Origin of the sequence: Roseibacillus ishigakijimensis (assembly GCF_016595415.1) — a bacterium.
Lineage (GTDB): Bacteria > Verrucomicrobiota > Verrucomicrobiia > Verrucomicrobiales > Akkermansiaceae > Roseibacillus > Roseibacillus ishigakijimensis.
Window position 1 is genome coordinate 1 of record NZ_JAENIO010000032.1, and the last position, 47,963, is coordinate 47,963.

The window sequence follows — 47,963 nt, forward strand, 5'->3', positions numbered from 1 at the left end:
CTGTGTCGAAACCTCAACCACCTAGTCACAGAGACACTGAGACCCAGAGTTCCACAGAGCCTTTTCCCTAAAAAACAACTCCGCGAACCTTTGCGACTCCGCGCCTCTGCGTCGAAAAAAAGCAAAGCCTTCAGCTAGAACCTACCCCCGACCCTTGAAGGTCAGTTCGGCGATTCCGCTTTTATCAAGATCGCCCAAGCCCTTGGCCACCATGGCATCATATTGCGCCCGGGTGGCATTGTTGACCGGCAAATTGAGCCCGGCCGCCACCGCCAGATCCGCCGCGATACCGGAATCCTTGGCCGCGTGTTCAGCCGAGAACCAGCAATCGTGGTCGCGAGCCACCATGTCTTCGGAGTCGGTTTCCAAGACCCGGGAATTCGCTCCCGTCTGGGAAAAGACCTCCCGCACCATGTCCAAATCCAAGCCAAGAGCATCGGCGAGGCCGAGTCCCTCCGCGAGACCCGCGGTGTTGATGTTCATCACCATATTGACGAGGGCCTTGACTTGGGCGGCGCGACCGATCTCGCCACAATAGCGAAGATTGACCGAAAGGTCTTCGAGCAGCTTCTTGTTAGCCTCGAAGGCGGACTCCTCGCCTCCGATCATGAGATAGAGTTTGCCCTCGCGCGCTTGGGAAATGCTGGAGGCCATGGCCGCTTCGAGCACCTCGGCACCCGCCGCTTTGCCCGCTTCGTAAACTTCCTGATGCACGCCAGGCGAGAGGGTCGCGCAGTTGATGAAGGTCTTCCCCTCCGCACCGGTGAGCAGGTTGTCCTCGCCTTTAAAAATGCCGCGCATGGCCTCGTCATTGGTGACCACGGTGAAGATGATGTCCGCCGCCGCCGTGACTTCCGCCAGCGAGCCCGCGACTTGGGCATTCAACTCTTCGGCCAGGGACTGCGCGGCCTCTTGATTGACATCGGAAACCGCCGTGACCTCGTAGCCACAATCCAACTGGAGGTGCCGTGCCATGTTCGCGCCCATGCGCCCCACTCCTACAAATGCTATTTTTTTCATATCTTTTTCTGTAAATGTTTCTCAACCCCGCAAATCCGGGTCCCACTTTTCGGGTTTGGGTTTGCTTGCCCTAGTGACTGTCCAATACCGCCAGTAGGCAAAAAACAAGATGAACGCTAAAGAACAGACCCAAATAAACTTAGACTCCCAAAAACCCAGATCCCGAGGCTCCAATTCCACCTTAAAAGTCGTCGGAAGGCTAGCCGCCACCTCTTCGTCCACTAACAAACCCTCCTCCAATCGGGGACTCTCCACGCTCACCTCAATCTCAAGGTCCTTAGGAGCATATTCATACACTTGCACTCTTTCTTCCTCGTGAAAATACTGAAAAAAGAACACATCTGGATGCTCTGGAGCCCCTAATTCACTCTCGAAGACGCTCGTCACAGACAGCGCCATTATCACGGCAAAAGCGAGTCCAGAGAATTTCTCCCTTCCACTCAGCTTGCGCAACTTCGGGGGCTGGTCGTCAGCGCTCACTTGAATTCCGGATAGAAGGGATTGTGTGCCTTTTCCTCGCCCACCGTGCTCATGGGACCGTGACCGGGGCAGACGATGGTGTTGTCGGACAGGGTGAAAATTTCCTTCCGATTCGTCTCCAGGGCCGCTTGATAGGAGACCACGCCACCGCCCATCGATTGAGCGAAAAGGGCATCGCCCACGATAGCCACGGGACGCTCCAGCCCCTCGACCACATAGGTGATTCCCGCCGGAGAATGTCCCCAAGTCAGCCGGGTGGAGACCTTGAGCCCGCCGATGCGGAACTCCTCCCCGACCTGAAAGCGCTCCGTCTCCGCGAGAGGCTCGCGATTATGCGAGCGCGCCGTGATGCCGCCCCAGCGCTTGACCTTGGAGGCGGCCAGGATGTGATCGTGGTGGGTGTGGGTGATAAAGAGCTGCTTCACCTCCAGCCCGAGGGCCTGCACCAGCGAGTAAGCATCTTCCACCGTGGTGCCGGTATCAAAGAGCGCGGCCTCCATGGTGTGGGGGTCCCAGATGAGGTAGCAATTGACCGAAAAGTCGCGATAAGGGGTCTCGAACTGACGCAGCCCCTCCATTTCCACCGCAGCCGGCTGCCAGGCATTTTTTGCCCGTTCCACCAGCGTCTCGCCATCGAGAGCGAGCGGGCAAGCAACCTTGCGCAGAGCGTCCTCGTCGAGCTCGCCATCCTCCAGCTTCTCGATCACATCCTCCTCCACTCCGCTGAGAAAAGAGAGCACGCCGCGCGACATTCCCGTGCCCCGCATGGCCTTGCCGAGCACGTCCTCAAAGTTGTCTTCCAGTGGTATCGTTGCCATATGCGGCCAAAGGCTAGCGCCCGAGACCGCTTTGTCTAGAGACGGCTTCTCTTTCGCCCGATTTGGCGGGCCTCATTCCGCCTTGGACCGCATGCCGCGCTCAATGGTGATCAGAAAAAGAAGGCCAGCGACAAAAAACACGAGCCCAATACCCGGCACGATCCACGAGCCCCCCCGGACGCCCCTCTCCAACACTGCCTGTGAGGGCTCCGCCGGGTCGAAGAAGACCTCCACCTGCGCTCCCACCGGATGCCGCCGCACAATGGTATTGGCCCGCTCCCGACTACTGGAGGAATAGTCGCCAAAGGTCACCCGATCGCCTTCCAGCTCCAGGTCCTTGACCTGATAGCGGTAGCGAATGTCCGCTCCATAGCTGGTGCCCTCACTGTCGCTATCGACCTCGATTTCAGAATGAATGATTTCCCCATTCGTGCTCAGCCAATCTACACTTTCGGTCGCGCGAATCACCCCCTTGACCCCGAAGAAAAGCATTCCCGCCCCAATGACGAGAAACAGACTGAAAAAGGCCCGGATTCCCCAGCGCGCGCCCTTGTGGTCGGCCAAGTCCAACTGATGGGGATAAATCGGCAGGACATCACGGCGCACCGGACGGGTCTCCTCCTCCCGAGTCAGCTCCCGGGCCGGCATCTCGTAGCCCACCTCGGCGGGAGAGGCACTAGCGGGCGCTTTCTCCTCCCCCAGCCACCAGTCGAGCCAGCCCGCCAGCTCGTAGGCGACTTTTCCCTCCACCCAGCGAAAGAGTTTCAGCTCTTTTTCCCCGCGCAAAGTCACCGAATAGCGGGGCTCATTGTTGCTATGCCCATTGGCAAGGACCTTGCTTTCGCGAAAATCCTCACGGGAGAAACTCTCGCGCGCGGTCTCTCGTCCCCGCCGCATCTTCCGCACCGTGACCTTATCGAAGCCAAATTCGTAACGCTCGCTGGTGCCCCAGCGCCAGAGGACCGTCGCCAGCGAGCCCAATCCCGCGAGCACGATCACCACTCCCACCACATTGAAGGGAAAGCCCGCCTCGGTGAAGCCGACACCCGCGAAAACGCTTCCAAAGACCACCGCAAAAAACCCCATCCCCACCAGCAGGCCCGCCGAGCGCGAACCGGAAACCTCCAGCCGGAAGCCGCGCCCCACCCGATGAAGCGTGATCCCCTTGAAGGCCTTTTTCTCCGGCGGCGTTTCTTCCCATTCCGGTCCGGCATCGAGGGCGCGACCGGCGAGCCCGTGATTCGCCACCACCACCTCATCGGGAAGGATCTCCAGAATGCGCCCGCCCAACCAACGCAAGTCCTCCTCCTTCAGCGCGAAACCAATCTTGAGATGCTGCCCCACATGCGAACGCAGCATCAGTCCGTAGACCGGCTTGTCATTGGAAGTATGCGACTCATAAAGCCCCACCCCGGCCAGGTCCCCGGCGGCGATCCGTTGCGACTGCTTGCGGCCAAAGAACTTTTTCACCAAAAGCGCCTCTCCCCCGATGATGCTGAGAAAGTGCTCGGTATAGGCGGACCTCAATCCCGCCCAGAAAACCCCGCCTCCAATCACCACGAACAGGGAAAGAAACGCTACCGCTCCCAGCCGCCCGAAATCGCCCTCAACGGTCCCGCCAAGAAGAATGAAGACCATCATGAGGAGAGGAAAGCCCCCGAAACCAAGGCCAAATATCAGGAAAAAGTTGATGCCCTTGCGCGCGGGCATGAGCCACTGGCGGCCACCCGGCACCTCCTTCTCCCCAATGCGGCAGCGCCGGGGCTTCTCGCAGACGACCGCCTCCTGCGGATGAGGGGTTTGAAAAAACTGCCACGGACCCTCCCAGCCACAGTGTTCGCAAGAAATCCGCTTCGGCATGCGAACGGGCAAGGTCAGCTTTCGACCACAATCGGGACAAGAAAGCCCCGTCTGACGCGCGAGCTGATAGGCGCTCTCCTTGGCCCACTGGGAAACCTTCGCAAACATGCCGCAAGCTATCCCGGACGAGGGAACGAGCGCCAGCTTTTCATGGCTGCCGACCAGTCTCCGCCGCGCGAGCACGCAACTTCGCCCCCAGCACCTCGCCGTCCTCGTCCTTGAGACCAATGTGCGCGGCATACTCCCGCCAACGTGTGAAGCGAAACGGGTCGGTATGATCATCCTCGGGGTCGAGCAGGAGAAGATAGTGCAGGCGTTGCTCCTCGGTCGGCAGGGCATCCAACATCTCCTTCCAACGCCAACTCGCCTCCAGCACGCCCTTCTGATGCTCTTGCGGAATCTGCTCCAGCACTTGGAGGGCGAGATTCATCGTTTCACTTTGCCCCACCTCCTTCTCGAATTCGTTCAGAACCAAACCCCACCGCATCATCTCTCCCTGAGCCAAGCGGGCCACGACGTGGTCAAGGGCAGCTTGCGGATCCTGCCGAGCCCAATCCTGCAAAAGATACACATGAAGGTGATGCTCCGCAGAATCGACCCGATCCGCCTCGGGGGCCAAGCGAAAGAGTTCCTCGAAATCAAAGCCCTCGGGCAAGCGCAAGGTCGCCAAAAGTCCTGCATCCCATCCGTCTTCTTCAAACGAAGGCCTCAGCGGGAGATTATTGAGGATCTCCGCCAAATCGGCGGGGCTATCCTCCGCCACTTTTGCCATCGCCTCCTGCCAGTACTCGGCATCGAAACCAGCTAAAGCCGCTAGGGTGACTCGGTCGATTTCACAATAAAGGTGAATCGCTCGCAAAGGATCCGATTGTCCCAATTGGTCGATCACGGCGAGCAAGGCGGCTTCCCGCCACTTTTCATCCTCTTGTCCCCGCGCCCATGCGATGCAGCCCTCCTTATCGCGCTGAATCCATTCCCCCACCACGGTTTGGAATCGCTTCGCTTGCTCGTAGCCCGTCCCGCCCCACATATCGACCAGCAAGGCCTCCAAGGCGTGGACCAGTTCGTCGTCAGAGAGCTCCTGCGCCACCTCCGCCACCTCTCTGCCATCGAAGCGTGACAGCCAGCGCTCGGGGTCCGACTGGGCAGTGCTTCGTGCTGCACTTTGGCTCCGCATGTGCTCGCTCTTGCGGGGGGTGACTTCCACCACTTGCTCGCCGTTTGGCTTCAGAATCCAGCCCAGTCCAAAAGACAAGAGAATCCCAAAAACACTCAGAACATTCCTTTTCATCTCATTCAGTGATTTCATTTTGTCGTGCTTTCATCTCGGCGGCGAAGGCCTGCACATCCCACCCAGCATGTCGGGCGTATTCAGCCCAAGTGTCGGCAAAAGGATCATTCAACCCAGGAAAATTCGAGCGCGACAGTTGGCTCAGATAATTCAGCCGCGTTTCCCGATCGGGGACGGCATCAAGGATTTCCTTCCACCGGTAGCTTGCGCTCAGAGCGGCTGAAAGCTTCTCGGCGGGAAGAGTTGTCAAAAGTTCCGCCGCCTGAGAACTCGTCTGCTCTTTGCCTTGGATTTCCTCCCTTTCCCGCAGCACCGCCCCCCACCTGACCACTTTTCCTTCGCTAAAGCTCTCTTCCACAAATTCCCAACTGGCAACGGCATCCCGCTTCGCCCATTCGCGTAATATATCAATTTCCATATGGGTTTGCGGCCGATCGGCTCGAACAAAATCCACCGCTCGACTCAAAAAAACCTCAAAGTCAAATTCCTCATGAACATCAAAAAACATAACTCCGACACCCTCGAACCCCGAACGAGCATAAGTCGGGGCCTCCGGGAACCGGAGAAGGAGATCAGCCAGAGCCTCAGGGTCCTCCCTCGCCATTTCCACAATCGTAGACTCCCAGTTCTCAGCACGAAAATTGTAGAGGTGATTGAGAGTGATCCGCTCGAGTTCGCAATAAAGCTCAATCGCTTTCACCGGATCGGAATCGTGGAGCTGGTCAACCAGAGCGAGAACTGCCGCTTCCCGCCGCCTTTCATTGCCCTGTCCCAATGCCCAGGAAAGGCAACCCTCCGGATCGCGTTGCAGCCACTCTCCGACAACGCTGCGAAAGCGGTTGGCATCGTTGAGCCCCATCCCGCCCCACATATCGACCAGCATCGCCTCCAGAGAGGCAACCAACTCGTCGTCGGTCAGTTCGCGCGCGACATCTGACCCTTCCCGTCCCTCAAAGCCGGAAAGCCATTGCTCGGGATCAGCTGGAGAACCGAGCCCCGGGGACTGCGGTAAAAGTCGATCGCGAGTTTGCGGGGATGCTTCGACCACCCGCTCGCGGGTCGGCTTCAATTCCCAACCCAAGAGAAAAGCGCCTATTGCGGCAAGACCCACCACGACGGGAGAGAGAGCTTTCACGCTCTCATTGCTAACAAAACCGCAACGCGAAAAGAAGGTTTTCCTCCTCCCAAAATCAGCGTGGCCCGAGGGCGGGGTTCGGGTTACAGTCGGGCATGATTTACCTCGATAACAACGCCACCACCCGCGTGCATCCGGAAGTGCTGGAGGCGATGCTGCCCTTTCTCCAAGAGCAGTTCCACAATCCCTCCTCGGGCTACCGCGCGGCCAAGCCGGTGAAGACGGCCCTCGCCACCGCCCGCGAGCAGGTGGCCGCCCTCATCAATGCCCAGCCAGACGAAATCATCTTCACCTCCTGCGGCACCGAGTCCAACAACACCGCGCTGAAGTCCCTCGCCCGCCTCATCGGCCGCAAAAACTCCCGCGTGGTGACCTCCGCCATCGAGCACTCGGCGGTGCTGCGCCCCATCGAAGCCATGGCCGCGGTGGGCTTCGACACCCGCACCATCGGCGTGAAGGAGGATGGACGCTTCGATCTGGATGAGCTGGCCGCCGAACTCGCCCCCGAGGTGCCCACCTTTGCCTCCCTGATGTGGGCCAATAATGAAACCGGCGTGACCCAACCCCTGGCGGAAGCTTGCGAACTGGTGAAGGACGCGGGCGGCGTGCTCCACAGCGATGCCATCCAGGCCGTGGGAAAGGTCCCGGTCGATGTGCGTGCGGTGCCGGTGGACCTGCTCTCTATCTCCGGCCACAAGATTCACGCCCCCAAGGGTATCGGCGCTCTCTATCTGCGCAACGGCTTCCGCCTGGAACCCCTCCTGCGCGGCGGTGGTCAGGAAGCCGGCCACCGCTCGGGCACCGAGAACGTGCCCTACATCGTGGGGTTGGGAAAAGCGGCCGAACTGGCGATGAACTCCGATATTTCTCGTATCACCGAGCTGCGCGATCACCTGGAAAGCCGCCTCACCAACGAAATCGAGGGCATTCACCTCAATGGCAGCCGCGAGCATCGGGCAGGCAACATTTGCCACGTCTCCTTCAACGGCTGCGAGGGCGCAGGCCTGCTCATTCTTCTCGACGAAGCCGGAGTGCAAGTTTCCACCGGGTCGGCTTGCATGACCGGCAAGCAACAGCCCAGCCACGTGCAAAAGGCGATGGGCTTCAGTGATGAACGCGCCAAGTCCTCCCTGCGCATCTCGCTCTCCCGCTTCACCACCCGCGAGGAAATCGACACCGCCGCCGATACTCTCGTGAAGGCGGTGAAGAAACTCCGCGCCATTCAATCCCCCCTTACCGGGCCGGTGCAGGTCTTCAGTTAGGGATCTGCGGGGCAATTCTCCTTGCCGGAGGCGGGCTCAATTTGCTTATTTGCGAGAATGACAATCCGCGCATTCGTCGGTCTTTTGATCGCCTCCGTCCTCCCGCTTTTGGCCCATGAAGGGGAACACACTGGTCCCGAGGAAGTGCAGCACAAGGCCGAGGCTCTTCTCGCCCTGCTCAACGAGGAGCAAAAAGCAGTGGTGTCCTTTGCCCTGAACGATGACGAGCGCGAGAACTGGCACTACGTTCCCCTCGACCGAGCCGGACTCTTGCTCAAGGCCCTCGACGAAAAGCAAAAGGACGCCGTGCAGGAGCTTCTCGGCAGCTCGCTTTCCGCCCAAGGGCAGGCCACCGCCCGCGACGTCATCCGCTTGGAAGAGCAACTCTATGAGCGCAGTGGCAACTCCGACTACCGCGATCCCGGCAAATACAGCGTGGCCATCTTCGGCACCCCCAGCACCGAGCAACCCTGGGGCTGGCGCTTCGAGGGCCACCATCTCTCCCTCAACTTCACCATCGTGGATGAGAAGGTCGCCCTCACCACTCCTTTCTTCTTCGGCACCAATCCGGCGGAAACCCGTGAGGGCGATTTGAAAGGTCTCCGTCCCTTGGGCAAGATCGAAGATGCTGCCCGCGAGCTGGCCAATGAGATGCACATGGCCGGCAAGCATGTGCGCTACACCAACGAAGCTCCCCACGAGATCCTCACTGGCCAAGACCGCACGGCCCAACCCCTGGCAGGAGAAGGCGTGGCCTACGTCGATCTGGAAGAAAAGTTCCAGAAAAGCCTCCTCGCCCTCGTTAAACAAGTGGCTGAAAATCAGCGACCCGAATTCCTCTCCGTCAGTGCCGACGACTTGGCCCAAGCGACCTTCGCCTGGGCGGGAGACTTCGGCAAAGGAGAGCCCCACTACTTTCGCGTGCAGACTCCCGAATTCCTCATCGAATACGCCAACACCCAGAACAACGCCAATCACGCCCACCTCGTCTGGCGCGACTTTGACGGCGACTTTGGCCGCGATGTCCTCGGGGAGCACCTCAAGAACGATCATTAGGAACAATCGCCCGTCTCCACACCACACATTGGTAAACTTAGTCACTCCCCCCACTCCGCTGCCCGGCGGCTGCGACCTGCGATGAAGTCGCTCAGCACGGGATCGGCGCTGGCCTTGAGTTCTGCGGGGGTGCCCTCGAAGTAAACGCGCCCGTCTTGCATGAAGACCACCCGGTCGGCGATGCGAAAGACACTCCGCATCTCATGGGTGACCACCACATTGGTCATCCCGTGTTTTTTCTGCAAATCCTTGATGAGGTGGTCGATGGAATCCGCGGTCACCGGGTCCAGGCCCGCATGGGGCTCGTCGTAAAGCACCAGGCAGGGCATCTCCACCACCGCGCGGGCGAGCGCCACCCGCTTGCGCATCCCTCCGGAGAGGTCAGAGGGCATCTTGTCGGTCTGACCCGGGAGGCGGACGATTTCGAGCGCTTTCTCGACCCGTTCCGCGATGAGGGCTTCATCCCGGACCCCCGCCTCGCGCAGAGGAAAGGCAATGTTTCCCCCGACCGTCAGGGAGTCAAAGAGCGCTCCGCCCTGGAACATCATGGACACCTTCTTGCGCACACTGGCCATCTCGCGCTCGCTCTTGCAGGAGATGGTCTCGCCATCGACCTCGACCGTGCCGGAGACCGGGCAAAGCAGTCCGCAGATATGCTTCATCAGCACACTCTTTCCCCCGCCGGACCCCCCGAGGAGCACGAGGGTTTCGCCCCGGTAGATATCCAAATCGACCCCTCGTAAAATCTCCTGGTCGCCGAATTTTTGCCGCACCTTCCGCATGGAGACAAAGACCTCGCTCATGCCGCCAGTGTGACCCGGGGAGAAGCCGCCGCAAAGCCAGGAATCAACTGCCGCCCATTCGGCCAAGCCCCGTGTTCCCACTCCACAAAAAAAAGGGCCCGAAGGCCCTTTCTCAATCAAAGTCAGCTGGCGAGGACCTCCCTTAGGCCGGCACTCCCACCACATCTCCCGCCAAAGGCTCGTCGTCGTCCTCCGAAGACGAATCCGCCGGCTTCTGGCTGGTCTTGCGCTCGCCATCCGGAACTTCGGGCGGCTTGGGAGAACGGGGAGGATTGCTCATTCCTCCGGTCTTCATCAATTCCTCAATATGAGCTCCGTCGAGAGTCTCATATTCCATGAGAGCTTCCGCAATGACATCAAGGTCCTCGCGGTGTTTGGTGAGGAGTTCAGTGGCCTTGGCGTAGGCCTCGTCGATGATGCGCTTGATTTCGCTATCGATGGTCTGGGCGGTAGCCTCAGAGTAGTTTTTGGTCTTGGCCATGTCGCGGGCCAGGAAGACCTCGCCCCCACCGCCATCACCGTATTCGACCATGCCGAGGGCATCGCTCATCCCCCACTCGCAGACCATGCTACGGGCCAGGTTTGTCGCCATCCGGATGTCGCCGCTGGCTCCACTGGCCACGTCGTCGAGCACGATTTCCTCAGCCACACGGCCCCCCATCAGCACGACCAGCTCATCGAGCATCTCCAGCTTGTGGTAACTGAACTTGTCCTTTTCGGGCAAAAACATGGTGGAGCCCAGCGAAGGACCGCGGGGAATGATAGTCACCTTGTGCAAGGGATCGGTGTGGGGCAGGACCACATTGAGAATGGCATGGCCCGCCTCGTGGTAGGCGGTCTTGCGCTTGTCATCCTCGCTCAAGGCGAGCGACCGGCGTTCGCGTCCCCAGCGCACCTTGTCACGAGCTTCTTCCAGCTCCGCAAGAGTGACCGCTTTCAGGTTTTTACGCGCAGCCAGAAGCGCGGACTCGTTGATCAAGTTTGCCAACTCGGCCCCGGAGAAGCCGGGAGTGCCTCGCGCGATGACGTCGAGGTCCACATCAGCCGACAGCTTGATCTTCTTGGAATGAACCCGCAGGATTTCGGCCCGGCCTTTGACATCGGGCAACGAGACGGTGACCTCCCGGTCGAAGCGGCCCGGCCGCAACAAGGCGGGGTCGAGCACGTCCGGCCGGTTGGTGGCGGCAATGATGATGATTCCCTCCTGGGTATCGAAGCCATCCATCTCCACCAGCAGCGCATTGAGAGTCTGCTCCCGCTCATCGTGGCCTCCGCCCATGCCATGGCCACGGTGACGGCCCACGGCATCAATCTCGTCGATGAAGATAAGGCAAGGGGCATTCTTTTTGCCCTGCTCGAACATATCGCGCACCCGGCTGGCGCCCACCCCGACAAACATTTCCACGAAGTCCGATCCACTGATGGAGAAAAACGGCACATCAGCCTCTCCCGCAATGGCCCGGGCAAGAAGGGTCTTTCCGGTTCCGGGCGATCCCACCATGAGCACGCCTTTGGGGATGCTGCCCCCGAGCTTCTGAAACTTGCGCGGATCACGCAGATACTCCACGATTTCCTGGAGTTCTTCCTTGGCTTCCTGGATGCCGGCCACGTCCTTGAAGGTGACCTTGTTCTTGTCCATGGAAAGAAGGCGGGCCTTGCTCTTGCCAAAATTCATCGCGCCCCGGCCAGCGGACTTCATCTGATGGCGGAACAGGAAAAAGAGCAAAAGCAGCAGCACAAAGATGGGCAAAAAGCTCAACAGCACGCTCTGCCAGACGCCGTTGTCTTTCTTGAGGTCGGCTCCATTGCGAACAAAATACTCCAACTCCTGATACATGTAGTTGGGCACATCGACACGGAAACGAGCCATCGCCGGGCCCGCTCCCTCCTCAGAGGAAGCTCCCTCGGCCAGCTTCTTGGTTTGCCCCACCAGGGTCGCCTTATCGCTCCCCGGCTTGGTGATGAGCTGGAGGGAATCCTCGCCTCCATCCAGAACGATGGCGTTTTGCCAAAGAAGGCCTTTGAATTCCCGAAAAGAAATTTCTTCGCCAGCCTGGGTCACCGTGCCCTCATCATAGCGGACAAGGTCACCCACCAGCTGCCGCAAAGTCTCGCGAGTAACCTCTAGCGAAACTGGCACATGGAAGGTCTCGCCCGCTACCCATTTGTCAGCGGGCGCCTCTTCAAAGTAATAACCGCTAATCTCCGAACCATTGCTGGACTCGATGACTTGCAGGGGGCGCTTCTCGTCATTCATGACCACTTGGTCATTACGGAGAAGCTCCTGGAATTTGGGCCAGGACAAGTCGTTGACCCGACCATCGTTGCCCATGGTAAAGGCAAGCACAATCAGAGTCACGGCCAGGCCGAGAAGAAGGAAAACGCGCCAATTGGAATTCGGCTCCGCGCCGGGTTTTTTAGGTTCGCGTGGAGTTTGGGGTTGCTCGGACATGAGGTTCGTTAGCTATTGAAAGGAAGGGCGGGCTCTCGTTGCCCGCCCCGAATGGCCACCATACGCTAGCTTTGGGAAATGGAAAACGCCTTTTTTAGCGGCCCGGCCAGCCGCCGCCTCTACCCCACCCGGGCTGGCTTCTTTGAGCTTGGCGACGCTCTCTCCAGACTGGACACACAAGCGACTGCAAACCTGCCCCCAAAGGCTCCGAAGAAAAAACAGTGGCGAGCTGAAGTCCGTGGTTCGGAGATAAGAAAGAGTCTCTCGCCAGCTCTCGTTGGATTCCCTAATAAGAAAGAGAAAAATGGTGCGCACGAAAGGAGTCGAACCTTCACGCCCAAAGGGCACTGCCGCCTGAAGACAGCGCGTCTACCAATTCCGCCACGTGCGCACGTTGCAGGTAGGCGGGGAAAGAATCACGATCCGGGACAGGAATCAACCTGAAATGATGCAAAGTTGAGAAGATTTTTTGTCAAATGGCGGGAAATCTGTCTTTTCCGCTCAGATCACTGAAAAGTTGCGTGCTCTCCGGACGGGAAGCGATTAAGAAGAGGGCATGAAGAAGTTCCTTCCCTCCCTTCTCGCCGCCCTCGTGCTGGGGCTGTGCGCTCTGGCCGTTTTTTCCAAGAAAGACAACCCGGCGGCCACCACGGAGAGCCAGGCATTCGCCACGCCCCCCCGGGAGCCTTGGCCCCATGAGACCGGCGATATCCCGGCTAGCGAGCGGGCGACCTTTGGCAGTTTGCCCAATGGTCTGCGCTACGTCATCATCCCGAATAGCGAGCCTCCCAAGCGGGTGGCCCTGCGCATGCACATCGATGCCGGCTCCCTCCACGAGGAGGACGATCAGCGCGGAGTGGCCCATTTCCTAGAGCACATGGTCTTCAATGGTTCGAGGAACTTCCCGGACCCCAAGGATCTGATTCCCCAGATGGAGCGCCTGGGCATCGCCTTCGGAGCCCACGCCAACGCCTACACCTCTTTTGATGAGACCGTCTACATGCTGGACCTCCCCAATCTAGCCGAACCCACCCTGCAGCTGGCCTTCACCGTGATGCGGGACTTCGCGGATGGAGCCCTCTTGAAAGAGGAGGAAATCGACAAAGAGCGGGGTGTTATTCTCTCGGAAAAAAATTCGCGCGACTCAGTGGGGATGCGCCTCATGGAACAGCAATTCGAGTTTCTCATTCCCGACTCCCTCATCACCCACCGCTTTCCCATCGGCACCGAGGAGGTCATCGAAACAGCGGAGCGGGAGCGCTTCACCTCCTATTATGAGGACTACTACATCCCCAGCAAGATGACCTTCATCGTCGTTGGCGACATTGAGGTGCCAGCGATGGAGGAGCGGATTAGGGAGACCTTTTCCTCCTTGCGCAATCCAGAGCAAGCGGGGGAGGAACCGGCCCTGGGCACCGTTCCCCGCGACACCGGATTCCGGGCCGCCGTCTTTGCGGACAAGGAAGTGCCTTCGGATGATGTTTCCCTCCTGAAGATTGCCGAGGCCGAGGTGAAAAGAGATACGGTGGCGACCCGTTTGGAAAAGCAGCCCTTGACCATTGCCCACGCCATTCTCAGCCGTCGCTTTGATATTTTGGCCAAAAAAGAGGACTCTCCGATCCGCAGTGGCAGCGCCTCCCGGGGCGTCTGGTTCCAGACTCTGGAGTTTGGCTCCCTTGATGTCACCGCCGCCGAGGGACGGTGGCCGGAGGCAGTGACGGTTCTCGAGCAAGAATATCGCCGGGCCCTGGAGCACGGCTTCACACAGGACGAGTTTGACGAGATCAAAGCCAAGCTGCTCAATGCCTACGAACAGGCCGTGGAGCAGGACGAAACCCGCCCCTCCCCGGCAGTGGCTATGGAGGTGGTGAGCTCCATCAATGACTTGCGCACCTTCTCCTCTCCGCAGGAAGATTTGCGCATCGCCCGACTGGGGTTTGCCGAGCTCACTCCGGCCGACTGCCTGGAGGCCTTCCGGGCATTTTGGGACACCCCCGACCTAACCTTGGTCCTGACCACGGCTGAAGAGACTGCGACCACGCAAGAGGAATTGCTGGCTGCCTACCGCGACAGCCAGAAGAAGGCGGTCGCGCCCCCGGAAGAGCGGGAACAAGTTGACTTTGCTTATCAGGACTTTGGCCCAGCCGGAACGGTGCTTTCCGAGGAAAAAGTGGAGGATCTCGACCTCACCCAGCTGGTGCTTTCCAATCAGGTGCGGGTCAACTTCAAGCGCACTGATTTTCAGAAGAACTCGGTGAGCCTGTTGGCGCGCTTTGGCACGGGCAAGATGAGCCAGCCCCGCCACTTGCCGGGTCTTGATCAGCTGGCCGGCATCCTTCTCAATGGCGGCGGTCTGGGAGCTCATTCAGAGGACGAACTCGACCGCATTCTGGCCGGGCGCAATGTCTCGGCGGGATTCGGCATTGGCGAGACAGCGCTCATCCTACAGGGCCGGACCACCCCGGAGGATCTCGAGCGGCAGCTGCAGCTCATGTGCGCTTACCTCACTGACCCGGGCTTCCGCGCCGAAGCTCTCCGCCAATATCGCAAGGCCCTGCCCGACCTCTACAACCAGTTGCGCCACGACTTGAGCGGCGCGCAGGCCCAGATGTCGCAATGGCTTCATGGCGACGACCCGCGCTACGTCCTTCCCGAGCTGGAGCAGGCCCTTTCCTACACCATCGCCGATGTGCAGCAGTGGCTTCGCCCGCAACTGGAGAATTCCTATCTGGAGTTGAGCATTGTGGGAGACTTTGAACCCGAGGAATTACGCGCTGCCCTGCTGAAAACCTTTGCTGCCCTGCCCCCGCGCCCGGAGACCCCGGAGACTGACCCCTCGGCCCTCCAAATCGCCTTCCCCGCCACTCCGGCAGAGAAGACCTTCACTTATCAATCGAAGATTCCCAAAGCCGCCGCCATGGTCTTGTGGGAAACCCAGGGCATGGGAGAAAATGTCTCCCTGACGCGACGCCTCAACATCCTGGCCGACATCCTCGGCAATCGCATGCGGGAAAAGATTCGCGAGGAATTGGGGGCCACCTATTCTCCCCAAGCCTCCTCGAATCCTTCCGAAAGTTATCCCGACTTCGGTTATCTTTTCGGCTTTTCCATCGCCAAGCCCGAAGATCTGGAAACAATCAACTCGATCAAGCTTTCCTTGGGCGAGACTCTGGCCAAAGAGGGCGCAACCGCAGACGAGCTGGCCCGGGCCCTCAATCCCGTCCTCTCCCAACTGGAACAGATCGAGCGAGACAACGGCTATTGGCTCCAGACCGTGCTCGCCCAAAGCCAGCGCGACCCCTTCCGCCTCAACTGGGCCCGCGAACGCAATGACGACTACAAGAGCATCACTCTAGAAGAGATCAACAAACTGGCGGCTCGCTACCTCCTGCCAGAGCGCGCGGTGCGGGTGCGACTGGAACCCGAGCCAGACTCGGCAGAGTAGGAGGCCCCCGCAGCTCGCTAGCCAAGAAGCTCCGCCACCCAGGCACTCACCACCTGGGTGGCAGGCCCTAGGCGCACCTCGCTGAAGCGGGCCGAATTCTCGCTGCGAGCAAGATTCAGCTCCAGGGTGCGAGCACCCTCGTAACTGGCGAGATTGACGAAATTCCCCGCCGGATAAACTGCGCCGGAGGTTCCGATCGCTACGAAGAGCTCGCACTGGGCCAAGTGGTGGGCGATCTCGTCCAGGTAATAGGGAACTTCCCCAAACCAGACGATATCTGGTCGCAATCCTCCCGCCTCCCCGCATTGGCAGCAAGAGGAGCGGGAAGTGAGTTCGCCGGGGCACGGGCCCATGTAATCACAAAAGACGCAACGCAACCGGCCGAGCTGGCCATGCATGTGCCACACCCGGCGGCCCCCGGCACGCTCGTGCAGGTCATCCACATTTTGCGTCACCAACAAAAGATCCTCCCCCAAGGCATTTTCCAGCCGGGCCAAAGCCAGATGGGCCTCATTGGGGCACGCCGCTTTGACATCCTGCCGACGCTGATTATAAAAGCGGTGCACAATCTCGGGCTGCCGCATAAAGGCCTCCGGGGTAGCGACCTCCTCCACCGCATGGCCCTCCCAGAGACCATCGTGATCGCGAAAGGTCCGCAAGCCCGACTCCGCCGAGACGCCAGCTCCCGTCAAAACCACGATTTTTGCCATTCTCCGGAGATAGCAATTTTCCATAGAAAAACAAGGTCCCACAGAATTCTTGCCCCTTTTCGTTTCGACCTTGAAAGACCCCCCGCCCTCCCCTACCAACGGCCTCCACATTATGTCTGACAACCCATCCATCGCTGACCTCCTGGCGATCGACACCCAGTCCCTCACGGACCGGCTGTCGGAACTCAGGAGGTATCTTTGACATCCCCGCCCTGCAGGACAAACTGGCCCAACTGGACGAAAAGATGACCGACCCCTCCTTCTGGAACAATCAGGAGGAAGCCCAAAAGGTGATCGCGGAGAAGAACGCCACCGCCTCCAAAGTGGAGCCTTTTAAAAAGATTGAAAAGCGCCTCGAAGACCTGGCCGCCTCCATCGAGCTGGCCAAGGAATTCGACGATCTCGACTCGGCAAAAGAAGCCGCCGCCGAGTTCACCGCCATCGGCAAGGAACTCGACTCCTTCGAGCTCATCACCCTCCTCGACCAACCGGCCGACCCCAACAATGCCTACCTGAATATCCAGGCCGGGGCGGGAGGCACAGAAGCCTGCGACTGGGCCTCCATGCTCCTGCGCATGTATACCCGCTGGGCGGAGGCGAAGGGCTTCAAGGTCACCACCCTCGACTATCAGGAAGGAGAAGGCGCCGGCATCTCAGGAGTCTCTCTCCACATTGAGGGCCAGTATGCCTATGGCTATCTCAAGCAGGAGCGCGGCGTGCACCGCTTGGTGCGCATCTCTCCCTTCGATGCGGCGGGCAAACGCCACACCTCCTTCGCCGCCGTCGACGTGACCCCTGAAGTGGCTACCGAAATCGAAATCGAAGTTCCCGACTCCGAGGTCGAAATCACCACCACCCGCTCGGGCGGAAAAGGGGGCCAGAACGTCAACAAGGTGGAAACCGCGGTCATTCTGAAGCACTTGCCCACCGGCATCATCATCCGCTCCACCCAGGAACGATCCCAGCTCCGCAACCGAGAGTTGGCTTGGCAAATCCTGAAGGCCAAACTTTACCAAATCGAAGAAGAAAAGCAGATGGCGGAGGCCGATCGCACCTACTCCGAGAAGGGGGAAATCGGCTGGGGCAGCCAGATCCGCTCCTATGTCTTCCAACCCTACCAGATGGTCAAAGACCTGCGCACCAGCCACGAGACGGGCAACATTCAAGCCGTCATGGACGGAGAGATTGACGGCTTTATTGAAACCATGCTGCGTCACCAGGGGTGATGACAGTTTCCTACTCCCCGCCCACTTCATTTTCGCTTATTGTCCCTTCCACCAGCCATGACCTACGACGAGCTCCACGCCCTTTACCAACTTCCCCTCTTTGATTTGTTGAAGAAATCGCGGGAAGTTCACGAAGCCCACTGGCCCGAGAACGAAGTGCAACTCTGCACCCTGCTCTCCATCAAGACCGGCGGCTGCTCGGAGGACTGCTCCTACTGCGCCCAATCCGCCCGCTACAAATCCGGAGTGGAAGCCGACCGCCTGATGGAGTGCGACGACGTGCTGGCCCGCGCCCGCGCGGCCCGTGAGAATGGCTCCACCCGCTTCTGCATGGGCGCGGCCTGGCGCGGCGTGCGCAGCGGCACCAAGCGCTTCGAACAAGTGCTCGACATCGTGCGCGAAGTCTCCGATCTGGGCATGGAAGTCTGCGTGACCCTCGGTCAACTGGGCCCGGAGGAAGCCGCAGCCCTGAAGGAAGCGGGCGTCACCGCTTACAATCACAATATCGACACCTCGCGGGAGCACTACCCCGAGATCGTCACCACCCACACCTTCGACGACCGCCTGCAGACCATCCGCAACGTGCAGGACGCCGGCATGTCGGTCTGCTGCGGCGGCATCCTCGGACTGGGGGAAACCACGGAAGATCGCCTGAAGATGATCGAAGTCATCTCCAGCTTCAATCCCCCCCCGGAATCCATTCCCATCAACAAGCTCATGCCCATGCCGGGCACCCCCATGGCCGAGAACCAGGGAGTGGACACCTTCGAGCTGGTGCGCATCATCGCCGTCACCCGGCTGGCCGTGCCCGGAGCCAAGGTGCGCCTCTCCGCAGGCCGCACCCACCTCTCCGAGGAGGCCCAGGCCCTCTGCTTCTTTGCAGGTGCCAACTCCATTTTCTACGGCGACAAGCTTCTCACCGCGGCCAATCCTGCGGTGGAAAAAGACCTGAATCTCATCGCCAGATTGGGGCTCTCCACCCAACAGCCCAACCGCGAGCTCCCCGCCCCGCCCGCCCGTGAGGACCAGCCCCTCCAGCCGGCTCTCCCCGAGGCCAACTAAAGCAACCCTCCCCCACCCGCTCTGGCCCGCATGAATCACGTTCTCGTCTCGGTGCCAGAGCAACGCCTTCTCGTGCTCAGCCAGGGCACTCCCCTGGCGCATTACCCCATCTCCACCTCCAAATTCGGCCTCGGTAGCGAGGAGGGCTCCAACCGCACCCCCCTGGGCCTTTTCCGCATTTGCGAAAAATACGGCTCCCGCGCGCCGCTGGGCACTATCTTCAAGGGACGCCGCCCCACCGGCCGCTGGCAGCCCGGTGAGCCTGCCGGTGACGACCTCGTGCTCACCCGCATTCTCCGCCTCGAAGGCCTGCAGCCGGGCTTGGAGAATACCTATGGGCGCTACATCTATCTTCACGGCACCGGAGAGGAAGAGCTCATTGGACAACCGGCCTCCCACGGCTGCCTCCGCCTGCGCAATGAGGACATCGCTGAGCTCTATCCCCTCCTCCCGGTCGGCTCCACCCTCGAGATTTTCAACCGGCCGCTTTGACCCTCTACTCATGAAAAAACTACTCTTCCTCGACTGTGATTCCACCCTCTGCGCCATTGAGGGCGTCGACGAACTGGCCGCCCTGCGCGGACCGGAAGTGGAATCCCAGGTCATCGACCTGACCAACGAAGCCATGGATGGCACCGTGCCCATCGACGAAGTCTTCGGACGCCGCCTCGACCTCATAAAGCCCAGCCGCGAGATGTGCGTCAAAGTGGGCGAGATGTATATTCAACGTCTTTCTCCCGGAGTAGACGAGACCTTGCTGGAACTACGGGCTAAGGGCTGGGAGCCCATTATCATTTCGGGAGGCTTCACCCAAGTGATCGAGCCTGTCGCTCATCATTTGAACATTGAACAGATATTTGCTGTCGATCTCATCTTCAACCCCGATGGCTCTTATCAAAACTTTGATAAAGAATCCCCTACTGCTCGCAACGGAGGGAAACCCGACATTATAAAAAGTATTCTTTGCAAAGAGAAAAAAACTAGTGCCGTCATGGTCGGAGACGGCATTTCAGACTTGGAAACCAAAGGTGTCGTTGACTTATTTGTGGGCTTTGGTGGGGTAGTAAAACGAAAAACTGTTCAAATGCAATCACAAGCCTTCGTTACTCACTTCGCCGAACTTCCCAAGGTGATTACGGACTATCTATCGAAGTAGAAAAAGTTCTCTGTTGCTATACTTTCTCCTTGCCGTCTGAGAATTTCGGTAGTTAGTTGTCCCCCCACATGTCCAAAAGTAAAGCAACAAAAGGAAAACGTTACACCGCTGCTGAGAAGCAGGAGGTGCTTGATTATGTCGCAGCAGTCGATGCAGACAAGGGTCGTGGAGGCGTCGCAGCCGCCGCCCGGCACTTCGGCATCACCCCGCTGACCATTACTGCGTGGAAAAAGCGTGCCGCCGCTGGTGGCGCTCCCGGCATCCCTGCCGCTGCAACACCTACCAAGGGTGGCTCCAAGGGCGCTACCGCCCAATCCCGCACCCTCCACCGCCTCGCCGAAATCCTCGACGAAATTGAAGGAGCCAAAGCGAAAATTGCCAGCCTGGAAAAGGAGTACGCAAAGCTCAAAAAGAAGGTGTAACGGTTGGGGGAACAACTTCACACTTTCCATAAAAACAGGCAGTCTCCGGATTGCCTGTTTTTTTGTCCCCTTACGTCGCGTTTTACCTATTTCCCTGTCTCCTTATTCATAGTCTTTCCTTATTCATAAGCCTGCCGACGGGACGACGGCACCGTTCTCCCTATTGTTGACTATCTTTCTTTTCCTCCCCCGTGAGTCACTTCAGAGCCCAGAGGACCATACCAACTCGGGATTCTCTCCACTCAGATCAAGCTGCCTCGTTTTACTGAAGAAGAGCCCTGCGCGGCGAGGCTGAATGATTGGAGTCCAAGCAGAAAAAGCCCTTGGGATGAAGGATTCAGCCATAAAAAAGCCGAACCACGCGAATGGTCCGGCTTGGAAAAAGAGCTTAAGAAATAGCCGACTTACTCAGCATCATCTTCCTCGACTTCACCTACGGTGATGTCGAGATCGACAAACTCGATGAAGGCCATAGGAGCGGCGTCGCTCGAGCGCGGCCCGAGCTTGGTAATGCGGCAGTAGCCACCTTGGCGATCGGCTGCGGCCTCGGCAATCTCGCCGAAGAGCTTGCTGACAACATCCTTCTGACGCAGATAGGCGATGGCCTGGCGGCGGGCGTGCAGGTCACCCCGCTTGCCAAGAGTCACCAACTTCTCCGCCACGGGACGGAGGGCTTTGGCCTTGGCCAGAGTCGTGCGGATGCGGCCATTCTTGATCAAAGAGGCTGCTTGGTTGGACAACAGGGCCTTGCGTTGGGCCGCGTTGCGCTTCAGTTTGGGAGTTTTTCTACGGTGTTTCATGAACGCGTTTTCAATCAGTCGTCAATATTTTGGGCGATGAGGTCAGCCAGTCCGACCGGGGCCTCTTCATCGGCTCCCAGACGGGGAGCCTGAATTTGGGTTACAGGTCCGGACAGCAGCGCGGGATCGATGCTCATCCCCAACCCTAATCCGAGTTCAGTGAGTTTGTCCTTAATTTCATTCAAGGACTTCTTACCAAAGTTACGATACTTGAGCATCTCGGCCTCGCTCTTCATCGCGAGCTGACCCACGGTGGTGATGTTGGCGTTGTTCAAGCAGTTGGCGGCGCGCACAGAGAGCTCAATCTCGTTCACGCTCATGTTGAGAAGTTTCTTCAGCGCGGCATTCTCCTCACTCTGCTCGGCAGGAGCTTCTTCGAACTCGATGGCGTTGTCATCATAGTTGACGAAGACATCGAGGTGGTGGCGAAGGATGCCGGAAGCCTGCAAAAGAGCGTCATGGGGCTCAATGCGGCCATCGGTATGGATATCGAGAATGAGCTTGTCGTAGTCCGTAATCTGACCCACCCGCGTGTTTTCCACCGAGTATTTCACCCGGGTGACAGGGCTGAAGATCGAATCAATGGCGATGACGCCGATGGGTGCATCGGGACGCTTGTTCTCATCCGCAATGCGGAAGCCACGACCGACAGAAACTTCGAATTCGCACTCAAACTTCACCTTGCGGTCGAGGGTGCAAATGACGTGATCCTTGTTAATCACCGAATAGATGTTGTCGTCCTCGATGTCACCAGCGGTGACCGCGCCTTCTTTGTTCACGTTGATGGAAAGAACGCGGGATTCCTTGCCATGGTGCTTGAAACGAACTTTCTTCAGATTGAGAATGATATCGGTGACATCTTCCACCACTCCGGCAAGGGTGGAGAACTCGTGCTGGACTCCGGAGATACGAACGGAGGTGATGGCCGCACCTTCCAACGAGGAAAGCAAAACCCGGCGCAGGGAGTTCCCGACCGTGTGGCCGAAACCGCGCTCAAAAGGTTCGGCAACAAACTGGCCGAAAAATTCGGTGGCCGTGTCTTCGTTTTTTACCAATCGGTTCGGCACTTCGAACCGGTCCAACTTGACGGGACCGTCATTTGCTTCATTCTGGTCCTCTAAGACTTCTTCAGACATAGTAGTTTAGATTAGCCGGGTTCCCCTTCAGACGAGCTTCGTCCAAACTTTTGAACGATGAAGGACCAACGGCGGTTTTGCACTCGCGGGCGGGAAGCAACAGCACAGAAAGACATTTTGCAACTTTTTTTTGTCTCTTCCGCAAGCTTCCTGCTTTCAACCTTCTGAGAATTCACGTAAGTTACTCTTATTCCCTCAAAAAATTATTTCCCTATGTCATGAAATCGAAACCCAACCTCACCCGGTTTACCTACGAGACCGCCGCCTTCGAAGGCTGGCGCCTCTGTATCAGCCGGGGCGGGAAGACCTTTACGAAATACTATTCGGACAAACAATTTGGCGGTCCGCGCCAATCGCTGGCCGCCGCAGAGAGCAAATTGGCCGCGCTCAAAGACCTTTTGGAAAATTCGCGCAAGATGAATGGGAAACTGACACAGACGACCATTCGGAAAGCTGAAAAATTGCTGAAAGAGGGTTAATTCCTCCGATGCCCGATCCTGCTCCCGCCCACATTCACTGGTTCCGTCGCGACCTTCGTCTCAGCGACAATCCCGCCCTCCTGGCCGCCAGTCATTCCGGCGCTCCTCTCATCCCGCTCTACATTCTGAGCGATTGGCGCGAATCCCATCCTTGGACTGGCCCCGGACGCCAACAATTTCTTTGCGACTGTCTGGCTTCTCTGGACGAGGATTTGCGCGCGCTCGGCAGTCGGCTCATTCTTCGTCAGGGCTCCCCGCTGGAGGTCCTGGCCCGACTCGGCGAGGAATACCCCGTCCGGGCCATTCACTTCCACCACGACCCCGATCCCTACGGAAAAAAGGTCGAAGCGCAGCTGCAGGAATTCTGCCAAGAGCAAGGCTGGGCTTGTGAGGGGCATGACGGCGTCGCCCTGCACCGCTTTGCGGAAACCTGCAAGGATGACGGCACCGCCTACCGCGTCTACACCCCTTACAGCAAGCGGTGGCTCGCTCTTGAAAAGCCCGCGCCAGACCGGAAGCCCGCTTCCCTGTCCACCCCGGGGGCTCTCTCCTCCCTCCCTCTGCCCGCTCTGGAAAGCTGGCAGCTGAGCCTCCCCGCGCAGGCCGAACTCCTCCCCGGCGGAGAAGCCGCCGCCCGTCAACGCTTGCGCCAGGCCCTCGCCGATCGCCTCCCCGCCTATGCGGAAAAGCGCGACCATCCGGCCGTGGCGGCGACTTCCCGCCTGTCCCAAGACCTGCGCTGGGGCACCTTGTCCATTCGGGAGGTCTTTGCCCATGCCCAGCAAGCGCAAGAGGCAGCCAGCTCTCCCTCCGAGGGAGAGAGTTTTAACAAATTCATCAAAGAACTGGCCTGGCGAGACTTTTATTTCCACCTCCTGGAGGCCTTCCCCGACGTTTTGCAGCACGAGTTCAATCCCGCCTACCGCGGTCTGCCCTGGGCCGAACCCGGGGAACAGTTCGCGGCCTGGAAGGAAGGCCGCACCGGCTTCCCGATTGTCGATGCCGGCATGCGCGAGCTCCAAGCGACCGGTTTCATGCACAACCGCGTGCGCATGATAACCGCCATGTTTCTCACCAAGGATCTCCATCTCGACTGGCGCCTCGGGGAGCAGCACTTTGCCCAACACCTCCTCGACGGTGAAATCGCTTCCAACAACGGCGGCTGGCAATGGTCAGCGGGAACGGGCGCGGATGCCGCCCCTTACTTCCGCATCCAGAACCCTTGGACCCAATCCAAGCGCTTCGACGCTGAAGGGGACTACATCAAAAAATGGGTCCCTGAACTTGCCGCAGTCGCGCCCAAGGAGCTCCACCAGGCCCCCGACCTCGTCAGTGGCCACGGTCGGGACTACCTGGCCCCCATCGTCGATCATGCCGCCGAACGTGAGAAGACCCTCACTCTTTTCAAAAACCATCTGGCGGCCAAACGGGGCGAGGCCTAGTCAAGGGGAAGCAACGGCGTCCTCGCTTTCAATAAAGTCCTTCAGCCGCTTCATTTCGGCATCAGCAGCCGCCTGGTTGGCTCGCCGGAAGCACCAGCCGCAGGTGAGAAAGAACCAGCGCAAGAGGCCCTTGCCACGCACGAGGGACATCTGCCACACCCGGGTGCCACCGGGGATGGCCTCGAAGGTGTAGGCGACCTCAATAGCAAAGCTCTCTCCCTGTAAAACGGAGAGATGCTCGTGGGGTGGCTTGTTTTTCAGCACCTCGCCCACAAAATCCATCCGGCGGCCATGTTCTTCGGTGACCACCCGGAAGCGCGTGCCGGGCTCGCCCTCTCCCCCCTCCAGCGGCTCCTCCCGCACCACGACCTCACTCCAATCAGGCACCCGCATCACCGTTAATTCAAAAGCCCGGGCGGGATCCGATTCAATCTCAATGCTTTCTGTCGTTTTCATGAAAAAAATCAGCTCCTGCCAAACGACAAGGCCAATGGTGATGCAAGCACAAGCCTCCTCTCCCGGCGAGGCTGGACTTTCTTTTCCAAGCGCAAGACCTCCTTTCCGCTTGGCAGGAGGGAGCTTAGGACGGAGATCTTTTTGTCATGAAGGCCGCCCTCTTTCTCACCCTCGGCAGCACCCTGGCCCTCGGGGCCGCACCCTTGGAGGAGTTTTTGCAAGATCCGGTCTGCAAGACAGCTTCCGTGGGCTTTGCCCTTCTGCCTCTTGCCGGTTTCGCGCCTCTTCCGGACTCTCCTTCCGGGGCACAAGAAGAGGGCTCTCCCGCGGCCACCTCTCCCCGGGCGCAGCCTCTCTTTCACCAGCCCGATCTCGCCCTCACCCCCGCCTCGGTGCAAAAGGCCGTCACCACCGCCACGGCTCTGCAGATCCTCGGGCCGGACTACCGCTTCCGCACACGCCTCTTTCGCCAGGGCGAGGACCTCATCATTTTGGGGGGAGGAGATCCCCTCCTCGCGGCCAGCGGCATTAATGCCGAGTTCTCCGCTTGGCGGGATGCCCTCCAGACCCACGAGATCGACGCCATCCCCGGCAAAATCATTGCCGACCCTTCCTTTTTTGAAGACCAGTGCACGCCCAACCAGTGGCTCTGGGGAGACATCGGCAACTACTACGGAGCCGGTGCCTGCGGACTGAACTTCCACCGCAACAGCTTCACCCTGACCTTTCGCCCCGGCGAAGTCGGGAGTGAGGCCCGCCTTATCTCCGCCTACCCTCGCCCCCCCGGAGTCACCTTCGAGAACCACATGCGCACCGGTCCCAGCGGCAGCGGCGATCAGGGCTATGCCTACAGCGGCCCCCGCCGCACCCTCATCACCTTGCGTGGCACCGTCCCGGCGGGAAACAGTTTTTCCATCCAGGGAGCCCTCCCCAACCCCCCCCTCTCCTGCGCCACCGCCTTCCGCGATTTCCTGGAAAAAAGTGGCCTCCCGGTAGGAGGGGTCGAGGTCCGCCGCGAGACCAACCCTGCTGCCGAAGACCTCCTCCACACCACCGAAAGCCCTCCCCTCTCCCGCATTCTCCTTCCCGTGAACATGCGCAGCGTCAATCTCTACGCCGAATGCCTCTACAAAGCCTTGGCCGACGATGGCACCCATAAGTCCGCCCAGCAAAAACTGCGCACCCACTGGCAGAAGCAAGGCGTGGATATGGACGGCTTCCTTGCCCACGATGGCTCGGGCCTCTCGCCACAAAACACCCTGACCGCGCGCCAGGTGGCCCACATTCTGGCCCTCACCTTCCACAGCGAGCACGCATCCGTCTTCCGCGCCTCCCTGCCCGCCGCCGGTCGCAGTGGGACTCTTCGCTCCTTCGCCACAGGCACTGCTGCGGAAGGACGGCTCCTAGCCAAGTCCGGCGCCATGGAACGGGTGCGCACCTGGGCGGGCTATCTGCGCACAATGGCGGGCGAGGGCTACGCCTTTGCGCTTCTCGTCAATCACTACCATGGCAGCGACCGCGCCGTGACCACCGCCGCCGAAGAACTCCTCAGCAAACTCTGCGCACAGGGAACGCCGGAGCCCGACGAGTAGGCCACTCACCCGTTCGGGGGAAGCGGTCGCTGCAAGATGGCGCCAGCCAAGCCGTTGTCCTCCGCCCCATCATCAGTTCCCGTTTTTTCGCCATGACCCCGCGACCAGTCACTCTCCTCGCCTTTTTCGCCCTCCTCACCAGCGTTCTCCCCGCCAGCGCCTATGACAATGAAGTCTGGAAAGAAGGCGGGCAGTATCACTGGAAAATCGACGGAAAAGAAGCCGGGCAATCCCCTGAGCTCCACCTCGCCATCAACCGTTGCCTCGCCCGGGACCGCAGCGTCCACGTCCTCACCGGGGGAGTCCTCAATGGCCCCATTTCGATTCCTTCCTGGAATGTCAAAATCAACTTTCACGGCCACGTTTTCATCCGCAATCACGGCGGCTATGGCATCGACAATGGCTGGGACGGGCTCGTCGTGGCCAACTTCTCCCTCGTCGGCGGCACCCACATGGGCATCCGCTCCAGCCGGGGTAGCAATCTCACCTTCTGGGGCATCAAAATCTACGGAGGCAGCATTGGCATGCGCATCGACAGCCACCCCAGCCGCCCCTACCAACGCTGGGTCCACAACTTGTCGATCTCCAATTGCCAATTCATCAACTGCGGTGGCCACGGCCTGGAGACCTACGGCATTGACGGCATCGAGCTCCAAGGAATCGTCGCGCGCAATTGCGGGGAGTGCGGCGTGCTGCTCAATAAAACCAAGAACGGCACCATCGGCACCGTGGACGCCTACAATTGCTCCTATCGCCACGGTTACGCCGGGCTGCGCTTTGCCAACAGCTGTGAAAACCTCCTCGCCGACACCCTCTATGCCGAACGTTGCGGACGCGGCTACTTCGTCCTCTCCGGTAGCCGCCATTGCCTGCTGCGCCGGGCCTACATCAAGGACTGCATCGACCAATGGGGCAAAGGACGCGGCATCTGGATGCAAAATGTGGCCGAGTGCGTGGTGGAGGCAGGCTGCAGCGACAGCGGCGTCTCCGCTTACGGACCGGGCACCACAGCCACTGTCACCCAGGGGGCCTGCGAGGGCTCCCGCAGCAGCTACCCCGTCACGGTCCATGAAGAAGCCAGCTTTGGCGGCTGGTCGGCAGGACTCGCGGTAGGGGGCTACTCGCGCGAAAAGCTGGCCGCCCTCGGAGTGGAGGAGAACACCATCTCCTCCCTGCGGGTCCAACCCGGTTACCAAGTCACCGTCTACCGCCACAATTCCCCCGCCAGCCCCTCCCAATCATTCTCCACCGATGCCGACAATCTGGCCCAGACCGGCTGGGACGATCGCATCTCGGCCCTCGGCGTCCACTGGGTCGGCCCGGTGGTCCTCTACCGCGGCAAAAACTACGAGGGCTGGGCAGTGGCCTGCCCCGAAGGCGATTACGACCTCGACCAAATGCAAGAAGCCGGCATCCAGAACGACAGCCTCTCTTCCCTTAAAATCAGCCCCGGCTACGAAGTGATCGCCTATCGCGATGAACTCGGCAGCGAGGACCACAAGAGCTTCCGGGGCGAAGTCCCGGACCTCGCCAGCGAAGGCTGGGAGGACACCATCTCCTCCTTCCGCATCCGCCGCATCAACAAAAGCTCACCGTAGGCATCACGAAAAAAATCTCTCTTCTGCTGTCCGCTTTGGGAAAGGGATTCCGTTTCTTCTGACTGAGGGCGATTTCTTCCCGGCTCCCCTGCCGAGGAAAAAGGCTGCCCTCCTCTCTCCACAACCCATTATCGATGAGACCCATTATCAGAACTCACCTCTCTCCCTCAACCGCGCCCCTACTGTTTCTCACTTCCAGCCTCCTCTCGACCACCGTCAGCGCGGAGTCCCTCGCCAGCGACCCCTTTCTCACCGGCGAGTCCCCGTCCACCGGGCAGTATGCCACTGCTCCCCTGACCGGACAAAACCCGGCCATTTTCGGCTTCAACAATGCCTGGGTGGGCAGTGGCACCGCCCACTCGGACACGGGCCTGAGCTACAGCGACCCCAGCTACGAAGCGGCCACCGGAGGAGCCGTCACCACCACCGCAGCAGGCCGCATCTCGCGTCAGCTCGACTCCGTGCTCAGCGACAAACTCGACATTCTTGCCGACGAGGTCGTCTACTTGAGCATTCTGGCAAACTTCTCCGGCGGAGGCGGAGCCTGGAACTACGCCGCTTTCGAACTGGGTGACGATCGCGACGACACGAAGAAAACCCTAGCCATCGGCATCGACGACGAAGCTCCAGGCGAGTTCATGTATCAGCTCAACAACGGGACGAAAACCTCTCTCGGCGTCCCCGCCGACGATGAGACCCACCTCTTTCTCCTCAAGTTTGAGATGAACGGGGACGTCAATGGAGACGCCCTGACCATCTGGGTCGACCCAGTCCTCGGGGGCCCGGGGGATCCTGCGGATGGGCTGGTCCTTACCGACCTCGAACTTCTCGATATCGACGACTTTCAAATCGGCTCCGGCGGACCCGGCAACAGCTTTGACGAGCTTCGCTTTGGCACCACTCTGGCAGCGGTCACTTTGGATGAGTCCTTGGCCGCTCCCAGCTTTGGCGGCTTGCCCGATGACTACTTCGGGGACTTTGGCGACAACGTCACCCTGACCATCCCGGTCAACGGCAAGCCAACCCCCACGCTGCAATGGCAATTTTCCAGCGATGAAGGAGCCGGAGATCCTTGGAGCGATCTCCCCGACCAAAGCCACTCCACCCTCACCTTGGCCGATGTCCGCCAGGAAGGCTTCTACCGCTTGGTAGCCAGCAACACCCAGGGCACGGCGGAAAGTGGTTCCATCCTCATCGACCTCGCCTATCCCTCGCCGACCGTCACCGTGCCCGCCGCCGTGGCAGGCCTCCTCGGCGAAGAGCTGACCATCCCTGCCAACGCCAGCGGACTAGGCTCCCTCTCCTATTCCTGGTATCGGCTGGAAGACGGGATCGAAGTGGAACTGGGACAAACGGGCTCTACCCTGACCTTCCCCTCCCTGAGTGCTTCCGACCTCGGAACCTATTTCGTAAAAGTCACCGACGACGGCAGCGGAGTCACCCCCCACGAATTGCCAGCCGAAACCTACTCGGCGGACATTCTGGTCGTGGAGGGCGGCCAACCTGCCTACGAGCCCTTCTTGATCGGCGAAGACCCCGATGCAGGCCAATACCTCGTGCAATCTTTCTCGGGACAAGGGCCGGACGTTCTCGGCTTCTTCGATGTCTGGGGCGGCGGTGGGGCCCTGCCGACCGCAGCGGCAGGCTCTCTCAGCTACTCTGACCCCAACTACGCTTCCCCGGCCGGGGGCTCCCTCCTCACCGGACAAGGAGGCCGCATTTACCGCCCTCTCTCCCCTTCCCTCTCCGGCCTCATGGGGGCCGGCGCCGAGGGAACCATTTACCTGAGCATTCTTGCCAACTTCAGCGGTGGACTCGGCACTTGGGGCTACGCGGCCTTCGAGCTGGGCCAAGATGGCTCCGACCCCCAAAAGTCCCTGGCCATCGGCATTGATAGCAGCATCCCGGACAACTTCATGTATCAAATCAACAATGGCACGAAGATGGATTTGGGGATCGCCGCCGATAGCGCGACCCATCTCTTCCTGCTCAAGCTAGACCTTCGGGCGAGCGATCCCGACACCCTCACCGTCTGGGTCGACCCCGTGCTAGGTGGCGGAGGCGATCCCGCCGACGGCATCGTTCTCACTGGCTTCGACCTCTTGCCGATCGAAGACTTCCAAGTCGGCTCCGGAGCAGCCGGCAACCAGTTCGATGAAGTCCGCATCGCCCCCACCTTAGCCGAAGTGACCAGCCTCTATCTGGGACCGGAGGGAGAGACCTTTGCTTCCTGGATGACTGGCTTCCCCGGCGTGGGCAGCGAGACCGCCTTTTCCGATGATGCCGATCAAGATGGACTCGCCAATGGACTGGAAGCCTTTCTCGGCACCGATCCCAGCGAGCCCAACGACAGCCTGGAGGCCGTGATGATAACAGAGGCCGGGCTGACCTTCCAGCACCCGCGCACAGCCACCGTCCTCCTCGACGTGCAAGCCAGCTACCAATGGTCCTCTGACCTGCAAAACTGGTTTGCCAGCGGGGAGGAAAGCGAGGGCTCCGCCGTCACCTTCCAAACCCTGGCCAACACTCCCGCAACCGGGACCAGCAGCATAACCGCAGAAGTCACAGGGGTGCCTCTTGACAAGGTTTTTGTCCGCCTCCAAGTGCAACAAACCGGAAACTAATACCACCTCAAGTCTTCATCTGGTAAAATGAGGGGACCTTTTTGCTGAGAAAATGCGCTACGCGGTCGGCCTCATCTTTTTGGGTTCAGGATTCCAAATTATTCGTTGCCAATCGGTTGCGACTCCGACATCACGCCATCTTCCCGCCTTAAACTTGGAACCCTGAACCTCGATCCTTTTACCAGCTAAATCCTTTCATTGGTATAAGAACAAGCCTTACCCCGGAAAAGCGCCTGGAATGTTTGATAGGTTTATCCAGGCGCTTTTTTCCCTTTTCGTCGCTCTCAACTTATCTCTCGACACTCTCACCCTGTTTTGCCTAGAAAAGGGTTCCCTTGAGTAACCTTGATCGACTCCTCTCTCATGCGAGCCAGGGCGGGGCAGCCCTTTCGGCCGAACTGCTCCCTCTCGTCTACGACGAGTTACGCCATCTTGCCGCCCGCCGCCTCTCTGGCAATCGCGCCGTCACGCTGCAAGCCACCGAACTGGTGCATGAAGCCTGGGTCAAGCTAAGCAGTGCCGATCTCCCCCTCTGGAACGACCGGGCCCACTTCTTCCGGGCCGCCGCGCTAGCCATGCGTCGCATCATCGTCGACCGGGCGCGCGAAAAAGCTGCTCTCAAACGGGGTCAGGGACAAGTCCCCCTCGACCTCAGCACGCTCGACATCGCCGCCGTCACTCCCGACGAACGCGTTCTCATGGTCGACGACGCCCTCACCCGATTGGAAAAAGAAAGCCCGGAAAGCGCCCGCCTCATCACCCTCAAGTTCTTTGGCGGCTTGACCAATGAAGAGCTCGCCGACAGCGAGGGGGTCGCCGAGCGCACCATCCGCCGCCGCTGGGACTTCGCCAAAGCCCGCCTCTACCACCTGCTCAGCGAAACTCCGCCCCCCGCCCCGTGAGCGACGAGATCGAGATGATTCTCTTTGAGGCGGCTGCGGCCCTGCCTGATGAAACGGACCGCCGCCTCTTCCTGGCCCACACCTGCCAAGATAATCCCGGGCGCCTGCGCCTCCTCGAAAGCCTGTTGGCCAAAAGAAAGGAAGCCGAAGATTTCTTTTCCTTCCAAGCTTCGCCCCCATCCCCCACAGCACGGAACGCTGCCCCCCTTGGCGAAGAAACCCTCGCAACCCACATCGGTCGCTACCGCCTCGTCGAGCGTCTTGGCTCCGGCGGCTACGGCACAGTCTACCTCGCCGAGCAAATCGAACCCCTGCAACGCAAGGTCGCCCTGAAAATCATCCGCTTGGGAATGGATACCGAACGGATGATTGCCCGCTTCAAGATGGAACGACAGGCCCTCGCCCGCATGGAGCATCCCCACATCGCCCGGGTCTTCGACGCCGGCACGACCCACTCCGGGCGCCCCTATTTCGTGATGGAATTGGTCGACGGAGAAAAGGTGACCTCCTTCTGCGATCGCGAAAAGCTGACTCTGGGAGAAAGGCTGGAGCTTTTCATCCAAATTTGCCGCGCCATCCAGCATGCCCACCAAAAGGGAGTCATCCACCGCGACATCAAACCCTCCAATATCTTGGTGCGTCGTCAGCAAGCCGGCACCCTCTTGCCCAAAGTCATCGACTTCGGTATCGCCAAAGCCGCCCATGGGACCAACGAGCAAACCCTCACTCTGGAGAATCCAGGCCAACTGCTCGGCACGCCCACCTACATGAGCCCGGAGCAAGCAAGCGGCAGCCGGGATATCGATACCCGGAGCGATATCTATAGCCTCGGAGTTCTCCTCTTCGAAATGCTGGTCGGGCAACCTCCCTTCGACTTTTCCTCCCCGGAGAACTGCAATGTGGAAGAGGTGCGCGCCATCCTCCGCAAGAGCGACCCTCCCAAACCCGCCACCCTCCTCGCCGCCCTGCCTTCGGAACGCCTCGCCGAACTCGCTGCTCTGCGTGGCACGACCGGCCGCCAGCTCATGGCCCGGGTGCAGGGGGACTTGAGCTGGATTCTGCTCAAAGCCTTGGAAAAAGATCGCAGTCGCCGCTATGAAACCGCCAATGGCCTGGCGAGCGACATCCAACGCCATCTCCAGGGCGAGCCCGTCTCGGCCGGCCCTCCCGGACGCCGCTACCGCCTCGGTAAACTCATCCAGCGCAACCGGATGACCTTTCTCTCCGGCGGCCTCCTCCTCTTCGCGCTCCTCGCCGGGCTGGGCACCTCATCCTGGATGTTTCTCAGCGAGCGCGAAGCTCGGCAGGAACAAAGCCGCCTGCGCAAAATCGCCGAAGAGGCCCGTCGCCTCGCCAGTCAAGCACTCGCCAACGAAATGGTTTTGCGCCGTCAGGCCGAGCATCGCGACCTTGTGGCCCAGGCGGCTTTCCAGCTCTCGCTGGGGGAGAGAAGCAAGGCTGAATCCCTTCTCAGTCGCATCCCCCTGGCGGAAATCCCCCCCTCCCTGGAGGCCGCCAACACCTATCGCACGCTAGGAGAGTGGCACTTCAACGAAGCCCGCTGGAAAGAGGCTGCCAAATCCTTCGCCGGGCTCGCCCGCACCCTCAGCGACATCAACCCCGCCGACTCCGAACAAATCTCCCGCCACCTTCTACCAGCAGCGGCCGCTCTCTGCTCAACCGGAGCCGATGCCGAATACGAAGTGTTTCGTGAAATGGCCGTGGCTCGCTTTGGCGATAGCGCCGATGTCCACGTTGCCGAGCAAGTCCTCAAGGCCACTCTCCTGCGCCCAGCCAACGAAAGACTCCTCGCGGCCATCACTCCCCTGGCGAATCTGGTGGAAAACCACCTGCGCACCGAGGCCCCCTCTCCCGAAAATTCGGAAATCTATGCCTGGCGCCACCTCTCGCTCTGCTTGCACTCCTACCGTCGGGATCAACCCGCCGATGCCGCCGCCTGGGGCCGGGAAGGATTGCGCTTCGCCGGCGAAAAGACCTCGCGCGATGCCAGCCTCCACTTCCTCCTCGCCATGACCGCCAGCCGTTCCGGTCAAAGCGCCGAGGCCCGCTCCCACTTTCAGGAAGGACGACGGCTGATTGCGAAGGAATCCACCACCGAAACCATGACCAACAACGCTGACGGCTATTGGTTCGACTGGATCAACGCCAGTCTTCTTCGGGAAGAAGCTGCCGCCCTCCTCCCCTGAATTCACGCGAGCAAAGAAAAAAGGAAAATTCAAGCCCCCTACCAAGGATTTTTCCTTTTTTGTCCGTTTCCGCGCCCCAATTCCGTTTGTTGGGAAGATGGCAAGCTGTTTCACGCTCGCCTCACCTTCAATCAGAAACCTATGAAAAGACAAATCCTTGATCGCAGCCTTGGCCTCGGAGCGCTCCTGACCCTGCTGGCCCCCTCCGCGCAAGCAGCCCTGCTGGCCAATGACTCCATCCTCACCGGTAGCAACCCCGCCGCTGGCGAATATGACTCGACCTCTGCCATTGGTGGACAGAATCCAGAGGGCCTCGGCTACAACAGCGCCTGGTCTGGCTCCAGTGGAGCCATCGTCTCCGGCCTGAGCTACAGCGGAAGCGGCTACTCCGGGGAGGAAGGGAGCGCACTCCAGACCACCAGCGCTACCCGCTTTGGCCGGAATATGGATACCGACCTGGCCAACGCCTTCGCGGGCACGGGCACCATCTATCTGAGCTTCCTCGCCAGCTTTGACGGCAGTTTCTCTTCCTGGGCTGGTTACGCCGCGTTCGAAGTCGGAGGAACCGATTATAACGACCCCAACAAGGCCCTCGCCATCGGCGTGGACGGCGGCGGCTTGGCTGGGAACTTCATGTATCAGGTCAATAACGGCACCAAGACCTCGACGGCGATTCCCTCGGACACCAACGTCCACCACTTTCTGGTCCGTTTCGATATGGATGCAGCGGGCACCGACGATTTAACCCTCTGGATCGATCCCGTCCTCACTGGAGCCAGCGATCCCGCAGGCGGTATTTCGGTAACCGGTGAGGAGCTGTCCATTGACAACATTCGCCTCGGAGCAGGCGGAGCCGGTCTCACCGTGGATGAGATCCGCTTCGGCACCGACTTGGCCTCCGTGGTGCCCGAACCCTCGACAGCTCTGCTCAGCCTCCTCGGCGTCCTCGGGCTCATCCGCCGCCGTCGCTAGTGCCATCTCTCGTTCTCGTTGACCTCCTTTCCGCAAACACAATCCCATAACCAACCACGCCGGGCGGGCTTTCGCTAGCTCGCCCGGCCTTTTGCCACATGAGTCTTCACCGCACCCTGCTCGCCGCGCTTCTCATCTTCGTCGGCCCGACCTCGCTCTCCGGTGAGGACTTGACCGAGGGGCTCACCTTCCGCCTCTACGACATTCGCGAGGAGATGGACCAGCTCTATCCCCTCGTGCCCGGCCAGACCCCCAATGTGGACGAAAAGCGAGACACCATTGATTGGTCCGGAAGCGGGGACTTTGCCGATTTCTCCACCGAATTCATCGTCACGGCCACCGCCAGGCTCTCCATCCCCACCTCGGGAAGCTACCACTTCCGCCTCACTTCCGACGACGGGGCCGAACTCTGGCTCGCGGAGGAACTCGTCATCGACCATGATGGCGTGCATGCCGCCACCTCTAAAATCGCGACCGTGACTTTGCCCGAAGGCTCCCAACCACTGGAAGTCCGCTACTTTCAGAACGCCGGTGAGATGAGCCTGAAGCTGGAATGGCGCAAGCCGGGCGACGAGACCTTCGCCCTCATCCCTGCCACCCAATACCTGACCCCTTCCTTCGTCACCCGGGTCGTCGCTCCGGGCAAAAAAGAAATCATCACTCCCGGCGATGGCACCCGCCCGGGGAAGGGCGCGCCTCTGGCCTCCGTCCATCCCGAGTGGGAGGTCCAGTCCATTCGGCCCGCTTCCTTCCAGCCCCAGGTCGGCGCTCTCGCGGTTCATCCCGATGGCCGCCTCTTTGTCGCGACCTTCGAGCCCAATCAATTCAATTCCTCCGCCCAACCCAGCTCGCCCAATGGCAGCATCTGGGCCCTGAGCAATACCCTCGGCGACAACCCGGAGGCCGTGGAAGTGAACGAGGTCGCCTCCGGGCTCTTCGAACCCGCCGGAATGACTTTCCACAAGGGCGAACTCTACGTCAGCCAACGGCTCGCTCTCACCCGCCTGCGGGACAACGATGGCGACGGCTTTTACGAGAGCCACGAAACAGTCAGTAGCGGCTGGGACTCGGACAACTATCACCACTTCCACTTCGGGCTCATCACCAAGGACGACTACGCCTACACCACCCTGTCCACCAGCATTGATTTCAACTCCACCGGGCTCAATGGGCCCAATCCACCCTATCGCGGGACCTGGCTGCGCACCAACCTGGTGACCGGAGCCAAGGACTACCTCGCTGGTGGCCTGCGCACCCCCAATGGCCTGGGCTTCGGCCCCGGAGGCGATATCTTCCAGACCGATAACCAGGGCTCCTGGCTCCCCGCCTCACGCCTCAACCACCTCCGCCCGGGACGATTCTACGGGCACTACAATTCCACTGCGCGGGGTGGCTCACCCAGCCTCTTTGCCGAGGAAGATCCCTCACCCGCCGCCATTTATTTTCCCCAAAACGAGATCGCCAACTCGCCCACCCAGCCCCTGCTCATCCCGGAGGGACAGGATTTCGCCGGCGATATGCTTGTGGGCGAACTGACCCTAGGCGGGATCCGCCGAGTCTCTTTGGAAAAAGTCGCGGGCCAGTGGCAAGGGGCCGTCTACCGATTCACGCAGGGCTTCGAAGGCGGCGTCAACCGGCTCGCCTGGGCCCCTGATGGCTCGCTCTACGTGGGCTGCATGGGGTCCTCCGGCAATTGGTCTTGGAACGGCACCACCCATGGCCTCCAACGCCTGCGGCCCCGGGAAGACGCGACAGAGCTCTTCGAGATCGATCGCGTGGAGGCCACTCCGGAAGGATTTCGTTTGCGATACACCAAACCCGTCCCCACCGCCGTGCTCGCCGACCCGGCAAACTTTGCCGGGCAACACTGGACCTACGCCCCCAGCGCCAGCTACGGCGGCGCGAAAGTCAATCAACGCCCCCTTACCATCACCGCAGCCACTCCTGCCGCCGATGGCAAAAGCGTGGTCTTGACCATTCCCGACCGGCAGGCCGGCTACGTGGTCCACTTGCAATCCGACCTCCTCTCCACGGAAGGGGAAGCCATCTGGTCCAGCGAAGCCTGGTATACCCTCAATCACATCCCCGGCGCCGATATCGAGCTCCACTTTGCCAGCGCCAGTCTCTTTGAAAATCAGCCTGCCGGGAGCCTGGCTGGGACCATCGAGGCCCAAGAAAAGGATCTTCATACTCCCCTCACCCTCTCCCTACCGCCCGGGCAAGCCCACAACGCGGAGTTCACCCTGGAGGGCAACACCCTCCGCACCCGGCGGGCCTTCGACCACGAAGTGAGTCCCACTCTCTCTGTCGTCATCCGGGCGGCCACCCCCCATGGGGCCTTTGTCGAAGACACCTTTGCCATCACCATTCAGGACCAGCAAGCAGAGCATAGCCCCCACCGCCTGCTGCTCTCCAATGCCGTCCTGCCACCACAAAACGAGGCCGGCACCCGGGTGGGCCGCCTTCTCTTCGACGACCTCGACGCCGGGGACCTGACGCCCGGCCCCGGGGTGAACCCGGCCGGAGATGCCCCCGTCTACGAAGGCTTCGCGTCCCCCGCAAACCTGGCTCTCTCCGGACTCAATGGCGGCTCCGGCTTTGACGGCCCCTGGAGCAGCAGTGGAAACGGAGCCACCCTGTCCTCCGGTTCCCTGAGCTACCGCGACCGCCACGGCTTGTCGCTGGCGACCAGCGGACAATTTGCCCGGAGCTCAGCCAGCTCCCGGAATCACCGCCCCCTGGCGCGCCGCTGGGGGCAGGAAAACGAGGTGACCTACCTCAGCTTCCTGGCTGCCCCCGGGAGCAACAGCTTCTTCTGGGGCATCGAACTCTGGGACGGCGCGGCCCAGGACTCCCAGCGCGTTCTCCAAGTCGGCAACGAGAGCGGCTTCGGCGTGCGGGTGCGCAATGGCACCAACAAACTCTTTCCGACCAACGACAACGAGAGCCACTTCTATGTCATCCGCATCGACCACCTCCCAGGCAATGACGAGGTCTCGGTCTGGCTCGATCCCCCTTTGCCTGCCGAACCAGCCAGCCCGGACCTCTTCTTCAACGGCTCCGAAACCGGGGGCAACCTCTCTTTCAACCGACTGGGATTCAGCGACTACCTCGCGAACTCCTTGCCCGCTGTCGACGAACTGCGCATCGGTCTGGATTGGACCACGGTGACCCCCACCTCTTCTCGCGGGCCCCTCTTTGAACGAGTCTCCGGCGAAGGAGACGCGGACAACGAATCCTTTGAAATCATTGCCGACCAACTTTACACCACCCAGCCCCTTCCCGAAGGCTTGCACCGCCTGCGGGTGCGCCTCACCGACAGTGCGGGAAACAGCTACCAGCAACCCCTAGTCGTCTGGGTTGGCACAGGCCATCTGGATAGCAACAACGACGGCATTCGCGATGGCGATGCAGCCCGCCTCGGCAGCCATCCACTCGACGACCTGACCCCGGGGGCCTATTTCGGAGGGAAAGAAGGGGAGCCCGCCCTCTCTTGGCAAGGCGAGGGGGAGAGCTTCCTCCTCCAGTCCCCTCTCTTGCCCGGCCATCACTACTGGCTCGAGTGGTCACCCAATCTGGAGCACTGGCAGCCACTTCCGGAAAGCTTCGCCTCCCCGGAGGACTTTCGGTCCCTCCCCTCCACCTGGCAGATTCGCCCCCCCTCCGAACCGCGTCGCTTCTGGCGCCTGGCCGGTGGCTGGCCGGAGAACCCCGCCGCCACCCCCCTCGCCCACGGTCTTGCCAACCTCACCTTCGTAGGCGGGGACTCCCAGGGCTGGCACTACGAGGAAGCCACCGGCATCCTCAGCCAGAGATCCACGGACCCCAATCCCGCCGAATGGCTGCATTTCGGCGCCACCGTAGACGACTTTCTCCTCAACCTCGAGTTTCGCCTCACGACCAACACCAATTCCGGAGTCTTTCTCCGCGCGGCCGACAGCGGAGCCCCTTGGGAAACCGGGATTGAAATCCAGCTGACCCACGAGCCGCGCGAGCCCATCCATGCCACCGGCGCGGCCTACGGGCGCATCCCCGCCAATCCAGCAGTCGACAACAGCGCCGACCGCTGGCACCGGCTCGAGATCCTCCTCCGCGACCAGCACCTGAAGGTCACCATCGACGGTGTCACCTGCCTCGACGAACCCGACCTCCCCCAGACCTACCCCGATTTCTCTTGGCCCACCTCCGGCTTTATCGGTCTTCAAGACAGCCACAACGCCAGCGGAACCATCGAGTTCCGCAACATCCGCCTTCTCTCCTTTTAGTTCGCCCCGCTCTCTTCCAGGCGGCTGAAAGGCAGCGGAAAAGATGGCCCGCGCATCCTTCAGCCGCTCTCTTTATTGCTTTTAGGTGTAAAAAAGACACCATCTTTCTTGACGTGCGTATTTTTTACACTTAAAAGCTTTCCATGCCGCACACCTACGACTACCCCCGCCCCGCGCTCACCACGGATTGCGTGGTCTTCGGGCTGGATGACGATGATGTCAAAGTCCTCCTCATCAAACGCGGACTCGCGCCCTTTAAGGACAAATGGGCTTTGCCCGGAGGATTCCTCCGCCCCGAGGAAGACCCCAATGCCTGCGCTCGCCGCGAGCTCGCCGAGGAGACCGGCCTGAGCGGAATCTATCTCGAGCAACTCTCCACCTTTGGCGACCCCAAGCGCGACCCGCGCGAGCATGTCGTCACCATCGCCTACTTCGCCCTCGTCAACCTCCTCGAGCACCCGCCCACTGCCGACACCGACGCCAGCGACGCCGCGTGGTTCCCCTTCGACGAGATCCCTCCCCTCGCCTTCGACCACGCGGATATTCTCCAGACCGCGCTCCAGCGCCTCCGAGCCAAGATTCGCTACAGCCCCGTTGCCTTCGAGCTGCTCCCCGACCGCTTCACCCTCCCTGAAGCCCAGCACCTCTTCGAGCGGGTGCTCGATACCACCCTCGACAAGCGCAACTTCCGCAAAAAACTCCTCAAGCTCGGCATCCTCCTCGAGACCGATGAAGTCCAACAAGACGCCGCCCGCCGGGCCGCCCGCCTCTATCAATTCGACCGCTCCTCCTATGACGACCTCCTCTCGACCAACCCCGACCTCACATTGCTATGAACAAAGTCACAACTCTCTACCGACCGATTGGGGAGCGAGAACATTTATTGCTCAAGAAATGCGGATTTCGAAAGTGGCCACCTCGACTCCCCGAACAGCCAATCTTCTATCCTGTGACAAACGAAGATTATGCCGTCCAAATAGCCCGAGACTGGAATACGAAAGATTCAACAAATGGAAATGTCGGCTTTGTGACTAGGTTCGATATCTCTTCCAAATACCTTTCTCGATTTGAAAAGCAAACCGTAGGAGGACGCCTACACGCTGAATATTGGATTCCAGCGGAAGACCTTGACGAATTTAATGAACACATCGTCGGCCAAATCGAAGTTATCCGAAAATTCACTCCAGAGGGCGAAGTTCCCGCTCCACGGAAATAGCTCCTAGCCAGACCTATCGAACTCATTGTCAACATTTCGATCGACTCCACGACAGTCCTCATCTCAGTGTTCCAACCGGCACTCTCACAAATTTCGCTAGGCTAAAAATCTGCCATGACCACTGAAGAACATCTTCACGGCCTCCTTCTCGGCACTGCGATTGGGGACTCTGTTGGATTGCCAGCAGAAGGCCTCTCTCCCCGCGCCATCGCCAAGCTAGGGTGGGACAAGACGTGGAAACAGCGCTTCTTTCTGGGTCGAGGCATGTGGAGCGACGATACGGAGCACACTATCATTCTGACTCAGGCTCTGCTTGCGTCCGACGCTGATCCCAAGGCATTCCAAAAACGCCTCGCCCGCGACCTCCGTTTTTGGCTAGCCATGCTCCCGGCGGGAGTTGGGCTCGCGACCGCGCGTTCGATCTTCAAACTCTGGCTTGGAATCTCACCCGACCGTTCAGGAGTTTTCTCTGCAGGCAATGGCCCGATGATGCGTGCCGCACCAATCGGATGCCTCTTCTCTGGGAGCAACAAAGACCGCCTCATCTATAATCGTCACCAAACCCGCATTACCCATTCCGACCCAAAAGCCGAGCACTGCGCACGAGCCATTGTCGAATTGACTGCGTTGTTTTGTCAGTCAAATGAAGCCCCCTCTCAAGAGAAGTTGTTCGACACTCTTCTAGCGCCAGAATCATCAGATGAGTTCCGGGAGTTGATAAACTGCGTTCGCAACAACTTGGCAGCTGGCGAAGACCTTGACGCTTTACTTTCGATGATTGGCGCTCGCCCGAAAAAAGGCGTTTCCGGCTACTGCTTCCACACTCTAGCCGCTGTTCTTCACTGTGGTATTCGCCACCAGTGGAAACCCGAGCAGGCTCTCCCCGCCATTTGGTCAGCGGGTGGAGATACTGATACCAGCGGAGCCATTCTGGGGGCACTTTGCGGCACTCTCCATGGAGCCTCGTCTTTTCCTGAAAATTGGTTAGCCGCCATTGCGGAATGGCCCCTTACACCTTCAAGTCTCAGCCGCTTGGCTGACTCCGTGGCTGCCCCAGAGCCCCTCACGATTCGCCCTCTCTTCCATCCTGCCCTTCTCTTTCGTAACTTTATTTTCCTACTCATCGTCCTTAGCCACGGATTCCGCCGCCTCCTTCCAATTCTCGGGAAATCCGAGCTCTCTGCCTCAGCGACGCGAACCCTCCCCTCCCCCGATTGAGGGATTTGCGCAGGCCAAGAAAGAACGGAAGCGGTTCGTTGCAGCAGCGACTCCTCCCGTTCCTTAGGCTCCTGACGATGAAACTATTCCCTCTTTTACTGCTCGCCTGCGGGCTCTTGCTGCCCCAGCTGTCCGCCCAAAGGCTGATGGAAGACCTCGACCGGGGCACGGTGGCAGTGGCAAGCGAGGGCGGGGTCTTTCTTAGCTGGCGCCTCCTGGCCACCGAGCCAGCGGAGACCAGTTATCACGTCTATCGCGATCGCCAACGGGTTACGGAAACCCCCATCAGTGGGGCGACCAATTGGTTTGATAGCGAGGGAAATACCGCGAGCAGCTACCGCATTGCGGCGGTCATTGAGGGAAAAGAGCAAACCCTCTCCCCACCCGTCACGGTTTGGAATGGAAACTACTTGGAAGTGCCCTTGGATCGCCCGGCCGGAGGCACCACCCCTGACGGAGATTACGACTATAGCCCCGGTGACCTCAGCGTGGGCGACCTCGATGGCGATGGCCAGTATGAGCTGGTGTTGAAGTGGAACCCTTCCAACGCCAAGGACAATTCCCACTCCGGCTACACGGGTCGGGTTTTTCTCGATGCCTATGAACTCGATGGCACCCGGCTGTGGCGAATCGACCTCGGGCCCAACATTCGGGCCGGAGAGCATTACACCCAGTTCATGGTCTACGACCTCGATAATGACGGCCGGGCGGAGGTGGTTTGCAAGACGGCCGATGGCACCACCGATGGCCGGGGACAAGTGCTCGGCGACAGCGCCGCCGATTGGCGCAACGGCAGCGGCTACATCCTCTACGGGCCGGAATATCTCAGTGCTTTTGATGGCCAGACCGGGGGCTTCATCGATACCGTAGACTACCTCCCCGCGCGGGGTTCGGTCTCCAGTTGGGGCGATAGTTACGGCAATCGCGTGGACCGCTTCCTGGCTTGTGTAGCCTACCTCGATGGGCGCAATGCCAGTGTGGTGATGTGCCGGGGCTACTACACTCGCAGTGTCCTCGCCGCTTGGGATCTGGTCGATGGCGAGCTCCACTTGCGCTGGATCTTCGATAGCAACGATGCCGGCAATTCCAGCTACGCCGGGCAGGGCAACCACAACCTCAGCGTAGCCGATGTCGATGGCGACGGGCGCGACGAAATCATCTATGGCTCCTGCACCATCGACGATGACGGCACGGGCCTTTACTCCACCGGGCTCGGTCATGGCGATGCCCTGCATGTCTCCGACATGGACCCAACCCGGCCGGGGCTGGAGGTCTGGATGCCGCACGAGACCTCGGCCAGCGGCTCCACCTATCGCGATGCGGCCACCGGAGAAATCATCTGGGAGCACGATAACGGTGGCGACGTGGGACGCGGAGTGGCCGCCCACATCGACGCCCGCTACCCCGGCTACCAATTCTGGTCCTACGCCCAGGGTGGCGTCTACAACACCGCCAACGAGCAGATCAGCGACCGCTCCTCCGGCACCATGATGGCCTTTGTCGTCTGGTGGACGGACAGCTTGCAGCGGGAATTCCTCGCCTCCGCCGGGGGCTCGGGAGGCAATCCCATCCTCGAACGTTGGACCGGCGACGGCCCCGCCCGCCTCTGGAGCATTTACAACGAAGGCGGTTCCTACGACACCCGCAGCATCAATGGCACTAAGGCCAATCCCTGCCTCTCGGGTGACATTCTCGGTGATTGGCGGGAAGAAATGATCTTTCACTCCAGCGACAATCGCAAGCTCCGCATCTTCACCACCACCGCGCTGACCAACCACCGCATCCCCACCCTGATGCACGATGCGCAATATCGCTTGGCGATGGCTTGGCAGAATGTGAGCTACAACCAGCCGCCCCACCCCAGCTTCTACCTGGGAGCCGGAATGGAGACCCCGCCCCATCCCGACATCCGCCCGGCCAATCGCGGCAGCGCGGCCGAGTATCTGGAATCCAACGGCCTTCTCTCCTTGGAAGCGGAAGAGGGCGACCTCGGGGCCCGCTGGGTGACGGGAGCCTCCCCGGCTGCATCGCGCAAAGCCTTCCTGGAAATTTACCCCGATTTCGACCACGTCGGCTCCACTCCGGCGGGAGAAACTTCCCCCTATCTCGCCCGCTATCCCTTCCACCTCTCCACCCCCGGCGCCTACCGCTTCTGGTTTCGTATGCTCTCCACCACCACCGAGGACGACTCCTTTTTCTGGCGCATCGATGGCGGTCCCTGGAATTTGGAAAACAATCGCCAGAACGGCTGGTTCTCTCGTGAGGTTGCCGAGCTGACTGAGCTGGCCACTGGCTCCCATGTGCTGGAGATTGCCGGTCGCGAGAATGGCACCCGGCTCGACAAATTCGTCCTTCAGCAAGAGGGCCATCCCGACCCGAGCGGAACCGGACCAGCGGAGAGCCCCCGCCGCGACGAACGGGCCCCCACCGCTCCCCTCTGGCTGACTGGCAGCCCCTCCGCTCGCTCGGTGCACTTGTCCTGGCTCAACAACCGCGAGGCCGATTTTGCAAGCTATACGGTCTATCGTTCATTGGCTGCCCACGAGCCCGGCACGGCCATCGCCACCCATCTCACCAGCGAGAGCTTCCACGATGCCGACCTCCTGCCGGGGCTGACCTACTACTATTCCGTCAAGGCCACCGACACGAGCGGCAATCTCTCCCCCGCCAGCCTCACCATTCCCGTGGCCGTGGTGGAAGAGCGCCGGGAAGAAAATGGCATTCTCGCGTTGGAGGCGGAAAACGGCGGACTCGGCGCTCACTGGCTCGTGGTCAGTGATCCTATTGCCTCACAAGGCAGCTACCTTACCATCGACCCCGCCCACAACGCCATGAGCGAGCTCCCGGCAGAGGAAGGCGACGCCTTCCTCGCCCGCTACCCCTTCCAAGTCACCAGTCCCGGCGACTACCGCTTCTGGTTCCGCATCCTCTCTGACAATGGCAGCGACGACTCCTTCTTCTGGCGCCTCGATGGGGGCGAGTGGGTCTTGGAAAATAACCGCTCCGGTCAGGGAGAATGGTTTGGCACCGACGGTCCCGACCTCGATTCACTGGGAGCCGGTCACCATCTTCTGGAAATCGCTTTCCGCGAGAATGGCACCCTTCTGGACAAGTTCGTCCTGCAAATGGACCACCTTCCGACTCCCGTGGGAGAGGGGCCGCCGGAAAGCCCGATCGCCAACTTTCCGCAATTGCTCATCACCGGACTCACCCCGGAGGGGGGCTTGGAGTTTACCGGAACAGCTCTCAGTCCCAGCCTCCACTACCGCTTGATGAGGAGCACCAGCCTCGCGGATTTCACCGAAGAAGTCGATCAGCAAAACAGCAACACGGGCGAGGCCACCTTCATCGACCCCCAGCCCCCGGAGACCCGCGCCTTCTACCGTCTGCAGGCTGTTGAGTAAGTTTTTGCGGAGCAAAATGGCGGACAGTGTGGGATTGCCTGCGCTGCGCTCCGGCTGTCTCCAGTCGCTGCGCTCCTTCCGGCTCAAACTGAAGTTCTCATCCCACTGTCGCCTACGGCGAGAGAGCATTTTGCAGAGCAAAATGGCGGACAGTGTGGGATTCGAACCCACGGTGACGTTGCCGCCACACCCGCTTTCCAGGCGAGCCCATTCGACCACTCTGGCAACTGTCCGTTAAGAGCGGGGCGCGGACCCTACAAACCATTCCCGCAGCTGGCAACCAGAAAGTGTAAAAGTCTGCAATCCGTATTGTCGAGGTAGATAATCCCACTTAGCGTAGCGTCCTTGCCAGTGGAAAAAGACAAACCCAACTGGGTGGGAACCCTTGCCAGCTCGGCCCTCGTGGGACTGGGCTCGGTGCTGGTGCTCTTCCCCGCCTGGCTACCCAGCACTTCGCCCAGTGGGGTGGATTTGGAGAATTCGGCGGTAGAGATCCTGCAGCTCGCCCTACTCACCGTCTCGGTGGCCATTCTCTGGGCCGCCTCCGCCCATGCCGGCCGCTTCCGCCCCATCTACCAAGGCCTCGCCCTCGGCTGTCTCGCCGCCGCTATCGGAGAAGCCCCTTGGCTGGGTGACTTTTTGCCCTTCGACGAGGATTGGCTCCTCGTCCCCACCTTGGGCGGGATGGCTTGGCTTTTCATGAAAAACACCCGTGAGTCCCTCCGCTTCATCGGTCTCTCTGCCCGGCACCCCGCTTCCGGATTCATCGCGGCCGCCATCATCATCATCTACGTCTTCGCCGATTTCTTTGGTTCCAGTGCTTTCTGGGAGGCCAGTTTGGAAAGCGAAGTGCCCCCGGGGCTGCCCAAGATTTGCTCGGCCTATCTCGAGCTTCTGGCCTGTTACTTCATTTTCGTCGGCGTGGTGGGGTTCACCCTTCCCCTCCGCCGGGGCAAAGACAATCTCTGACCCATGCCGCGCCGCTACCCACTCTCCAAGCGCCTTTCCTGGCGGATTGAATACGCGGGCTACCGCACCATGGAGGCCCTGCTGCGCCTGGTGACGCTCCCGCTCATCGACCGCGCGGGCAGCGTGCTGGGAGCCGGACTCTACGCCCTCTCGCCCCACTACCGCCGCCTGGCCATCCGCAATCTGCGCCTCGCTTTCGGCGGGGAAATGACCTTGCCGGAAATCCGCACCCTCGCCCGGCGAACCTGCCAGCGCACCATTGCCAACTTCCTGGGCACGCTGAAGACCACCGTGCTACCCACCCGGGCGGTGAGCCGGCAAGTGAGCTTCTCCGGCTTGGAAAAGCTGGAAGCGGCCCTCGCACAAGGACGCGGGGCCGTGCTGGTGCTGGGCCACATGGGCAATTGGGAAATCCTCAATCGCTTGCACCACTTTTTGCCCCCGGGCACTCCCGCCGGTGGGATTTACCAACCGCTTAAAAATCCGCTGGTCAATGCTCTCCTCCTGCGCAGACGCGAACAGGATGGCTCGCGCATGTTTAGCAAAAAAGGCGGCTTCCATGGTCCGGCGGGCTTCGTGAAAAGCGGCGGACTGCTCATCGTGGTGGCCGACCAGAAAACCGGGCGCGCGGGCACCGCCCTGCCCTTCTTCAATCGCCTCTCCTCCCTCTCCCCCCTCCCCGCCCTCCTCGCCCGCAAAGCCGGAGCTCCGGTGCTGGCGGCAGGCATCGAGACCACCCGGGCGGGCCACTGGCGGGTCGTTTTCCAACCCTTGCCCGAAAAACCCCGCCCCGAGGAGATCCTTTCGGCCCTGGAGACCCTCATCCGCCGCTCCCCCGCCGATTATCTCTGGCTGCACGACCGCTGGCGGCTCAGCAGTCGACGCCCGCTTTCCCTCCGCACCAAGAAGCGCAGCAGCCGCGCCTTTCCTGACACCCTGCCCCTGCGCGTGCTCCTCCTCGCCCGCGAAGAGCCCGACCACGAGACGCTGGACGATTTCCTGGCCCAGCGGGCAGAAGGTGATTTGCCCCTGAGCTTCGAGACCCTCGCAAGTCCCCACCATGCGGATTCCGACGACGACACCTGGGTCTCGGCCACTCCCGAGCAACTGACCGCCCTCATCAACCGCCTCGATCAGGAAAAAAGCCACCCCCTGGAGGCCGTGCTCGTCCTTTCCGACGACAAGCTTTTGCAACAGGCAGCCCAGGCCAGCCGGGTGCCTGCCATCCACCGCAATGGCCAGAACCTGCCCTTGCGCGACTTTCTCGCCAAGCTCTCCGCCCCCTCCGACTGACCATGCAGATTCTCATCCTCAGTGATGGCAAAAAAGGCCACGAAAACCAGTCCCTCGGCCTGGCGGAGGCGCTTTTGCGGCGGCGCGAGGGCCAAATCGAGCTTCTGAATCTCTCCCAAGGGACTGGCTTGAGCCCCCGGAAAGCCGACCTCGTCATCGCCGCCGGCCACCGCACCCACCCCTTTCTTCTGCAACAGGCCCGTCGCAATCGCTGCCCTTCGGTGGTGATCATGAAGCCGACCTTGCCCTCTTTTCTCTTCACCCGCTGCCTCATTCCCGAGCACGACCTCAAGCCCGGCAAAAAGAAGCGGGCCAACCTCATCGCCACCAAGGGAGCACTCAACCGCATCCCGGAAACTCTTCCCCCCAAGCAGGGAAAAGGCCTCCTCATGCTGGGGGGAGCGAGCAAACACTTTCGCTGGGAGGGCGAGCCCGTGCTGGACGCAGTGGAATCCGTGGTGCGCGCCCACCCCGAACTCACCTGGACGGTGGGCGACTCCCGCCGCACGCCCCCAGGGCTCCTTGCCCGCTTGGAAGAACGGAACCTCCCCCTCACCCTCGCCCCCCATCAGACCAGTGGCGGCACCTGGTTGCGGGACGAAATGCTCGCCTCCCGGGTCGCGTGGATCACCCCCGACTCCACCAGCATGCTCTTCGAGGCCCTCACCGCCGGTTGCCGGGTAGGCACCCTCCCACTCCCCGCCTGCGGCACCCGTCTTTCCCGCGCCCACGACCTCCTCGTCAACCAAGGCTGGGTCACTCCCTTTTCCCCTCACAACAGCAGCATCCCCCTCCCGGAGCCACCCGCCCGACTGCACGAAACCGCCCGCTGCGCCGAGCTGCTGCTGCCAGAACTTTGTCCTTTGCCCCCACAAAAATGAAACTCCGTAAAACCACCCATCCGATCTCCCTGGCGGGACAGTCTCCCTTTGCTTCAGGGGGCTTTCGCGACATCTATGTTCACCCCGGACATCCCGACCGCTGCATCAAGGTCTGGCGCGAAGGACGTAGCCCCAAAGAACTGAAGGCCAACAAGCCTCTCCTCCGCCGCTGGCGCAAACTCCGCCGTAGCTACGACGAAAACTACCTCGATTTCTACTGCATGAAGCGCATCGAACGCCTGCAGGACGACTCGGTCTGGACCTTTATCCCGCGCTGCCATGGCTATCTCGAGACCGATCGAGGCCGGGGG

At 60.5% G+C, this 47,963-nt stretch carries 37 protein-coding genes, 2 tRNA genes and 1 pseudogene; 26 read left to right on the forward strand and 14 right to left on the reverse strand.

Features of this window, described 5'->3' with window-relative positions:
- Positions 1 to 141: 141 nt before the first annotated feature.
- The 6 genes from JIN78_RS11980 to JIN78_RS12005 all read right to left on the reverse strand — a co-directional run bounded on the left by JIN78_RS11980 (position 142) and on the right by JIN78_RS12005 (position 6,169).
- Positions 142 to 1,020, reverse strand: coding sequence for an NAD(P)-dependent oxidoreductase (locus JIN78_RS11980; protein ID WP_200392215.1), 879 nt, complete (start codon positions 1,018 to 1,020; stop codon positions 142 to 144).
- Between the two features lie 21 nt (positions 1,021 to 1,041).
- Positions 1,042 to 1,500 carry a hypothetical protein gene (locus JIN78_RS11985; protein ID WP_200392216.1) on the reverse strand — a complete coding sequence of 153 codons (459 nt, stop codon included), beginning with the start codon at positions 1,498 to 1,500 and terminating at the stop codon, positions 1,042 to 1,044.
- Complete coding sequence (locus tag JIN78_RS11990; RefSeq protein ID WP_200392217.1) at positions 1,497 to 2,318, reverse strand: MBL fold metallo-hydrolase; 822 nt, start codon at positions 2,316 to 2,318, stop codon at positions 1,497 to 1,499. The genes JIN78_RS11985 and JIN78_RS11990 overlap by 4 nt, the downstream gene beginning before the upstream one ends.
- 72 nt (positions 2,319 to 2,390) lie before the next feature.
- On the reverse strand, positions 2,391 to 4,286 hold the full coding sequence (locus JIN78_RS11995) for a DUF3592 domain-containing protein (RefSeq protein WP_200392218.1): 1,896 nt from the start codon (positions 4,284 to 4,286) through the stop codon (positions 2,391 to 2,393).
- 40 nt (positions 4,287 to 4,326) lie between these two features.
- A complete protein-coding gene (locus tag JIN78_RS12000; RefSeq protein WP_200392219.1) occupies positions 4,327 to 5,487 on the reverse strand; it encodes a hypothetical protein in 1,161 nt (386 codons plus the stop codon).
- Positions 5,471 to 6,169, reverse strand: coding sequence for a hypothetical protein (locus JIN78_RS12005; RefSeq protein WP_200392220.1), 699 nt, complete (start codon positions 6,167 to 6,169; stop codon positions 5,471 to 5,473). Before JIN78_RS12005 ends, JIN78_RS12000 begins: the two co-directional genes overlap by 17 nt.
- Positions 6,170 to 6,274: 105 nt before the next feature.
- Between JIN78_RS12005 and JIN78_RS17555 the strand changes: the two genes are divergently transcribed.
- The 3 genes from JIN78_RS17555 (at position 6,275) to JIN78_RS12015 (ending at position 8,922) form a co-directional block, all read left to right on the forward strand.
- Entirely contained in the window at positions 6,275 to 6,406 is a 132-nt protein-coding gene (locus JIN78_RS17555) for a hypothetical protein (RefSeq protein WP_267907064.1), read from the forward strand.
- Between the two features lie 293 nt (positions 6,407 to 6,699).
- On the forward strand, positions 6,700 to 7,866 hold the full coding sequence (locus JIN78_RS12010; RefSeq protein ID WP_200392221.1) for a cysteine desulfurase family protein: 1,167 nt from the start codon (positions 6,700 to 6,702) through the stop codon (positions 7,864 to 7,866).
- 57 nt (positions 7,867 to 7,923) lie between these two features.
- On the forward strand, positions 7,924 to 8,922 hold the full coding sequence (locus JIN78_RS12015) for a DUF3500 domain-containing protein (RefSeq protein WP_200392222.1): 999 nt from the start codon (positions 7,924 to 7,926) through the stop codon (positions 8,920 to 8,922).
- Between the two features lie 41 nt (positions 8,923 to 8,963).
- Here JIN78_RS12015 and JIN78_RS12020 read toward each other — a convergent pair whose 3' ends face one another.
- The 3 genes from JIN78_RS12020 to JIN78_RS12030 form a co-directional block, all read right to left on the reverse strand.
- Complete coding sequence (locus JIN78_RS12020; RefSeq protein WP_200392223.1) at positions 8,964 to 9,725, reverse strand: ABC transporter ATP-binding protein; 762 nt, start codon at positions 9,723 to 9,725, stop codon at positions 8,964 to 8,966.
- Positions 9,726 to 9,867: 142 nt separating this feature from the next.
- The gene (gene ftsH / locus JIN78_RS12025) at positions 9,868 to 12,177 is read right to left on the reverse strand and encodes an ATP-dependent zinc metalloprotease FtsH (RefSeq protein ID WP_234037965.1); all 2,310 of its coding nucleotides are present in this window, start codon (positions 12,175 to 12,177) and stop codon (positions 9,868 to 9,870) included.
- Positions 12,178 to 12,482: 305 nt separating this feature from the next.
- Positions 12,483 to 12,568, reverse strand: a tRNA-Leu gene (locus JIN78_RS12030).
- Positions 12,569 to 12,733: 165 nt separating this feature from the next.
- On the opposite strand from JIN78_RS12030, the gene JIN78_RS12035 reads away from it, so the two are divergent.
- Positions 12,734 to 15,622: a M16 family metallopeptidase gene (locus JIN78_RS12035; protein WP_200392224.1), complete on the forward strand. Its 2,889-nt coding sequence runs from the start codon at positions 12,734 to 12,736 to the stop codon at positions 15,620 to 15,622.
- Positions 15,623 to 15,639: 17 nt separating this feature from the next.
- On the opposite strand, the gene JIN78_RS12040 is transcribed toward JIN78_RS12035, so the two are convergent.
- Entirely contained in the window at positions 15,640 to 16,332 is a 693-nt protein-coding gene (locus JIN78_RS12040; protein WP_200392225.1) for an NAD-dependent deacylase, read from the reverse strand.
- A 112-nt stretch (positions 16,333 to 16,444) separates the two neighbouring features.
- Between JIN78_RS12040 and prfB the strand changes: the two genes are divergently transcribed.
- The 5 genes from prfB (at position 16,445) to JIN78_RS12065 (ending at position 20,198) form a co-directional block, all read left to right on the forward strand.
- Positions 16,445 to 17,558, forward strand: a protein-coding gene (gene prfB, locus JIN78_RS12045; protein WP_345778150.1) for a peptide chain release factor 2 whose coding sequence is annotated in 2 segments (ribosomal slippage) — positions 16,445 to 16,531 and positions 16,533 to 17,558 — 1,113 coding nt in all. Because the reading frame shifts where the segments join, the coding sequence is not laid out codon by codon here.
- 57 nt (positions 17,559 to 17,615) lie between these two features.
- Positions 17,616 to 18,620 (forward strand): biotin synthase BioB, encoded by a 1,005-nt coding sequence (gene bioB, locus JIN78_RS12050; protein WP_200392226.1) that lies wholly within the window; start codon positions 17,616 to 17,618, stop codon positions 18,618 to 18,620.
- A gap of 30 nt (positions 18,621 to 18,650) precedes the next feature.
- A complete protein-coding gene (locus JIN78_RS12055; RefSeq protein WP_200392227.1) occupies positions 18,651 to 19,112 on the forward strand; it encodes a L,D-transpeptidase in 462 nt (153 codons plus the stop codon).
- A gap of 10 nt (positions 19,113 to 19,122) precedes the next feature.
- The gene (locus JIN78_RS12060) at positions 19,123 to 19,776 is read left to right on the forward strand and encodes an HAD-IB family phosphatase (protein WP_200392228.1); all 654 of its coding nucleotides are present in this window, start codon (positions 19,123 to 19,125) and stop codon (positions 19,774 to 19,776) included.
- Between the two features lie 68 nt (positions 19,777 to 19,844).
- Positions 19,845 to 20,198, forward strand: a complete 354-nt coding sequence (locus JIN78_RS12065) for a helix-turn-helix domain-containing protein (RefSeq protein WP_200392229.1) — start codon at positions 19,845 to 19,847, stop codon at positions 20,196 to 20,198.
- A 404-nt stretch (positions 20,199 to 20,602) separates the two neighbouring features.
- Here JIN78_RS12065 and rplQ read toward each other — a convergent pair whose 3' ends face one another.
- Both rplQ and JIN78_RS12075 read right to left on the reverse strand, forming a co-directional pair.
- Positions 20,603 to 20,998 (reverse strand): 50S ribosomal protein L17, encoded by a 396-nt coding sequence (gene rplQ / locus JIN78_RS12070; protein WP_200392230.1) that lies wholly within the window; start codon positions 20,996 to 20,998, stop codon positions 20,603 to 20,605.
- A 14-nt stretch (positions 20,999 to 21,012) separates the two neighbouring features.
- On the reverse strand, positions 21,013 to 22,134 hold the full coding sequence (locus tag JIN78_RS12075; protein WP_200392231.1) for a DNA-directed RNA polymerase subunit alpha: 1,122 nt from the start codon (positions 22,132 to 22,134) through the stop codon (positions 21,013 to 21,015).
- A 50-nt stretch (positions 22,135 to 22,184) separates the two neighbouring features.
- Here JIN78_RS12075 and JIN78_RS12080 point away from each other — a divergent pair, with 50 nt between their 5' ends.
- Together JIN78_RS12080 and JIN78_RS12085 are read left to right on the forward strand one after the other, a co-directional pair.
- Complete coding sequence (locus tag JIN78_RS12080; protein WP_200392232.1) at positions 22,185 to 22,613, forward strand: hypothetical protein; 429 nt, start codon at positions 22,185 to 22,187, stop codon at positions 22,611 to 22,613.
- A gap of 8 nt (positions 22,614 to 22,621) precedes the next feature.
- Positions 22,622 to 24,055 carry a cryptochrome/photolyase family protein gene (locus JIN78_RS12085; RefSeq protein ID WP_200392233.1) on the forward strand — a complete coding sequence of 478 codons (1,434 nt, stop codon included), beginning with the start codon at positions 22,622 to 22,624 and terminating at the stop codon, positions 24,053 to 24,055.
- Here the strand turns inward: JIN78_RS12085 and JIN78_RS12090 are convergent, their stop codons facing one another.
- Positions 24,056 to 24,511 carry an SRPBCC family protein gene (locus tag JIN78_RS12090; protein ID WP_200392234.1) on the reverse strand — a complete coding sequence of 152 codons (456 nt, stop codon included), beginning with the start codon at positions 24,509 to 24,511 and terminating at the stop codon, positions 24,056 to 24,058.
- 146 nt (positions 24,512 to 24,657) lie between these two features.
- Here JIN78_RS12090 and dacB point away from each other — a divergent pair.
- The 11 genes and pseudogenes from dacB to JIN78_RS12145 form a co-directional block, all read left to right on the forward strand.
- Positions 24,658 to 26,022, forward strand: a pseudogene (gene dacB, locus JIN78_RS12095) (D-alanyl-D-alanine carboxypeptidase/D-alanyl-D-alanine endopeptidase); the annotation flags it as partial.
- 173 nt (positions 26,023 to 26,195) lie between these two features.
- Positions 26,196 to 27,701: a right-handed parallel beta-helix repeat-containing protein gene (locus tag JIN78_RS12100; RefSeq protein WP_200392236.1), complete on the forward strand. Its 1,506-nt coding sequence runs from the start codon at positions 26,196 to 26,198 to the stop codon at positions 27,699 to 27,701.
- A gap of 134 nt (positions 27,702 to 27,835) precedes the next feature.
- Positions 27,836 to 30,325, forward strand: coding sequence for an immunoglobulin domain-containing protein (locus JIN78_RS12105; protein ID WP_200392237.1), 2,490 nt, complete (start codon positions 27,836 to 27,838; stop codon positions 30,323 to 30,325).
- Positions 30,326 to 30,660: 335 nt separating this feature from the next.
- Positions 30,661 to 31,227, forward strand: coding sequence for an ECF-type sigma factor (locus tag JIN78_RS12110; RefSeq protein WP_200392238.1), 567 nt, complete (start codon positions 30,661 to 30,663; stop codon positions 31,225 to 31,227).
- Complete coding sequence (locus tag JIN78_RS12115; protein WP_200392239.1) at positions 31,224 to 33,434, forward strand: serine/threonine protein kinase; 2,211 nt, start codon at positions 31,224 to 31,226, stop codon at positions 33,432 to 33,434. The genes JIN78_RS12110 and JIN78_RS12115 overlap by 4 nt, the downstream gene beginning before the upstream one ends.
- A gap of 141 nt (positions 33,435 to 33,575) precedes the next feature.
- On the forward strand, positions 33,576 to 34,406 hold the full coding sequence (locus tag JIN78_RS12120) for a PEP-CTERM sorting domain-containing protein (RefSeq protein WP_200392240.1): 831 nt from the start codon (positions 33,576 to 33,578) through the stop codon (positions 34,404 to 34,406).
- 98 nt (positions 34,407 to 34,504) lie between these two features.
- On the forward strand, positions 34,505 to 38,671 hold the full coding sequence (locus JIN78_RS12125; protein WP_200392241.1) for a 3-keto-alpha-glucoside-1,2-lyase-like domain-containing protein: 4,167 nt from the start codon (positions 34,505 to 34,507) through the stop codon (positions 38,669 to 38,671).
- A gap of 143 nt (positions 38,672 to 38,814) precedes the next feature.
- Entirely contained in the window at positions 38,815 to 39,507 is a 693-nt protein-coding gene (locus JIN78_RS12130; RefSeq protein WP_200392242.1) for an NUDIX hydrolase, read from the forward strand.
- On the forward strand, positions 39,504 to 39,887 hold the full coding sequence (locus JIN78_RS12135; RefSeq protein WP_200392243.1) for a hypothetical protein: 384 nt from the start codon (positions 39,504 to 39,506) through the stop codon (positions 39,885 to 39,887). The genes JIN78_RS12130 and JIN78_RS12135 overlap by 4 nt, the downstream gene beginning before the upstream one ends.
- A gap of 114 nt (positions 39,888 to 40,001) precedes the next feature.
- Positions 40,002 to 41,105: an ADP-ribosylglycohydrolase family protein gene (locus tag JIN78_RS12140; protein ID WP_200392244.1), complete on the forward strand. Its 1,104-nt coding sequence runs from the start codon at positions 40,002 to 40,004 to the stop codon at positions 41,103 to 41,105.
- A gap of 77 nt (positions 41,106 to 41,182) precedes the next feature.
- The gene (locus tag JIN78_RS12145; protein WP_200392245.1) at positions 41,183 to 44,509 is read left to right on the forward strand and encodes a rhamnogalacturonan lyase family protein; all 3,327 of its coding nucleotides are present in this window, start codon (positions 41,183 to 41,185) and stop codon (positions 44,507 to 44,509) included.
- A gap of 143 nt (positions 44,510 to 44,652) precedes the next feature.
- On the opposite strand, the gene JIN78_RS12150 is transcribed toward JIN78_RS12145, so the two are convergent.
- Positions 44,653 to 44,742 (reverse strand) — tRNA-Ser (locus tag JIN78_RS12150).
- A gap of 112 nt (positions 44,743 to 44,854) precedes the next feature.
- Between JIN78_RS12150 and JIN78_RS12155 the strand changes: the two genes are divergently transcribed.
- The 4 genes from JIN78_RS12155 to JIN78_RS12170 form a co-directional block, all read left to right on the forward strand.
- On the forward strand, positions 44,855 to 45,478 hold the full coding sequence (locus JIN78_RS12155) for a hypothetical protein (RefSeq protein ID WP_200392246.1): 624 nt from the start codon (positions 44,855 to 44,857) through the stop codon (positions 45,476 to 45,478).
- A 3-nt stretch (positions 45,479 to 45,481) separates the two neighbouring features.
- Complete coding sequence (locus JIN78_RS12160; RefSeq protein WP_200392247.1) at positions 45,482 to 46,771, forward strand: lysophospholipid acyltransferase family protein; 1,290 nt, start codon at positions 45,482 to 45,484, stop codon at positions 46,769 to 46,771.
- A 2-nt stretch (positions 46,772 to 46,773) separates the two neighbouring features.
- Positions 46,774 to 47,652, forward strand: coding sequence for a mitochondrial fission ELM1 family protein (locus JIN78_RS12165; protein WP_200392248.1), 879 nt, complete (start codon positions 46,774 to 46,776; stop codon positions 47,650 to 47,652).
- A partial coding sequence (locus JIN78_RS12170; RefSeq protein WP_234037967.1) for a YrbL family protein occupies positions 47,649 to 47,963 on the forward strand: 315 nt, incomplete at its 3' end. The genes JIN78_RS12165 and JIN78_RS12170, both read left to right, overlap by 4 nt.

Bases quoted from the DNA above. Each gene is read 5' to 3' on its own strand.
- JIN78_RS12130 (WP_200392242.1), top strand. From the start codon at position 38,815: ATGCCGCACACCTACGACTACCCCCGCCCCGCGCTCACCACGGATTGC.
- JIN78_RS12145 (WP_200392245.1), top strand. From the start codon at position 41,183: ATGAAACTATTCCCTCTTTTACTGCTCGCCTGCGGGCTCTTGCTGCCC.
- JIN78_RS12165 (WP_200392248.1), top strand. From the start codon at position 46,774: ATGCAGATTCTCATCCTCAGTGATGGCAAAAAAGGCCACGAAAACCAG.
- JIN78_RS12040 (WP_200392225.1), bottom strand. From the start codon at position 16,332: ATGGCAAAAATCGTGGTTTTGACGGGAGCTGGCGTCTCGGCGGAGTCG.
- JIN78_RS12105 (WP_200392237.1), top strand. From the start codon at position 27,836: ATGAGACCCATTATCAGAACTCACCTCTCTCCCTCAACCGCGCCCCTA.
- JIN78_RS12020 (WP_200392223.1), bottom strand. From the start codon at position 9,725: ATGAGCGAGGTCTTTGTCTCCATGCGGAAGGTGCGGCAAAAATTCGGC.
- JIN78_RS12090 (WP_200392234.1), bottom strand. From the start codon at position 24,511: ATGAAAACGACAGAAAGCATTGAGATTGAATCGGATCCCGCCCGGGCT.
- JIN78_RS11995 (WP_200392218.1), bottom strand. From the start codon at position 4,286: ATGTTTGCGAAGGTTTCCCAGTGGGCCAAGGAGAGCGCCTATCAGCTC.
- JIN78_RS12085 (WP_200392233.1), top strand. From the start codon at position 22,622: ATGCCCGATCCTGCTCCCGCCCACATTCACTGGTTCCGTCGCGACCTT.
- JIN78_RS11990 (WP_200392217.1), bottom strand. From the start codon at position 2,318: ATGGCAACGATACCACTGGAAGACAACTTTGAGGACGTGCTCGGCAAG.
- bioB (WP_200392226.1), top strand. From the start codon at position 17,616: ATGACCTACGACGAGCTCCACGCCCTTTACCAACTTCCCCTCTTTGAT.
- JIN78_RS12000 (WP_200392219.1), bottom strand. From the start codon at position 5,487: ATGAAATCACTGAATGAGATGAAAAGGAATGTTCTGAGTGTTTTTGGG.
- JIN78_RS12140 (WP_200392244.1), top strand. From the start codon at position 40,002: ATGACCACTGAAGAACATCTTCACGGCCTCCTTCTCGGCACTGCGATT.
- JIN78_RS12075 (WP_200392231.1), bottom strand. From the start codon at position 22,134: ATGTCTGAAGAAGTCTTAGAGGACCAGAATGAAGCAAATGACGGTCCC.
- JIN78_RS12065 (WP_200392229.1), top strand. From the start codon at position 19,845: ATGTCCAAAAGTAAAGCAACAAAAGGAAAACGTTACACCGCTGCTGAG.
- ftsH (WP_234037965.1), bottom strand. From the start codon at position 12,177: ATGTCCGAGCAACCCCAAACTCCACGCGAACCTAAAAAACCCGGCGCG.
- JIN78_RS12160 (WP_200392247.1), top strand. From the start codon at position 45,482: ATGCCGCGCCGCTACCCACTCTCCAAGCGCCTTTCCTGGCGGATTGAA.
- JIN78_RS11980 (WP_200392215.1), bottom strand. From the start codon at position 1,020: ATGAAAAAAATAGCATTTGTAGGAGTGGGGCGCATGGGCGCGAACATG.
- JIN78_RS12015 (WP_200392222.1), top strand. From the start codon at position 7,924: ATGACAATCCGCGCATTCGTCGGTCTTTTGATCGCCTCCGTCCTCCCG.
- JIN78_RS12010 (WP_200392221.1), top strand. From the start codon at position 6,700: ATGATTTACCTCGATAACAACGCCACCACCCGCGTGCATCCGGAAGTG.
- JIN78_RS12120 (WP_200392240.1), top strand. From the start codon at position 33,576: ATGAAAAGACAAATCCTTGATCGCAGCCTTGGCCTCGGAGCGCTCCTG.
- JIN78_RS12060 (WP_200392228.1), top strand. From the start codon at position 19,123: ATGAAAAAACTACTCTTCCTCGACTGTGATTCCACCCTCTGCGCCATT.
- JIN78_RS12035 (WP_200392224.1), top strand. From the start codon at position 12,734: ATGAAGAAGTTCCTTCCCTCCCTTCTCGCCGCCCTCGTGCTGGGGCTG.
- JIN78_RS12125 (WP_200392241.1), top strand. From the start codon at position 34,505: ATGAGTCTTCACCGCACCCTGCTCGCCGCGCTTCTCATCTTCGTCGGC.
- JIN78_RS12100 (WP_200392236.1), top strand. From the start codon at position 26,196: ATGACCCCGCGACCAGTCACTCTCCTCGCCTTTTTCGCCCTCCTCACC.
- JIN78_RS12055 (WP_200392227.1), top strand. From the start codon at position 18,651: ATGAATCACGTTCTCGTCTCGGTGCCAGAGCAACGCCTTCTCGTGCTC.
- JIN78_RS12135 (WP_200392243.1), top strand. From the start codon at position 39,504: ATGAACAAAGTCACAACTCTCTACCGACCGATTGGGGAGCGAGAACAT.
- rplQ (WP_200392230.1), bottom strand. From the start codon at position 20,998: ATGAAACACCGTAGAAAAACTCCCAAACTGAAGCGCAACGCGGCCCAA.